The organism is Kaistia defluvii (genome assembly GCF_040548815.1).
GTDB classification, from domain to species: domain Bacteria; phylum Pseudomonadota; class Alphaproteobacteria; order Rhizobiales; family Kaistiaceae; genus Kaistia; species Kaistia defluvii_A.
Genome location: NZ_JBEPSM010000001.1, coordinates 906,399 through 962,541, shown reverse-complemented (window position 1 = coordinate 962,541; position 56,143 = coordinate 906,399). Strand labels below are relative to the sequence as shown.

General features: G+C 65.1%; 52 protein-coding genes, 1 tRNA gene and 1 pseudogene (1 of these 54 running past the window's edge). 19 read left to right on the top strand and 35 right to left on the bottom strand.

All coding sequences use genetic code 11. The features are described 5' to 3' along the window. Nucleotides 1-574: 574 nt before the first annotated feature. The 6 genes and pseudogenes from ABIE08_RS04540 to ABIE08_RS04515 all read right to left on the bottom strand — a co-directional run. Nucleotides 575-818 (bottom strand): annotated as a pseudogene (locus ABIE08_RS04540) (MerR family transcriptional regulator); the annotation flags it as partial. Between the two features lie 41 nt (nt 819-859). Further along, entirely contained in the window at nt 860-1,189 is a 330-nt protein-coding gene (locus ABIE08_RS04535) for an integration host factor subunit alpha (protein WP_266342306.1), read from the bottom strand. Between the two features lie 123 nt (nt 1,190-1,312). Then, nucleotides 1,313-2,290 (bottom strand): beta-ketoacyl-ACP synthase III, encoded by a 978-nt coding sequence (locus ABIE08_RS04530; protein WP_354549055.1) that lies wholly within the window; start codon nt 2,288-2,290, stop codon nt 1,313-1,315. Continuing rightward, on the bottom strand, nt 2,287-3,357 hold the full coding sequence (gene plsX, locus ABIE08_RS04525) for a phosphate acyltransferase PlsX (protein WP_354549054.1): 1,071 nt from the start codon (nt 3,355-3,357) through the stop codon (nt 2,287-2,289). Before plsX ends, ABIE08_RS04530 begins: the two co-directional genes overlap by 4 nt. 127 nt (nt 3,358-3,484) lie before the next feature. Beyond that, nucleotides 3,485-4,021: a YceD family protein gene (locus ABIE08_RS04520; RefSeq protein WP_354549052.1), complete on the bottom strand. Its 537-nt coding sequence runs from the start codon at nt 4,019-4,021 to the stop codon at nt 3,485-3,487. Next, the gene (locus tag ABIE08_RS04515; RefSeq protein WP_354549051.1) at nt 4,021-4,572 is read right to left on the bottom strand and encodes a ubiquinol-cytochrome C chaperone family protein; all 552 of its coding nucleotides are present in this window, start codon (nt 4,570-4,572) and stop codon (nt 4,021-4,023) included. Before ABIE08_RS04515 ends, ABIE08_RS04520 begins: the two co-directional genes overlap by 1 nt. A gap of 169 nt (nt 4,573-4,741) precedes the next feature. On the opposite strand from ABIE08_RS04515, the gene ABIE08_RS04510 reads away from it, so the two are divergent. After that, nucleotides 4,742-5,257, top strand: coding sequence for an outer membrane protein assembly factor BamE (locus ABIE08_RS04510; RefSeq protein ID WP_354549050.1), 516 nt, complete (start codon nt 4,742-4,744; stop codon nt 5,255-5,257). Between the two features lie 83 nt (nt 5,258-5,340). On the opposite strand, the gene ABIE08_RS04505 is transcribed toward ABIE08_RS04510, so the two are convergent. The 13 genes from ABIE08_RS04505 to ABIE08_RS04445 form a co-directional block, all read right to left on the bottom strand. Continuing rightward, entirely contained in the window at nt 5,341-7,488 is a 2,148-nt protein-coding gene (locus ABIE08_RS04505) for a sodium-translocating pyrophosphatase (protein ID WP_354549048.1), read from the bottom strand. 135 nt (nt 7,489-7,623) lie between these two features. After that, entirely contained in the window at nt 7,624-8,856 is a 1,233-nt protein-coding gene (locus tag ABIE08_RS04500) for an MFS transporter (protein ID WP_354549047.1), read from the bottom strand. Nucleotides 8,857-8,933: 77 nt separating this feature from the next. Beyond that, nucleotides 8,934-9,893 (bottom strand): thiamine-phosphate kinase, encoded by a 960-nt coding sequence (gene thiL / locus ABIE08_RS04495; protein WP_354549046.1) that lies wholly within the window; start codon nt 9,891-9,893, stop codon nt 8,934-8,936. Nucleotides 9,894-9,931: 38 nt separating this feature from the next. Then, nucleotides 9,932-10,453 (bottom strand): transcription antitermination factor NusB, encoded by a 522-nt coding sequence (nusB, locus tag ABIE08_RS04490; RefSeq protein WP_354549045.1) that lies wholly within the window; start codon nt 10,451-10,453, stop codon nt 9,932-9,934. Between the two features lie 2 nt (nt 10,454-10,455). Next, on the bottom strand, nt 10,456-10,908 hold the full coding sequence (gene ribH / locus ABIE08_RS04485) for a 6,7-dimethyl-8-ribityllumazine synthase (RefSeq protein ID WP_354549043.1): 453 nt from the start codon (nt 10,906-10,908) through the stop codon (nt 10,456-10,458). 179 nt (nt 10,909-11,087) lie between these two features. Beyond that, nucleotides 11,088-11,699: a riboflavin synthase gene (locus ABIE08_RS04480; RefSeq protein WP_354549042.1), complete on the bottom strand. Its 612-nt coding sequence runs from the start codon at nt 11,697-11,699 to the stop codon at nt 11,088-11,090. Nucleotides 11,700-11,701: 2 nt separating this feature from the next. After that, a complete protein-coding gene (gene ribD, locus ABIE08_RS04475; protein WP_354549041.1) occupies nt 11,702-12,841 on the bottom strand; it encodes a bifunctional diaminohydroxyphosphoribosylaminopyrimidine deaminase/5-amino-6-(5-phosphoribosylamino)uracil reductase RibD in 1,140 nt (379 codons plus the stop codon). Between the two features lie 43 nt (nt 12,842-12,884). Continuing rightward, the gene (gene nrdR / locus ABIE08_RS04470; RefSeq protein ID WP_266333276.1) at nt 12,885-13,364 is read right to left on the bottom strand and encodes a transcriptional regulator NrdR; all 480 of its coding nucleotides are present in this window, start codon (nt 13,362-13,364) and stop codon (nt 12,885-12,887) included. Nucleotides 13,365-13,376: 12 nt separating this feature from the next. Next, nucleotides 13,377-14,684 (bottom strand): serine hydroxymethyltransferase, encoded by a 1,308-nt coding sequence (gene glyA / locus ABIE08_RS04465; protein WP_354549039.1) that lies wholly within the window; start codon nt 14,682-14,684, stop codon nt 13,377-13,379. Between the two features lie 179 nt (nt 14,685-14,863). Beyond that, the gene (locus ABIE08_RS04460) at nt 14,864-16,156 is read right to left on the bottom strand and encodes a L,D-transpeptidase family protein (RefSeq protein WP_354549038.1); all 1,293 of its coding nucleotides are present in this window, start codon (nt 16,154-16,156) and stop codon (nt 14,864-14,866) included. 353 nt (nt 16,157-16,509) lie between these two features. Further along, nucleotides 16,510-17,022: a transcriptional regulator LdtR gene (gene ldtR, locus ABIE08_RS04455; RefSeq protein WP_354549037.1), complete on the bottom strand. Its 513-nt coding sequence runs from the start codon at nt 17,020-17,022 to the stop codon at nt 16,510-16,512. 190 nt (nt 17,023-17,212) lie between these two features. Then, nucleotides 17,213-17,635: a DUF6163 family protein gene (locus ABIE08_RS04450; RefSeq protein WP_266333281.1), complete on the bottom strand. Its 423-nt coding sequence runs from the start codon at nt 17,633-17,635 to the stop codon at nt 17,213-17,215. Then, a complete protein-coding gene (locus tag ABIE08_RS04445; protein WP_354549036.1) occupies nt 17,632-18,672 on the bottom strand; it encodes an enoyl-CoA hydratase/isomerase family protein in 1,041 nt (346 codons plus the stop codon). Before ABIE08_RS04445 ends, ABIE08_RS04450 begins: the two co-directional genes overlap by 4 nt. A 298-nt stretch (nt 18,673-18,970) precedes the next feature. Between ABIE08_RS04445 and ABIE08_RS04440 the strand changes: the two genes are divergently transcribed. From ABIE08_RS04440 to ABIE08_RS04415, 6 genes are all read left to right on the top strand, one after another. Then, nucleotides 18,971-20,263, top strand: a complete 1,293-nt coding sequence (locus ABIE08_RS04440; protein ID WP_354549034.1) for a hemolysin family protein — start codon at nt 18,971-18,973, stop codon at nt 20,261-20,263. A gap of 96 nt (nt 20,264-20,359) precedes the next feature. Next, nucleotides 20,360-21,379, top strand: a complete 1,020-nt coding sequence (gene hemB, locus ABIE08_RS04435; RefSeq protein WP_354549033.1) for a porphobilinogen synthase — start codon at nt 20,360-20,362, stop codon at nt 21,377-21,379. A gap of 43 nt (nt 21,380-21,422) precedes the next feature. Beyond that, nucleotides 21,423-22,769 carry a branched-chain amino acid ABC transporter permease gene (locus tag ABIE08_RS04430; RefSeq protein ID WP_354549032.1) on the top strand — a complete coding sequence of 449 codons (1,347 nt, stop codon included), beginning with the start codon at nt 21,423-21,425 and terminating at the stop codon, nt 22,767-22,769. Nucleotides 22,770-22,785: 16 nt separating this feature from the next. Beyond that, a complete protein-coding gene (locus tag ABIE08_RS04425) occupies nt 22,786-24,033 on the top strand; it encodes a threonine ammonia-lyase (RefSeq protein WP_354549031.1) in 1,248 nt (415 codons plus the stop codon). An 86-nt stretch (nt 24,034-24,119) separates the two neighbouring features. After that, on the top strand, nt 24,120-24,620 hold the full coding sequence (locus tag ABIE08_RS04420) for an RDD family protein (protein WP_354549029.1): 501 nt from the start codon (nt 24,120-24,122) through the stop codon (nt 24,618-24,620). An 86-nt stretch (nt 24,621-24,706) separates the two neighbouring features. After that, on the top strand, nt 24,707-25,465 hold the full coding sequence (locus ABIE08_RS04415) for an arginyltransferase (RefSeq protein ID WP_354549028.1): 759 nt from the start codon (nt 24,707-24,709) through the stop codon (nt 25,463-25,465). A 160-nt stretch (nt 25,466-25,625) separates the two neighbouring features. Here the strand turns inward: ABIE08_RS04415 and parC are convergent, their stop codons facing one another. Next, entirely contained in the window at nt 25,626-27,884 is a 2,259-nt protein-coding gene (gene parC, locus ABIE08_RS04410; RefSeq protein ID WP_354549027.1) for a DNA topoisomerase IV subunit A, read from the bottom strand. A gap of 61 nt (nt 27,885-27,945) precedes the next feature. Beyond that, nucleotides 27,946-28,857 carry an allantoinase PuuE gene (puuE, locus tag ABIE08_RS04405; RefSeq protein ID WP_354549026.1) on the bottom strand — a complete coding sequence of 304 codons (912 nt, stop codon included), beginning with the start codon at nt 28,855-28,857 and terminating at the stop codon, nt 27,946-27,948. A 180-nt stretch (nt 28,858-29,037) separates the two neighbouring features. On the opposite strand from puuE, the gene ABIE08_RS04400 reads away from it, so the two are divergent. Continuing rightward, on the top strand, nt 29,038-29,229 hold the full coding sequence (locus tag ABIE08_RS04400; protein ID WP_354549024.1) for a hypothetical protein: 192 nt from the start codon (nt 29,038-29,040) through the stop codon (nt 29,227-29,229). A gap of 268 nt (nt 29,230-29,497) precedes the next feature. On the opposite strand, the gene pssA is transcribed toward ABIE08_RS04400, so the two are convergent. From pssA to ABIE08_RS04380, 4 genes are all read right to left on the bottom strand, one after another. Next, a complete protein-coding gene (gene pssA, locus ABIE08_RS04395) occupies nt 29,498-30,322 on the bottom strand; it encodes a CDP-diacylglycerol--serine O-phosphatidyltransferase (RefSeq protein ID WP_354549023.1) in 825 nt (274 codons plus the stop codon). Nucleotide 30,323: 1 nt separating this feature from the next. Further along, on the bottom strand, nt 30,324-31,031 hold the full coding sequence (locus tag ABIE08_RS04390; protein ID WP_354549022.1) for a phosphatidylserine decarboxylase: 708 nt from the start codon (nt 31,029-31,031) through the stop codon (nt 30,324-30,326). A 343-nt stretch (nt 31,032-31,374) separates the two neighbouring features. Then, nucleotides 31,375-33,312: an ABCB family ABC transporter ATP-binding protein/permease gene (locus ABIE08_RS04385; RefSeq protein ID WP_354549021.1), complete on the bottom strand. Its 1,938-nt coding sequence runs from the start codon at nt 33,310-33,312 to the stop codon at nt 31,375-31,377. 134 nt (nt 33,313-33,446) lie between these two features. After that, the gene (locus ABIE08_RS04380) at nt 33,447-35,036 is read right to left on the bottom strand and encodes a LysM peptidoglycan-binding domain-containing protein (RefSeq protein WP_354549020.1); all 1,590 of its coding nucleotides are present in this window, start codon (nt 35,034-35,036) and stop codon (nt 33,447-33,449) included. Nucleotides 35,037-35,266: 230 nt separating this feature from the next. On the opposite strand from ABIE08_RS04380, the gene ABIE08_RS04375 reads away from it, so the two are divergent. After that, the gene (locus ABIE08_RS04375) at nt 35,267-35,869 is read left to right on the top strand and encodes a TIGR00730 family Rossman fold protein (RefSeq protein ID WP_354549019.1); all 603 of its coding nucleotides are present in this window, start codon (nt 35,267-35,269) and stop codon (nt 35,867-35,869) included. 35 nt (nt 35,870-35,904) lie between these two features. Here ABIE08_RS04375 and ABIE08_RS04370 read toward each other — a convergent pair whose 3' ends face one another. Then, nucleotides 35,905-37,059 carry an FAD-dependent oxidoreductase gene (locus ABIE08_RS04370; RefSeq protein ID WP_354549018.1) on the bottom strand — a complete coding sequence of 385 codons (1,155 nt, stop codon included), beginning with the start codon at nt 37,057-37,059 and terminating at the stop codon, nt 35,905-35,907. 48 nt (nt 37,060-37,107) lie between these two features. On the opposite strand from ABIE08_RS04370, the gene ABIE08_RS04365 reads away from it, so the two are divergent. Further along, the gene (locus ABIE08_RS04365; protein ID WP_354549016.1) at nt 37,108-37,824 is read left to right on the top strand and encodes a TetR/AcrR family transcriptional regulator; all 717 of its coding nucleotides are present in this window, start codon (nt 37,108-37,110) and stop codon (nt 37,822-37,824) included. A 55-nt stretch (nt 37,825-37,879) separates the two neighbouring features. Here the strand turns inward: ABIE08_RS04365 and cimA are convergent, their stop codons facing one another. The 3 genes from cimA to cysS form a co-directional block, all read right to left on the bottom strand. Next, complete coding sequence (cimA, locus tag ABIE08_RS04360; RefSeq protein WP_354549015.1) at nt 37,880-39,484, bottom strand: citramalate synthase; 1,605 nt, start codon at nt 39,482-39,484, stop codon at nt 37,880-37,882. Then, nucleotides 39,481-39,693, bottom strand: coding sequence for a CysS/YqeB C-terminal domain-containing protein (locus tag ABIE08_RS04355; protein ID WP_354549014.1), 213 nt, complete (start codon nt 39,691-39,693; stop codon nt 39,481-39,483). Before ABIE08_RS04355 ends, cimA begins: the two co-directional genes overlap by 4 nt. A gap of 274 nt (nt 39,694-39,967) precedes the next feature. After that, nucleotides 39,968-41,479, bottom strand: coding sequence for a cysteine--tRNA ligase (cysS, locus tag ABIE08_RS04350; protein WP_354549013.1), 1,512 nt, complete (start codon nt 41,477-41,479; stop codon nt 39,968-39,970). A 462-nt stretch (nt 41,480-41,941) separates the two neighbouring features. Between cysS and ABIE08_RS04345 the strand changes: the two genes are divergently transcribed. The 3 genes from ABIE08_RS04345 (at nt 41,942) to ABIE08_RS04335 (ending at nt 45,215) form a co-directional block, all read left to right on the top strand. Then, a complete protein-coding gene (locus tag ABIE08_RS04345) occupies nt 41,942-42,127 on the top strand; it encodes a hypothetical protein (protein WP_354549011.1) in 186 nt (61 codons plus the stop codon). 92 nt (nt 42,128-42,219) lie between these two features. Next, nucleotides 42,220-44,505, top strand: coding sequence for an NADP-dependent malic enzyme (locus ABIE08_RS04340; RefSeq protein WP_354549010.1), 2,286 nt, complete (start codon nt 42,220-42,222; stop codon nt 44,503-44,505). Nucleotides 44,506-44,633: 128 nt separating this feature from the next. Beyond that, the gene (locus ABIE08_RS04335; RefSeq protein WP_354549009.1) at nt 44,634-45,215 is read left to right on the top strand and encodes a hypothetical protein; all 582 of its coding nucleotides are present in this window, start codon (nt 44,634-44,636) and stop codon (nt 45,213-45,215) included. Between the two features lie 30 nt (nt 45,216-45,245). Here the strand turns inward: ABIE08_RS04335 and ABIE08_RS04330 are convergent, their stop codons facing one another. The 3 genes from ABIE08_RS04330 to ABIE08_RS04320 all read right to left on the bottom strand — a co-directional run bounded on the left by ABIE08_RS04330 (nt 45,246) and on the right by ABIE08_RS04320 (nt 46,629). After that, nucleotides 45,246-45,950 (bottom strand): MgtC/SapB family protein, encoded by a 705-nt coding sequence (locus tag ABIE08_RS04330; protein ID WP_354549008.1) that lies wholly within the window; start codon nt 45,948-45,950, stop codon nt 45,246-45,248. Nucleotides 45,951-46,222: 272 nt separating this feature from the next. Beyond that, nucleotides 46,223-46,429, bottom strand: coding sequence for a cold-shock protein (locus tag ABIE08_RS04325; RefSeq protein WP_018184614.1), 207 nt, complete (start codon nt 46,427-46,429; stop codon nt 46,223-46,225). 17 nt (nt 46,430-46,446) lie between these two features. Then, nucleotides 46,447-46,629 (bottom strand): hypothetical protein, encoded by a 183-nt coding sequence (locus ABIE08_RS04320; RefSeq protein WP_354549007.1) that lies wholly within the window; start codon nt 46,627-46,629, stop codon nt 46,447-46,449. Nucleotides 46,630-46,889: 260 nt separating this feature from the next. Between ABIE08_RS04320 and ABIE08_RS04315 the strand changes: the two genes are divergently transcribed. Beyond that, nucleotides 46,890-47,054 carry a hypothetical protein gene (locus ABIE08_RS04315; RefSeq protein WP_354549005.1) on the top strand — a complete coding sequence of 55 codons (165 nt, stop codon included), beginning with the start codon at nt 46,890-46,892 and terminating at the stop codon, nt 47,052-47,054. A 246-nt stretch (nt 47,055-47,300) separates the two neighbouring features. Here the strand turns inward: ABIE08_RS04315 and ABIE08_RS04310 are convergent, their stop codons facing one another. Together ABIE08_RS04310 and ABIE08_RS04305 are read right to left on the bottom strand one after the other, a co-directional pair. Further along, nucleotides 47,301-48,032 (bottom strand): outer membrane protein, encoded by a 732-nt coding sequence (locus tag ABIE08_RS04310; protein WP_354549004.1) that lies wholly within the window; start codon nt 48,030-48,032, stop codon nt 47,301-47,303. A 523-nt stretch (nt 48,033-48,555) separates the two neighbouring features. After that, nucleotides 48,556-48,630 (bottom strand) — tRNA-Val (locus ABIE08_RS04305). Nucleotides 48,631-48,788: 158 nt separating this feature from the next. Between ABIE08_RS04305 and ABIE08_RS04300 the strand changes: the two genes are divergently transcribed. The 5 genes from ABIE08_RS04300 to ABIE08_RS04280 all read left to right on the top strand — a co-directional run bounded on the left by ABIE08_RS04300 (nt 48,789) and on the right by ABIE08_RS04280 (nt 56,003). Continuing rightward, the gene (locus ABIE08_RS04300; RefSeq protein WP_354549003.1) at nt 48,789-50,216 is read left to right on the top strand and encodes a DHA2 family efflux MFS transporter permease subunit; all 1,428 of its coding nucleotides are present in this window, start codon (nt 48,789-48,791) and stop codon (nt 50,214-50,216) included. A 210-nt stretch (nt 50,217-50,426) separates the two neighbouring features. Further along, nucleotides 50,427-51,215 (top strand): ThuA domain-containing protein, encoded by a 789-nt coding sequence (locus tag ABIE08_RS04295; RefSeq protein WP_354549001.1) that lies wholly within the window; start codon nt 50,427-50,429, stop codon nt 51,213-51,215. A 160-nt stretch (nt 51,216-51,375) separates the two neighbouring features. Further along, nucleotides 51,376-52,419, top strand: coding sequence for a Gfo/Idh/MocA family protein (locus ABIE08_RS04290; RefSeq protein WP_354549000.1), 1,044 nt, complete (start codon nt 51,376-51,378; stop codon nt 52,417-52,419). A 387-nt stretch (nt 52,420-52,806) separates the two neighbouring features. Then, entirely contained in the window at nt 52,807-53,703 is an 897-nt protein-coding gene (locus ABIE08_RS04285; protein ID WP_354548999.1) for a DUF1254 domain-containing protein, read from the top strand. Nucleotides 53,704-54,182: 479 nt separating this feature from the next. Continuing rightward, nucleotides 54,183-56,003, top strand: coding sequence for an ABC transporter ATP-binding protein (locus ABIE08_RS04280; RefSeq protein ID WP_354548998.1), 1,821 nt, complete (start codon nt 54,183-54,185; stop codon nt 56,001-56,003). A 46-nt stretch (nt 56,004-56,049) separates the two neighbouring features. Here the strand turns inward: ABIE08_RS04280 and ABIE08_RS04275 are convergent, their stop codons facing one another. Beyond that, nucleotides 56,050-56,143, bottom strand: partial view of a YbaN family protein gene (locus tag ABIE08_RS04275; protein WP_354548996.1) — the 3' end only. Its footprint extends 335 nt past the window's final position; 94 of the gene's 429 nt are visible here — the last part of the coding sequence; the start codon falls outside the window, past its right edge — the gene reads right to left on this strand; the stop codon is at nt 56,050-56,052.

Sequence of the window (56,143 nt, the reverse complement as noted above, 5' to 3'; positions counted from 1 at the left end):
TGGCGTTCGGCAGCGCGCGCGGGCGATGCCGGCGGCGCTGAATGCCTCTCCGGCGGCGGCTCCACATAGTCGTCGTCCCCGCCATGCGAGCGATGCTGCGAAAGCTGCGGCTCGCGGCGGCTGGAAGCCTGCGGGGGCGCATAGGGCGATTCGCCCCGCGCGGAGCCCGCGCCGCGCTCGGGCGGCGAAGGCAGATCGGCGACCAGGGGCGGCAGATAGTCATCCGCTGAGGCCGGCAGATCGGGCGGCGCGGCCGGAATGCGGGAATGCTGAGGCGGCGCGGACTCTGCCTGCGACCTGCTGTGGAAGGATGGCTCCTGCGGCAGCGGCCTTTCGCCGGCGACGCGGATGGAGGGCGCGGCGTGGTGGCGTTCGGGCGCCGAATCGGCCCGCGCGCCAAACATCGGCTCGCGGCGGCCATGGTCAGCCGGCTCTGGCGCGTCGTCGAAATCGTCGAGATCGGAAGCGGGCTCGAAATCGAGGTCCTGGGCGCTGTCGGCGCCGTAATCTTCAGGCTCGTCGCCCTCGGGCGCTGGATCGAGACCCATGCCCTGCCCGGCCGCGATCACATGGCGCGGCCCCTGTTCCTTCAGGATCCGCTGCACGCCCTTGATGGTATAGCCTTCACCATAGAGCAGCCGCCGGATACCGCGCAGCAGGTCAATGTCGTCGGGGCGATAGTAGCGACGGCCACCACCGCGCTTCATCGGCTTGATCTGGGTGAACCGGGTCTCCCAAAACCGCAGGACGTGCTGCGGCAGGTCGAGTTCCTCGGCCACCTCACTGATCGTCCGGAACGCGTCAGGACCCTTGGACATCAACTCTCACGCTTCGGCGCCCGCTTCGTCCGACTGCGGGATCACTCATCCTCGGATGTGTCATGCCCGTTCGGGACGAGTGAGCCGTTGATCCTCTGCTTGAGGACATTGCTGGGCTTGAAGACCATCACGCGGCGCGGTGCGATCGGAACTTCTTCGCCCGTCTTCGGATTTCGCCCGACCCGCTCACCCTTGGAGCGGACCAGGAAGGACCCGAATGACGATAGTTTGACAGATTCGCCCCGGACAATACACGCGCTGATCTCGTCAAGAACCGACTCGACCAGATCGGCGGATTCCGTTCGCGACAATCCCACCTTCTGATACACCGCCTCACAAAGGTCGGCGCGCGTGACAGTCTTGCCTGACATGGTCTCGTTTCCCGATGTTATGCTTGGCGACCCAACGTCACTTCCCCATTGGCAAGCCTATTGCCAGAGCAAGGACCGGTCAACGTCCTTGATCCTAAGGTGCGGGCATCTATGGCAGATTTCCTACCAGCGAAGCAGGACGGAGCCCCAGGTGAAGCCGCCGCCCATGGCTTCGAGCAGGATCAGGTCGCCGCGCTTGATGCGGCCATCGTCGCGCGCGACCGAAAGGGCGAGCGGGATGGAGGCGGCGGAGGTGTTGCCATGCAGCGAAACCGTGCGCACGACCTTTTCGCTCTCGATGCCGAGCTTCTTGGCGCTGCCGTCGATGATGCGCAAATTGGCCTGGTGCGGCACGAACCAGTCGACATCGTCGGCGCCGTAGCCGGTGGCCCGGAACGCGTCCTCGATCACGTCGGTGATCATGCCCACCGCATGCTTGAAGACCTCGCGGCCCTCCATGCGCAGATGGCCGACCGTGCCCGTCGAGGACGGGCCGCCGTCCACATAGAGCTTTTCGCGGTGGCGGCCGTCGGAGCGCAGATGCGTCGTCAGCACGCCGCGATCCTCGCGCGTGCCATCCTGGACGGAGGCCCCGAGGATGACCGCGCCGGCGCCGTCGCCGAACAGCACGCAGGTGGTGCGGTCGGTCCAGTCGAGGATGCGCGAGAAGGTTTCCGCGCCGATGACGAGGATCCGCTTCGCCTGGCTGGCGCGGATGAAAGCGTCGGCCGTCGACAGCGCGAAGACGAAGCCGGAGCAGACCGCCTGCATGTCGAAGGCGGCGCCATGCTCCATGCCGAGCTTGCGCTGCACGGTGACGGCGGTCGCGGGAAAGGTATCGTCCGGAGTGGCGGTGGCGACGATGATCATGTCGATCTCGCCGATGGTGAGGCCCGCATCGGACAGCGCCAGCTTCGCAGCGGCCGTCGCCAGATCCGACGTCAGCTCGCCTTCGGCGGCGATGTGGCGTTCGCGGATGCCGGTGCGCTGGACGATCCAGTCATCCGACGTTTCCACCATTTCCGACAGCTGGGCGTTGGTCAGGGTCTTCTCGGGCAGGTAGCTGCCGCAGCCGAGAACGACCGAACGGATGAAACTCACATCGCACCTTCATCGACGATCGCTGCCACACCCCGCGCGAAGCCCGCGCGATGGTAGTCGGAGAGATCCTGATTGATCTTGGACAGGAAGTCGTTCTTGGCCATGCTGTAGCCGACTTCGATCGCATTGGCGAAACCGACGCCGTCGGTGCCGCCGTGGCTCTTGATGACGATGCCGTTCAGGCCGAGCAGCACGGCGCCGTTGGAAGCCCGCGGATCCAGCTTCTGGCGTAGCTGCTGGAACGCGCCCTTGGCAAACAGGTAGCCAATCTTGCCCATCAGGGTGCGGCTCATCGCATCGCGCAGATGGGTCGAAATCTGGCGGGCCGTGCCTTCGGCCGTCTTCAGCGCGATGTTGCCGGCGAAAGCTTCGGTGACGACGACGTCGACCGTGCCCTTGCCGATATCATCGCCCTCGACGAAGCCCATATAGCGCAGGTGCTTGAGGTCGGCCTCGCGCAGGAGCTGTCCGGCGACGCGGACCTCCTCAAGGCCCTTCATTTCCTCGACGCCGATATTGAGCAGGCCGACGGTCGGCTTCTCGACATCGAGAAGCGCCCGCGCCATCGCGCCGCCCATCATGGCGAAATCGATCAGCTGCTGCGCATCGGCATTGATGGTCGCGCCCACGTCGAGCACGACGCTCTCGCCGCGCAGGGTCGGCCAGATGGCGGCAAGCGCGGGGCGCTCGATTCCGGCCATGGTGCGCAGGCAGAACTTCGACATCGCCATCAGCGCGCCGGTATTGCCGGCGGAGAGCGCGGCATCGGCCTCGCCCTTCTTCACCGCTTCCAGCGCCCGCCACATGGACGATTTCCAGCGGCCCTTGCGCAGGGCCTGGCTGGGCTTGTCATCCATCTGAACGGTGACGTCGCAATGGGTGAAGGTGGAGGCCGCCTTCACGCGTGGGTAGGATTCGAGAAGCGGAAGAACCGCCTTCTCCTCGCCGAAGAGCTGATAGCGCAGCTCGGGACGACGCACGAGGGCTATGTCGGCGCCCGCGAGCACTGTCGCGGGACCGTTATCGCCGCCCATCGCGTCGATCGCTATTCTAATCGCTTGAACCATTCCGCCCCTGTTCGACGCGGCCGCTCTGAGCGAAGGCCCGGCGACGACGGCGCTGGAAAATAACTGTTTCGGCCGGTGAGACAACAGTCTTTCAATCACCGTGTGGCCGATTCATGGCCCTTTGCTATCATTTGTCGCGCAGCTTCGACAGGGCGGCAAAGGGCGACGCAGCGTTTTCCGCGCCCTCTTCCACCGGATCCTGCAGGCTCGCGCCGGGAGCCCGCGGATAGGGATCGAGCGCCAGCGCCAGCTGCTCGGCCAGGATCGGTCCGAAATCGATCGAGTGGCCTTCCAGCGGCTCCGGCGGGTCTTCCTCGTCGTAGATGACGATCACTTCCGCCTCGGCGACCGTCTTCGGATCCTCGGCAATGGCGTCGGGCGGAAGGAAGCTCAGCGAGAATCGGTGGTCAATATGCGCCGGCACCGGCTGCAGCGTCACGACGCAGGCCTGGACGACCTCGGCGCGCAGACGGCCATCCACCTTGACGCCCTTCGGGCCCCAGGGCTTCAGCTCGACATCGGCCTCCAGCGACACCAGTCCGAGCAGGTCGAACGCTGTCTGCAGGCTCTGCCGCTCGGCCGCATTCGCCACGATGTGCTGCTTCACGCCGGCATTGCCGAGATGCGAGACGTCGATGTTTCGGGTCAGGGAAAGCTCAGTCATCATGCCGCCGCGGAGGGTGTGGGAAGGGAGGAATAGTCGAGTTTGCCGGAGAGAATCACCGGCAGCGGCTGCGCCGCAAGCGCCACGACGGCCGCCTCGACATAGTCCGCGATGCGCTCGCCCACGGCAGCCGAGGCGCCGTCCGGGAACACATTGCGCTCGATCGCATCAACGAGCTTGGCCCGCTCGCCGGAGAGCAGCGCCTCGTCATAGGCGCGAATGCGGCCGAAGAAGGCTTCGGCCATCTTCTTCAGCTTCTTGGGCACGGAAATATCGCCGACACCCATTTCACGCAGCGTGCCGTCCATGTCCTTGAGGAAGATGTCGAACACGTCCTGGCCGACCTGCCGGTCCTCGGCGCTCTCGTCCTTGAGGCGGTGGAACAGCAGGAACCCATGCAGGACGATCATGTCGAAACGGCCATCCAGCGTATCCGGCACGGCGAATTCGGTATAGAGCGCAGGTTGCCGTGCCTGCGCCACGATGGCGCCGTAAAGCGAATATGCTATGGCCTCGTTCCTGCGATTGCGAGTGAACAGGCGGCGGAACATTCGACCGATCTCCAAATCTGGTTGGTCAGCTTGGGCATGGGGGCGGAGCTCTCCTGCCAGAGATGGTGCTGCCCGTTGCCCTTGCAAGGATGATTGCCACGAGCCCTAGCGCAGGCTAGGGAGAATGCCAACCCAGTGACTGGGCGAGGAGAATGGAATGGAGTTCAGCATGAGAGATCGGCGCTTGGCAGTCAGCCCCATCGTGCGGCGGGCCAGCGTTGGCATGCTGGCGGCGGTTGCGATCGTTTCGCTCGGCGCGTGCACGAAGATTGCAAGCGGCGCCGGCGGGCTTGGCGGCCTGAACGAGACGTATCAGTCCGGCTATGTTCCGCCGCGCAACGCGGTCGAGCAGGTGCCGGTCGGCGCCAGCCGCGAGCAGGTCCAGATCGTGCTCGGGTCGCCGTCGACTTCGGCGGAATATGACGGCGAGGTCTATTATTACATCAGCCAGACCCGCAAGCGTCCGGTCGCCTTCATGAACCGCAAGGTCGTCGACCAGAAGATCCTGGCGGTCTATTTCAACAAGAAGAACGAAGTCGAAAAGGTCGCCAATTACGGCATCCAGGACGGCAAGATCTTCGATTACGTCAGCCAGACGACGCCGACCGGCGGCAAGGACCAGGGCTTCCTCGAGCAGGTCCTCACCGGAACCGTCGGCATGGGCGCCAATCCGTTCGGCGGCTAACGCCGAGCCGCTCCGGCGAGACGAATCAGAAGGCCCTCCCCGCGTCGCGGAGAGGGCCTTTTCTTTGCGTAGGATAGCCTGCCCTACTGGGCGAGGACGGCCAGCAGCAGCAAGGCCACGATGTTCGTGATCTTGATCGCCGGATTGACGGCCGGACCGGCCGTGTCCTTGTAGGGGTCGCCGACGGTGTCGCCCGTCACCGATGCCTTGTGCGCGTCCGACCCCTTGTAGTGGGTCTGCCCGTTGGCATCGACGAAGCCATCCTCGAACGACTTCTTGGCATTGTCCCAGGCGCCGCCGCCCGAAGTCATCGAGATGGCGACGAACAGGCCCGTCACGATCACGCCGAGCAGCATCGCGCCGACGGTCGAGAAGGCCTCGCTCTTTCCGGCGATCCAATAGATCAGGAAATAGACGACGATTGGGGCCAGCACCGGCAGCAGCGAGGGAACGACCATTTCCTTGATCGCTGCCTTGGTCAGGATATCGACGGCGCGGCCGTAATCCGGCTTCTCCGTGCCGGCCATGATGCCCGGCTTGTCGCGGAACTGGCGGCGCACTTCCTCGACGATCGCGCCGGCGGCGCGACCGACCGCGGTCATGGTGATACCGCCGAAGATGTAGGGAATCAGGCCGCCCAGCAGCAATCCGACCACGACATAGGGGTTGGAGAGGGTGAAGTCCGGAATGACGCCCTTGAAGTACTGGAAGGCCGTCGAGCCCTCCTTGTTCGCCTCGGTGATGAAATAGGTCAGGTCGTAATTGTAGGCGGCGAACAGGACGAGCGCGCCGAGGCCGGCCGAACCGATGGCATAGCCCTTGGTGACCGCCTTGGTGGTGTTGCCGACCGCGTCGAGCGCATCGGTCGACTTGCGCACTTCCTTGGGCAGGCCCGCCATTTCGGCGATGCCGCCGGCATTGTCGGTGACGGGGCCGAAGGCATCGAGCGCCACCACCATGCCGGCCAGCCCCAGCATCGTCGAGACCGCGACGGCGGTGCCGAACAGGCCCGCCAGCGAATAGGTCGAGATGATGCCGGCGACGATGACCAGAGTCGGAAGCGCGGTCGATTCGAGCGAGACGGCCAGGCCCTGGATCACGTTGGTGCCGTGGCCGGTCACCGACGCCTGGGAGATCGATCGGACCGGACGATAGCCGATGCCGGTATAGTATTCGGTGATCCAGACGATCAGTCCGGTGACCGCGAGGCCGACGAGGCCGCACAGGAACAGGCGGGTGCCGGTGATGGTGAAGCCCGCCGCGGTGCCGATCTCGCCCCAGCCGATCAGCAGCTGGGTCGCGATCGCCAGACCGATGATCGACAACAGCGCCGAGGCGATGAAGCCCTTGTAGAGGGCGCCCATGATCGACTGGTTGGCGCCGAGCTTGACGAAGAAGGTGCCGGCGATCGAGGTCAGGATGCAGACGGCGCCGATGCCGAGCGGATAGAGCATGATGTTGCCGAAGATCGGCGAGGCCGCGAAGAAGATCGCCGCCAGCACCATCGTCGCCACCACAGTCACGACGTAGGTTTCGAACAGGTCGGCTGCCATGCCGGCGCAATCGCCGACATTGTCGCCGACATTGTCGGCGATGGTGGCCGGGTTGCGCGGGTCGTCCTCCGGAATGCCCGCCTCGACCTTGCCGACGAGGTCGCCGCCGACATCCGCGCCCTTGGTAAAGATGCCGCCGCCGAGACGGGCGAAGATCGAGATCAGGGAGGCGCCGAAGCCGAGCGAGACGAGCGCATTGATGACGATGCGGTCATCCGGCGAGTGGCCGATGATGCGGGTCAGGATGAAGTAGTAGCCGGCGACACCGAGCAGCGCGAGGCCCGCCACCAGCATGCCGGTGATGGCGCCGGACTTGAAGGCGATCTCGAGGCCCTCGGCGAGACTCTTCGTCGCCGCCTGCGCGGTGCGGACATTGGCGCGAACGGACACGTTCATGCCGATGAAGCCGGCGAGGCCGGAAAGAATGGCGCCGATCGCGAAACCGATCGCAACGGTCAGCGACAGCAGCCAGGCGACGATGACGAAGATCACTACGCCGACGATGGCGATGGTCATGTATTGCCGCCGCAGATAGGCGCTGGCGCCTTCCCGCACCGCAGCGGCGATTTCCTGCATTCTGGCAGAGCCGGCGTCGGCCGCGAGGACCGAACGGGTCGCCCACACGCCATAGGCGAGCGCAAGCAACGCACATAGAATTATGAGATAGATCACGTCCACATTCCTCCTCTGGCCGGCCCGTTTCTGACGGCCGTCCGAGGACGCCGCGCCGGCTGAACCGTGCGGCGGGAAAGAGCAGCGTTCCTCCCAGCTTTTCCCCCCGTAAAGCGAGTTGAGAACGGCTTTACGACGCGGTCAAGCTTTCTCCCTGCCGGCCGTTCTACGCAGCCAGAACGACCAGGCCAGTGCCGCGAGGCTCAACATCACGACCGGGAATACGATCATGTTGATGAAGGCCCAGCCCGGCCCGCCGATCAGCTTGCCGGAGAGCAGCGATGCTGTAGCTGCTGACCCTAAGACAAGGAAATCATTCAGACCCTGTACTTTGCCGCGTTCTTCGGGACGGTAGGTTTCGGCCAGCATCGCCGTGGCGCCGATGAAGCCGAAGTTCCAGCCGAAGCCGAGCAGGATCAGCGTGATCCAGAAGTGCGCCAGCGTAATTCCGGTGATGCCGACAAGCGCGCACGCGACCAGTAGCGCCATGCCGGCGATGACGATTCGGTCCTTCCCGAATCGAACGATCAGCTTGCCGGTAAAAAAGCTCGGTCCGTACATGGCCAGAACATGCCACTGGATGCCGAGCGCGGCGTCACTCTGGGTCAGGCCGCAGCCGATCATGGCGAGCGGCGCCGCCGTCATGACGAGGCTCATCAGCGCGTAGGACGAGATCGCGCAAAGAACTGCCGCGATGAAGCGAGGCTGGCGCGCGATCACGGCAAGCGGCCGTCCTCCCGCTGCATTCAGCAGCCTTGCCGCATGCGCCGGCGGCGGCGCGACATCCCGCAACAGGCTCGCGATCAGCAGGCCGATACAGCCCAGGATGGCCGCCGCGAGGAAGCTGCCGGCAAACATAATCGGGCTGAGCCAGTCATTGGTGAAGATCACCGTCTGCGGGCCGATGATGCCGGAGAACATGCCGCCGGCCATCACCAGCGACATCGCCTTGGTGCGCACTGCCGGGCTGCCCGCGTCGATCGCCGCGAAACGGTATTGCTGGTTGAAGGCGCCGGACATACCGACCAGGAAGAGCGAGGCGACGAACAGCCAGAACGAGCCCTGCAGCAACGCGAAGACCGCCAGCAGGCCGCCCAGGATGGCGGGGGCGGCTCCCAGCACGAATCCCTTGCGGCGGCCGATCCGGCTCATCAGCATGGCGGCGGGAATGGTGGTCAGCGCCGCGCCCACGGTGGAGGCGGTGATCGGCAGCGTCGCCAGCGACTTGTCGGCCCCGAGCAGGTAGAAGCCGGCAAGGCCGCCCAGCGTCACGGCAATGGGCAGGATGGAGGCGTTGACCGCATTGGCCGCCATCAGCACGACGGCGTTGCGGCGGACCTGACGATCCAGTTCGACGGTATTCTGCGTGTCCACGAGCGCTCTCCTGCGCCCGCCCGGAATCGGCAGCGCTACGTCGAGGCAAAATCGTCTAGCAGAAAAGCGTAAGGCGATCAGAAATGATCGTGCGACGACCGTCCAAGCGAAATGGCGTTTCCCTGCGCGTCGGTCACAACCGGCGGCCCCTGCCCCTCGACGATGCGACCAATCACGGCCACGGGTATGCCGGCGCGGTCGGCGGCTGCCTGATAGGCGGCAAAACGGGCTTCCGGCATCGTGGTCAGGATCTCGTAGTCGTCGCCGCCGGTGACGATGCTGGCAAACGCAGTCGGGTCAGCCGAGATCAGGGCCCGGGCGGCATCGGAGAGGGGCACGCGCGCGGCCTCGACGACGGCCGAGACGCCCGAGGTGCGGGTGATATGGCCGAGGTCGCCGATCAGCCCGTCCGAAATGTCCAGCGAGGCGGAGGCGAAGCTGCGGACGGCTTCCGCGAGCCCCAGGCGGGGCTGGGGATGCAGGTAGCGGTCGAGCAGGTGGGAAGCGCCCTCGCCCGCCGCGCTGCCGTCGAGCGTGCCCAGGCGCAGCCGCAGGCCGAGCGCCGCGTCGCCGATCGTGCCGGACACGACGATGACGTCGCCAATCGCCGCCCCGGCCCGGCGGACGATGCTGCCCGCCGGCACCTGGCCAAGCGCGGTGACCGAAAGCATCAGCCCGTCCGGGGACTTGACGGTGTCGCCGCCGAGCAACAGAATGCCGTAGCGTCGCTGGTCTTCGGCAAGACCTGCCGAAAAACCGGCCATCCAGTCTTCCGTCCAGTCGGCCGGTAGCGCGAGGCCGAGCAGATAGCCGATCGGTGTCGCGCCCTTGGCCGCGAGATCAGACAGATTGACCCGAAGCGCCTTTCGGGCGATCGATTCCGGCGGATCGTCGGGAAAGAAATGAACCCCGGCCGCGACCATGTCCTTGGTCAGGACCAGGTCGAAACCGGGCTCCGGACGCAGCAGCGCCGCGTCATCGGTCAGGCCGAAGGCGCCGGGATCATCCGCCAGCGGGCGGAGATAGCGGGCGATCATTCCGAACTCGCCGGGACGTTCCCCCCGCTCCGGCATGCTCAGCCCTTGTCGACTTGCGGCTCGTCGCTGAACTCGTCGGCCCGCAGCCTGCGCGCCACCGTGTCGAGGACGCCATTGACCATGCGCGGCTCGTCGCCGACGCCGAAGAAGGCGCGGGCGATGTCGACATATTCGGTGATGACGACGCGCGCCGGCACGTCCTTGCGGCCCATCAGTTCGTACGCACCGCAGCGCAGGATGGCGCGGAGCGTCACGTCGATGCGCTTCAGCGGCCAGTCCGACGTCAACGAGACATGGATCGCCGGGTCGAGGTTGCGCTGCTCGCGCACGACGCCAGCGATGATGTCGCGGAAGAAGGCGGCGTCCGCATCGCGATACTGGTCGCCATCGACTTCCTTGCCGAGGCGATAGTTTTCGAACTCGGCGACGACCTCCGTCAGCGCGGCCCCGCCGACATCAAGCTGGTAGAGCGCCTGAACGGCCGCAAGCCGGGCCGCGCCCCGCTGGTTTGCCGGACGGAACATCCGCGGCGATGGCGGGGCGTTGTCAGCGGTGGTCATGATCAGAGGCCGAATTTGGTGCGAAGGGCGACCATGGCGAGCGCGGCCTCGGCGGCGGCGCCGCCCTTGTTCTTCTCGCTGACGCGGGCGCGGGCATAGGCCTGCGCGTCGTTCTCGACGGTCAGGATGCCATTGCCGATCGCCAGCGATTCGATCACGGCCATGTCCATGATGGCGCGGGCCGACTCGTTGGCGACGATGTCGTAATGCGAGGTCTCGCCGCGGATCACGCAGCCGAGCACCACGAAGCCGTCATAGCTGACTTCGTCTTCGTCCATCGCGGCCAGCGCCATGGAAAGGGCAGCCGGGATCTCGAGCACGCCGGGAACCGACACGCGATCGAACGTCGCGCCGGCAGCCTCGATGGCGAGCTTGGCGCCATTGAACAGTTCGTCCGAAATCTCGTCGTAGAAACGGGCGTCGATGACGAGGAGATGGGGGGCCGATTCGCTCATGTTGAGGCTCTCACTTTGACCGGTCACCCGGATAGGAACGGGCGGCAGGTGAACCACGCGGGTCCATGCTGTGTAAAGGGAAAAGACGCCGCAGCCGCCGCCCTCGCCGCCTTGGCGAGGACTTGGGGCGCCGCTTTGGCCTGGCATGGCCGCGTGACCCTGCCGTTGGAACTTCCAGCTTACGCGGCTTCCGTCAGCCGTGCCACATAGCGCGCCATCTGATCGACTTCGAGATGCACCCGGTCGCCGATCTTGCGCGCCCCCCAGGTCGTGACATCCGGGCTCAGCGTGTGGGGGATCAGCAGAACCGAGAACTGGTTGCCCTCGACCCAGTTGACCGTCAGCGAGGTCCCGTCGAGCGCGACCGAACCCTTGGTGGCGATGAAGCGGGCCAGGCTCGCCGGCGCCTCGAAGACGAAGCGGGTCGTTTCACCCAGATCCTCGCGGTTGACGATGGTCGCGAGCCCGTCGACATGGCCGGAAACCATATGGCCGCCGAGTTCGTCGCCAAGCTTCAGCGCGCGCTCCAGGTTGATCGCCTCGCCCGCTTCCCAGTTGCCGACTTCGGTCAGCGCCAGCGTTTCCGGCGCCGCCTCGACGTCGAAGAAGGTGCGGCCATTCGGCTGCGGATTGATCGAGATCACCGTCAGGCAGACGCCGTCGCAGGCGATCGAAGCGCCGATGGCGATCGAGGCCGCGTCATAGCGGCTGTCGATGGTGATCTTGTTGACGTCGTTGCGCCGCTCGACCGCCGCGACCTTGCCGACGTCGGTGATGATGCCCGTGAACATGCTCAGACTGCCCTTTCGTAGCGAACCATTCGGTCTTCGCCGAGGCGCGCTTCCTCGACGCGGCGGAAGCGCGGACTGCGCTCGATCGCCGAGAGCGCGCCGCCGGCCAGCGCCCGGACGCCATCCGGCCCAACCACGACCGGCGCGTGAAACAGGACAACCTCGTCGAGCAGGCCGCGCCCCAGCAGCGAGGCCGCGACCTTCGCGCCGCCCTCGGCGAGCAGACGCGTGACGCCGCGCTCGGCCAGCAGGCGCATGGCCGCTTCGATATCGACACCGCCCGAGCCCGTACCGACCGGCAGCACCTCGACTCCGGCATCCAGCAAGGACTGGCGTTGGACAAGCGGCGCCTCGGCGCTGCAGATGACCCAGAGCGCCGTCTCGGCCGCGCTCTTCACCAGCGACGATTTCGGCGACAGCCGCGCCTGGGTGTCGAGGACGACGCGGATCGGCGAGTGCGCCCGCAAACCCGGCACCCGGACGGTCAGGCTCGGATCGTCGACCATGGCGGTGCCGATGCCGATCAGCGTCGCATCCGCCTCGATGCGCATCGTTTGCAGCCGCGCAAAGGCCTCGCGGCCCGATACCAGCATCCGCTCGCCTGCCAGGCGGCCGATCATGCCATCGGCGGAAACCGCCAGCTTGAGCGTGATGTGCGGCCTGCCCTGGTTGAGCACGGAAATCGGCCCTGCCACCAGCCGACGCGCCTCGTCGCCGAGCACGCCCGTGGTGACGGCGATGCCAGCATCGCGCAATTGCGCGTGGCCACGGCCCGCCATGCGTGGATCGGGACTTTCGAGAGCGCTGACGACCCGCGTCACGCCCGCCTCGATCAGGGCGGCGACGTCGGAGGGACCGTTGTTGGGATCCGGCGAGGGCTCAAGAGTGGTGTAGACCGTCGCGCCGCGTGCGAATTCGCCCGCCATGGCGAGTGCGTCGATCTCGGCGTGGGTCGTGCCCCCGGCAGAGGTCGTGCCACGGCCAAGGATGACGGGCTCGTCGCCTTCCTGGCCGACGACGAGCGCGCCGACCGGCGGCGCGGGCGCCGTCGAGCCGAGATTGCGCCGGCCGAAGCGGAGCGCCACGGCCATCAGCCGGCGGTCCATCTCGGCATCCACGTTGCCCGCTCGCTCTGTCGCCATACGATACCCCGCAGATCGTTCGAGCGACGCCGCGCGCGGCGTCCTAGTCCCGTTCGTCGTCTTCCGGCAGGTCCTGGGACGAAAGCTCGTCCAGCACGGCGGAGAAGTCCTTGGCCTCGCGGAAATTGCGATAGACCGAGGCGAACCGCACATAGGCGACGTCATCGAGGCCCTTCAGCGCCTCCATGACATAGACGCCGATCTGCTCTGCATTGATCTCGCTCTCGCCGCTGCTTTCCAGCTGGCGGACGACACCGTTGATCATGCGCTCAACACGATCGGGATCGACCGGCCGTTTGCGCAGCGCAACCTGGACCGAACGCATCAGCTTGTCGCGATCAAACGGAACGCGCCGGCCGCTCTTCTTCAGAACGATCAGCTCGCGCAGCTGAATCCGCTCGAAGGTCGTGAAACGACCGCCGCAATCCGCGCAGACCCGCCGCCGCCGGATGGACGTATTGTCCTCCGACGGGCGGGAGTCCTTCACCTGCGTGTCGTCGCTACCGCAATAGGGACAACGCATGGATTTCCCCGATCAGGAATAGATCGGGAAGCGAGCGGTCAGAGCATGGACACGCTCCTTGACCGACGCTTCCACGAGCGGAGCGGAGCCGTCTTCCGACTGCGACACGGCGCCGAGAACCTCGGCGATCAGGCGACCGACTTCCTGGAACTCGGCCACGCCGAAGCCGCGCGTCGTTGCGGCCGGCGTGCCCAGACGGATGCCGGAGGTGACGAAGGGCTTCTCCGGATCGTAGGGAATGCCGTTCTTGTTGCAGGTCAGGCCGGCGCGGACGAGCGCCTTCTCCGACACGTTGCCCTTAACCTGCTTCGGACGCAGGTCGACCAGCATCAGGTGGTTATCGGTGCCACCGGAGACGATGTCGAAGCCAGAGCCCTTGAGCGTTTCTGCAAGCGCACGAGCATTTTCGACGACGCTGTTCGCGTAGTCCTTGAAGTCGGGACGCAGTGCTTCGGCGAAAGCCACGGCCTTGGCGGCGATGACATGCATGAGCGGGCCGCCCTGCAGCCCCGGGAAGACGGCCGAGTTGATCTTCTTGGCGATCGCCTCGTCATTGGTCAGGATCATGCCGCCGCGCGGGCCGCGCAGCGACTTGTGGGTCGTCGTGGTGACGACGTGCGCATGCGGCAGCGGCGACGGATGCGCGCCACCGGCGACGAGGCCGGCGAAATGCGCCATGTCGACCATCAGGTAGGCGCCGACCGAATCGGCGATCTCACGGAAGCGCTGGAAGTCCCAGATGCGCGAATAGGCCGTGCCGCCGGCGATGATCAGCTTCGGCTTGGTCTCTTCGGCGATGCGCTGGATCTCTGCATAGTCGAGCAACTGGTCCTCGCGGCGCACGCCATAGGGCGCCACCTTGAACCACTTGCCGGACATGTTGACCTGCGAGCCGTGCGTCAGATGTCCGCCGGCGGCAAGGTCCAGGCCCATGAAGGTGTCGCCCGGCTGCAGAAGCGCCAGGAACACGGCCTGGTTCATCTGGCTGCCGGAATTCGGCTGCACGTTGACGAACTGGCAGTCGAACAGCTTCTTGGCGCGCTCAATGGCGAGCGTCTCGACGATGTCGACGAATTCGCAACCGCCATAGTAGCGCTTGCCCGGATAGCCCTCGGCATACTTGTTGGTCAGCACCGAACCCTGCGCTTCCAGAACGGCGCGCGAGACGATGTTTTCCGAAGCAATCAGCTCGATTTCATGCTGCTGGCGACCGAGTTCCTTGCCGATCGCATCGGCAATTTCCGGATCGGCCTGGGCAAGCGTCCGGTTGAAGAAAGCGGCGGTCGAGGAAAGGCTGTCAGCGCGATCCGTCAGAGACATGGGCGGTCCATCCTGTTGGCGGTACCGGATATGTGCCAATGACGGCACGGCCGGAACCCGGGCGGCGTACCATATGTAGGGGTAGACGCCAAGAAAAAGGGCCTCATCGGCCCTTCAATTCACGAGGGTCGTTTCGCCCTTACGGCGCGAAACGACTGATTTTCCGGCGTGCCAGCGACCTATTGTAGCGCCAGCTGGCCGATACCGTCGCGATTGTAAATGTCATCGCGGAAGTGGGTCACGCCATCGGCCATCGCCCAGGCGCTGATATATTGCAGGTAGAGCGGCATTTCCGGCTTCGGATTGACGTTCACCTGCTCGCCCGACTTGAAGATCGCGTCGATTCGCTCACGCGGGAATTCCGGCGTGTCGCGCAGCAGCCAGCCGATCACCTGGCGGATGTTCTGCACGCGGATGCAGCCCGACGAATCGAAGCGCTGCTCGCGACCGAAAATGTCCTTCTGCGGCGTGTCGTGCATGTACACCTGCTCGTCATTGTGGAACGAGATGCGCACGCTGCCGAGCGAGTTGAAGTCGCCCGGATCCTGACGGAACATGTAGCCCTTGGTGGCTTGGTCGGTGTTCCAGTCGATCGACTCGGGCGGCACTTCCACGCCCGCCGAATCGAAGATGCGAATGTGCTTCTTCGTCAGGTAATCCGGCGACTTCTGCATCAGCGGGATCAGGTCCTTGCGGATGATCGACGCCGGCACGGTCCAGTTCGGATTGAAGCTGATGCGGTAGATCTTCGTCGCAAGCACCGGCGTGGGCCGATCGACCTTGCCGACGACGGCGGTGTGACGCGAGATGACGCGGCCGTTCTCGACCACCTCGATCGCGGCGGCCGGGATGTTGATCATCACGTAGCGTTCGCCGAGGAAGCCCGACATCGAGCGCAGCCGGACCAGATTGGTCTGCAACTGGCCGAGCCGGACATCGGCCGGGACGTTCATCATGTTGATGGTCGACTGACCCGCGACGCCGTCGGCCGGCAGGCCATGACGGGCCTGGAATCGGCGGAGACCCGCGTCGACATAGGAATCGAAGGTCTGCGAATTGCCGGCGCCGGCGGCGAGGTCGCCGGAAACGGTCAGGCGCTGGCGCAGGATGACGACATTCGGGTCGCGCAGGCCGAGGCTGAGCTTCTTGTCGGCCGGAACCATCGGCCAGCCGCCGCGTGCGACGATGTCGGTGTAATTCTGGATCGCGTATTCGACGGCCTGCGCCGTATCGGGCGACAGGATCGGCGCCGAAGTGCGGACCGAGGCTGCCCCGTTCGAGGCGGCGTCAAAGCCGTCCGACCAGTCGCCGCTGCCGCTCTGCAGCACCTGGTTGATCGGATCGACATCCTGGGCGAACGCGGCGAGCGGCATCGCGACCGATGCGGCAAGCGCGCCGGCGATCGAGCGCAACGCGCCACGGCGCGTCATGGCGGTGGCAGGAAGGAGAGTGGTGTTCTTTGATCCGGTCATGTCGATACTTCTGGAAGCTCGCTGGTACAGGGAGCCCGCGACCTCGTCGCCAGCCCCCGATCTTCGACTGCGGCTAGTACGCGCCGCGAACCCTGAAAACACATCTGCTACAACCGGCCCGATGAGCCACGCCGCAAGCGGTCTCCATACAGCCGATCACGGCACAGGACACGGCTTGATCCGTATGTCTTTGGGTTTCATGGCAGTATGGCGCTTTCATGTCACAGCGCTGCATTGCAGCACCGCCCCACCATGTCGCATCGCGATGGTTACCGCCGCGTTCACAAGAGCCCGAACGTGCAAAAGCCCCGGCAGGGGCGGCCGGGGCTTTTGGAAGGTCAGGCGGTCCGTTCTCAGAGGCGATAGAGGATCTGGTCGGTCCAGAAGCGCTCGAGGCGCTGCAGCGAGCGGTTGAGCTGCTGGAAGTCATCGACCGCGATGCCGCCGACCTGCTCGATGGACTTCATGTGGCGCTCATAGACGCCGCCGACGATCGCGGCGACTTCCTGGCCCTTCTCGGTCAGGCTGACGCGGACCGAACGGCGATCCATCCGCGAACGCTGGTGATGGATGTAGCCCATCTCGACCAGCTTCTTGAGATTGTAGGAGACGTTGGAGCCGAGATAGTAGCCGCGGGTGCGCAGTTCGCCGGCGGTCAGTTCGGCATCGCCGATGTTGAACAGCAGCAGCGCCTGGACGCTATTGATGTCGGAGCGCCCTTCGCGGTCGAACTCGTCCTTGACGACATCGAGGAGGCGGCGATGCAGACGCTCGACGAGCGTTACAGCCTCCATGTAAAGCGGCTTGAGTTCCGAAGTAGACTGGGGCTTGGCGACCGTTTCGACTGCCCGCATTGCGCTGATCATCTTCTCTGCCTCTTGTTTCCGCGGCAAGTATTGCTCTCACCTCATGACAACGGAACTTATAGGCGGCATTTGAAAATCATCTTAAGGATCAGGCTTAACGTCTGCTTACCTCGCAAGTTGGCATTCGAAACGGTTCTTATCGTTAAAAACTTACTATCCGGCCCGCGCGAAGCTAGGCGACGCCTGGCTTTCAGCCGGCCGCCGCTTCATGCCGCCGGCTCATCACCAGCAGTCCCACGAACACCAGCAGCGACACGACATGGAAGGAAACGATGAGCCAGTCGAAACCGAACGTGTCGGCGAACACCGTGTGCATCGCCACTTCGAACATCGCGATATAGACCCAGATCACATTGCCCCAGGCCACGCGCATCCACAGCCCGACGGCCGCGACGAGGTCGACGACGGCGAGGTTGATGGTGACGAACCGCCACTGGTTCGACATCGTCTCCAGGCTCCAGCCATCGTCCTGGAACACGCCGGCGATGTAGAGCCAGTGACGAAGGCCGAGCAGCAGCAGAATGGCCGCCACGCCGCGCAGATAGACGTTCAGCGCCAGATCGTAGGGATTGTCCGGCTCGCTGGGGAGCTGGGTGACTTCATTGTCCATCATGGCAGCGGAATGTCTCCGTCGAGGGGAGCCACGAAGTGCCCTTCGATCACGCCCGGGTCAACTGCGTCGAGCGTAGCAGGGTTCCAGCGCGGCGATTGATCCTTGTCGACCAGAGCCGCCCGCACGCCTTCATAGAAGTCGTGCCCGTCGAGGATCGCGTTGGCGATGCGCCAATCGAGGCGAATGCAGTCTTCGAATGCGAGCTCGCCTGCGGCGCGGATCTGCCGCAGCGCAATCCGCAGGCTGGTCGGCGACTTGCCGCGGATCGCCGCGGCCGTGCCGCCGCCCCAATCCGCGAGCGGCCCCTGCAGGGCGTCCAGCCTTGCCAGGATCGATTCGACCGAGCCCGTGGCAAAGACCGCCTCGATGGCAAGGGCCAGCGAACCGAGCGTTTCCGGCGCCGCCGGCTCGGCAAACTCGGAAATCACAGCGTCGACGTCGTCCGACTCCGCGAGGCGTGCGACGATCGCGTCGAAGGCGGCCGCGGGCGCGGCATGGGTGGCAATGCCCGCATGGAGCGCATCGCCGCGCGCCAGACGGATGGCACCGAGCGCGCAATAGAGGCCCGTGTGGCTCGGCATGCGCGACAGGAAGAAGCTGGAGCCGACATCCGGGAAGAAGCCGATGCCGGTTTCCGGCATGGCGAACACGGCCTTCTCGGCGAAGACCCGGTGCGAGCCGTGCACCGAAATGCCGGCGCCGCCGCCCATCACATAGCCGTCGATCAGCGCGACATAGGGTTTCGGGAACGCCTTGATCGCGGCATTCAGGCGATACTCCGCCTCGAAGAACGCCTTCTGAGCGGGAGATCCCTGCCCTGCCTCGTAGACGGCGCGGATGTCGCCGCCGGCGCAGAAGGCGCGGCCGACCGCCCGCACGATGACGAGGCGGATCTCGGGATCGTCCCGCCAACCTTCGAGCGCCTGGGCGAGCGCGGTCACCATGCCATGCGACAGGGCGTTGAGCGCGCCCGGGCGGTTCAGCGTGACAAGGCCGGCATGTCCCCGGCGTTCGAAAAGGATCTCTGGCTCGGCCATCTTGCCTCCGGCGCGCGAAGCGGGGATCGTAAGCCGGGCATAGGGAGGGGCAAGGGCGCTTGGCCCGCCGTCCCCACCTCATTCAGCCGGGCGCGGGATTTCCGCAATGCAGCGATTGAAGCATCTCTCCGCTGGCGAGAACTTGCAGCGTTCGATATGATCACCATCATGTCGAGATAGCGTATGCGAAGCTTTGCTCTGGAGCGGGACCTTTAGGTTCGGCTCGCCAGTCCTTTTTTCCATGTCCAAACGGATAAGATGGTGCCCTTTTCAATGATTGCCGCGCGCTAAACGACACATGCCCTGGCAAGACATTCTGATCATCGCTGTGTTGATCGCTTTCAACGGCTTCTTTGCGCTATCCGAGATCGCCGTCGTTTCATCCCGCCCTGCCCGTCTGCAGTTCATGGCCAGCGAAGGGGTCGGCGGCGCCACCGCGGCGCTCAAGCTGGCGGAGGACCCCACCGGCTTCCTGTCGGCGGTGCAGATCGGCATCACCCTGGTTGCGATCCTGTCCGGCGCCTTCGGCGAGGCTGCGCTCGCAACGCCGCTCAACGACTTCCTGCTCTATGAATTCCCGAGCCTCGGCGACCGCGCCTCGACCATCTCGACGGTCATCGTCGTCGTGGGCCTCGCCTATTTCTCGCTGATTGCGGGCGAGTTGGTGCCGAAGCGCCTGGCGCTGACCAATCCCGAGCGGCTTGCCTGCTTCGTGGCGCGGCCGGTCGGGCTGCTGGCGCGCGTCGCTCTGCCGATCGTCTGGTTCCTGCGCCTCTCGACCAACACCGTGCTGCGCATTCTCGGCAAACAGGAGAATGACGAGCGCGGCGTGACCGAGGAAGAGGTCAAGACGATGATCGCGGAAGGCACCGAGGCCGGCGTCTTCCATCAGGCCGAGCGCGAGATGATCGAGGCGGTGATCCGCGTCGCCGACCGTTCGGTCCGCACGATCATGGTCGCCCGGCCGGACGTGGTCTGGCTCGATATCGAGGATTCGCCGACCGACATCCGCGACGCCGTGATCGAATCCGGTCATTCGCGCTTTCCCGTCAGTCGCGGCGAGATCGACGCGGTGATCGGCATCGTCCACGCCAAGGACCTGCTGGAGCAGATCTACAAGGGCCAGACCGTCGACCTGACGCCGGTCATCCGCGAGCCGCTCTATGTCGACGAGCGCATGCCCATCCTGAAGGTGCTGGACCGCTTCAAGACGTCGAACGTCCATATGGCCGTGGTGCTCGACGAGTATGGCAGCTTCCAGGGCGTCGTGACGCCGATGGACATCCTGACCGCGATCGCCGGCGACATGCCCGAACATGAGGGCGACGACGTTCCCGACGCCACCCAGCGCGCCGACGGCTCCTGGCTGATCGACGGCAGCGCCCAGATCGACAGCGTCGAGCGCACGCTGGCGCTGAAGCTGGTCGACAGCGACGAGGATTTCGCCACCATGGCGGGCTTCATGCTGAACCATTTCGGCCACATCCCGGTGCCGGGCGAGTTCTTCAGCTATGAGGGCTGGATCTTCGAGGTGGTTGACCTCGACGGCCGGCGGATCGACAAGGTTCTCGTCCGAAAGAGCGACAGCTAGGCCGCTCCGTCTCATCCGGAGGCGCGACAGTGCGGCGCTTGCAGCGGGTTTTCCCGGTGCTAACGTCCCGCCGCCGCGCCTTCCAAGGAAATCAGCATGACCCGTCACTCCTTCACCCCGCCCGACATGAACGCGATTCTGGGCGGCCGCCGCCTGCGACGCAATCGCAAGGCGGAATGGTCGCGCCGGCTGGTACGCGAGACGGTGCTGACGGTGAACGACCTGATCTGGCCGATCTTCCTCGTCGAGGGAACGAATGTCCGCCAGGACGTCGCCTCGATGCCGGGCGTTCAGCGCCTCTCCGTCGACCAGGCCGTGGTCGAGGCCGAGAAGGCGGCGGCGTTGGGCATTCCTGCCATCGCGCTTTTCCCCTTCACCGAGCCGTCGCTGCGCGATCCGACCGGGTCCGAATCGCTGAACCCGAACAATCTCGTCTGCCGGGCCTGCCGCGCTATCAAGGCGGCGGTGCCGGAGATCGGCCTGATCACCGACGTGGCGCTCGATCCCTATACCAGCCACGGCCATGACGGCGTGATGGAAGGCGACCGGATCGTCAACGACGCCAGCGTGGCGCTGCTCGTGCAGCAGGCGCTGGCCCAGGCCGAAGCGGGCGCCGATGTCATCGCCCCGTCCGACATGATGGACGGCCGTGTCGCGGCGATCCGTGAAGTGCTCGACGATGCCGGCTTCCTCGACGTACAGATCATGGCCTACTCGGCCAAGTATGCCTCCGCCTTCTACGGCCCGTTCCGCGACGCGATCGGGACGTCGAAGACGCTGATCGGCGACAAGCGCACCTACCAGATGGATTTCGGCAATACGGACGAAGCTTTGCGCGAGGTAGAACTCGACATTCAGGAAGGGGCTGACATGATCATGGTCAAGCCCGGCATGCCCTATCTGGATGTGGTGCAGCGGGTGAAGGAGACCTTCGCCATGCCGACCTTCGCCTATCAGGTGTCCGGGGAATACGCGATGCTTCAGGCGGCAGCCCGGAACGGCTGGATCGACGGCGACCGCGCCTTCATCGAGAGCCTCGCAGCCTTCAAGCGGGCGGGGGCGGACGGCATCCTGACCTACTTCGCGCCGCTCGTCGCTCCCTTCCTCCCTCGCTGAACGGGGCGCGCCGATGCGGGGGGCGGCAAGATCGGCCGCGATCATGGCGCTCCTCTTCTGCGCGGCCGCGCTGCTTTCCGCGTGCTCCGAGGTCGACCGCCAACAGGCGCGGATCTGCGTCGCCGTCGCGACCGCCGTGGCGCCGGAAAACCAGAAGGTCACGATCCAGTCGGTGATTCCGCTGACCGGCGTCAGCCATGCGGTCCGGGTCAATTACACCGTCCCCAGCATGCCGCTGCCGCTCTATGTCGACTGCGCGTTTGGCGGAGGTACGCTGGAGATGGGCCGGCGCGACGTCATCGGCGTGCGCGGCTATGACGGTGCTCTCTCCGAGCGGCAGTTGCTGACGCTCTATCGCTGGTTCCTGTCCAGCGATACTGCCATTTCGCGGGCCGTGGCCGAGACCAACTGGCAGCCGCCCAGCATCCAGCTTCTCTCCTGGGCGCCGCCCAAGGCAGTTGGCTTCGCGCTCCAACAGATCACCAACATCCTGGCGCTTGCCGCCCTCTATTCGCCGCTGGCGCTGGCCTACGCGCTGATCTACGGCCTGATCCGCCGCATCAACATGGCCTTTGGCCAGATCGCCGTGATCGGCGGCTATGGCGCGCTGTTCGGCATCGTGGCGGCCGGCGGGATTCCGTCCTTCGGGCTGCTGGCCACCGTGGCGCTGGCCATCGCAACCGCGGTCGCCCTGGCCGCGCTCTGGGGCTGGCTGGTCGGTCGCTCGGTCGTCCTGCCGCTGGAGGGGCGGCCGGACCGCGCCTTCATCATCGCCACGATCGGGCTCGGCATCGCGCTTTCGGAAATGCTGCGTCTGACGCAGGGCGTGCGCGACATCTGGGTCGAGCCGATGCTGGAAACACCGGTCACCCTCACCGGAGGCGACTTCCCCGTCATCATTCCGGAAATGCGCCTGCTGATCATCGCCTCGGCCCTGGTCATCCTGCCGGCCGTGCTCGCCTTCATGCGGTTCTCGCGCTTCGGCCGCGCCTGGCGCGCCGTGTCGGATGACCGCGTCATGGCACGTCTCGCCGGCATTCATACCTCGGCCGTCACCGCGACGACCATGGTCCTGGCATCGGCCCTGACGGCCGGCGGCGGACTCGTCATCGCCTTCAGCTATGGCACCATCAGTTTCTCGATGGGGTTGATGGTCGGCCTGAAGGCGCTGCTCGCCAGCCTGGTCGGCGGCGCGGGTTCGCTCGTCGGCGCCGTGCTGGGCGGACTGCTGATCGCAACCCTCGAGACGCTCTGGTCCGCTTATTTCGATTCGACCTCGCGCGACATCGTCGTGCTCTCCGTCCTCACCCTGCTCTTCCTGCTGCGCCCCAACGGCCTGCTGGGCCTCGGCCAAGCGCTGGAAGAGGGGCGCGGGACACGCCTGCCCTGATCTTCCCGGAGGCCCCATGCCCGACGCATCCCAGACCCCCTCGCCGTCCCGCGCGATTCCCACGCTGGAGGACATTCGCGACGCGGCGCGGCTGATCGACGGGGTCCTGATCCGGACGCCCTTCCTGCCCGCCCCGCGCCTGTCGCGGCTGACGGGCGCCGAGGTCTATGTCAAATACGAGAACCTGCAGGTGACCTCGGCCTTCAAGGAACGCGGCGCGTTGGTCAAGCTGCTTTCGCTGACGCCCGAGGAACGCGCCAACGGCGTCGTCGCCATGTCGGCCGGCAACCACGCCCAGGCCGTCGCCTATCACGCCCAGCGGCTCGGCATCCCCGCCACCATCGTCATGCCGAAGACGACGCCCTTCGTGAAGATCGAGGCGACGCAGGCTTTCGGCGCCAAGGTCGTCGTCGAGGGCGAGACGCTGGCGGCCTGCCAGCAGATCGCCGCCAGCATCGCCGACGAAACCGGCGCCGTCTGGGTCCATCCCTACGACGATCCGCATGTCATTCGCGGTCAGGGCACCATCGCGCTCGAAATGATCGAGGACGGGCCGCATCTGGATTGCATCCTGGTGCCGGTGGGCGGCGGCGGCCTCATCGGCGGCATCGCCATCGCCACCAAGGCGCTTTCGCCCGACACGGAGATCATCGGCGTGGAGACCGAACTCTATCCGTCGATGCGGGCGGCCCTCGACGGCGTGGAGGGCGAATGCGGCGGCAACACGCTGGCCGAGGGCATCGCCGTCAAGAATGTCGGCGTGTTGACGCTGGAGATCGCCCGGCGCTTCGTCGACGACGTCGTGCTGGTGTCGGAAACCGCGATCGAGCGCGCCGTGAACGCCTATCTGACGCTGCAGAAGACCATGGCGGAAGGCGCGGGTGCTGCCGGCCTCGCCGCCATGCTGGCCGATCCCGACCGTTTCCGCGGGCAGCGCGTCGGACTGGTGCTTTGCGGCGGCAACATCGATCCGCGCCTCGCCGCCTCGATCATGGTGCGCGAACTGGCGCGGTCCGAGCGCATCGTCGCTGTGCGCATGACCATTCCGGACCGGCCGGGCGTGCTTGCCGACATCGCCCAGACGATCGGCAATTGCGGCGGCAACATTCTCGAGGTCTCGCATCACCGCCACCTGCTGACGGTGCCGGCCAAGGGGGCCAGCCTGGACGTCACGATCGAAACGCACGGCCCCGAGCATGCGCGCGAGATCGTCGCGGCGCTGGAGGCGCACCAGTATTCGGTGGAGCGCATGGATCCTCCCTGATCGCGGGAAGCATCGCTGGGCCACTTCTTGTATGAAGAACCGGCATTGCCCATTTATCGATCATGGGACAGTACCAGGAAATCGACATGACGCACTATGACGACGCCTACCGCTATAACGGCATGGTCTTCGACCCGGTGCGCGAACCGGAACTCTTTGACGGCGTGCTGTCGAAGCGCTTTTTCGCGTTCATCATGGATGCCATTCTGATCGGCGTCTTCCTGCTGGTCGCGTCGCTGGTGATCATCGCGATGGGCGTCCTCACGCTCGGCATCGCCTGGCTGCTGTTCGGCCTGCCGCTATTCGCCATCGTCGCCCTGCTTTATGTCGGCCTGACGCTGGGCGGCCCCAAGGCGGCCACGCCCGGCATGCGCATGGCGGGCGTCACCATCCGCAGCACGGACGGCCAGCGCATCGGCCCGATCATCGCCGCCGCGCATTCGCTGATCTTCTGGTTCTCGGTCTCGGTGCTGACGCCGCTGGTCCTGCTGGTCGGGCTCTTCTCCAACCGCAAGCGCCTGCTGCAGGACATGCTGCTGGGCACCGTGATCCTCAACGCCGGCCCGCTGACGCGCACCCGGCGCTGATTGTCTTCCACCAGAATTTACTTTGGGCACCGGGCGCAGGCGTATTATCGTTGCTGCATGCCTGAATCGTCCGGGCCCGTTGTGCGATGACCCAGCATTCGACCGACACGCCGCAGTTCTTCCTGACCGCGCCATCGCCCTGCCCGTATCTTCCGGGGCAGATGGAGCGAAAGGTGTTCACGCATCTGGTCGGCGAGAAGGCCTCGGCCCTCAATGAAATCCTGACGCAGGGCGGCTTCCGGCGTAGCCAGAACATCGCCTATCGCCCGGCCTGCGAGGCCTGCAAGGCCTGCATCTCGATCCGCGTTCCCGTCGATCAGTTCATCACCACGCGCAGCTTTCGGCGCGTGCTGGAGAAGAACAGCGACCTGATCGGCACGCGCGTCGACGCCGCGCCGACCTCAGAGCAATATTCCCTGTTCCGCGCCTATCTCGATGCCCGCCATTCCCAGGGCGGCATGGCCGACATGACCGTGCTCGACTACGCCATGATGGTCGAGGACACGCATGTCGACACGATGCTGGTCGAATACCGGTTCCGCGGCCCCGACAGCGGCATCACCGGCCAGGGCGAGGGACCGCTGATCGCGACCGCGCTCACCGACCTGCTCTCGGACGGCCTGTCGATGGTCTATTCGTTCTATGAGCCGGACCTGATCGACCGGTCGCTTGGAACGCTGATGATCCTCGACCACATCCGCCGCGCCCGGCGCATGGGCCTGCCCTACGTCTATCTCGGCTATTGGGTCGATGGCTCGAAGAAGATGGCCTACAAGGCCCGCTTCAAGCCCCAGCAGCATCTCGGCCCCCGCGGTTGGGAGCTGGCGGGCCAAAGCAGCGAGTGATCGCTGGGTAACAGGCCAAGCAAGGCCCTCACCAACCCTCTCCCGCGAGCGGGCGAGGGCTTTTCCGCCGCAGCGCTCCATCGATATCGAGACCAAGCGAGCGCCGTCGCGCTCCCTCACCCGCGTGCGAAAGAGGGTTGGGGTGAGGGTCTAATTGCCCCTACTTCAGCGGCGGCGTTCCAAAACTGTTGGTCTTGGGGAACTTGTCCGGCGGCAGCCGGCCGGCCTGGCCGCGCTCGGCGATCCAGTCGCGCAGTTCCTCGGCCGAACGGGTGAAGCTGCGGCCGGATGAATCCATCCAGGTCAGCCCCTCGGCCTTGGAGAACATGTGGATGTCGGCCGGGCCGCCATCCTTGTAGCGCTGCAGCCGGACGCCCTTGCCGCGCGTCATCTCGGGGATCTGCTCGGCCGGGAAAATCAGGAACTTGCGGTTCTGGCCGATGATGGCGACGAGGTCGCCCGCCGCCTCGACGCAGATCCGCGCTTCCTCGGTGCCGTCGACATTCAGCACCTGCTTGCCCTTGCGGGTATTGGCGATGACCTCGGTCTCCGGCACGACGAAGCCGCGACCATCGGTCGAGGCCAGCAGCAGCTTGCGGCCGGGCTTGTGGACGAACACCGTGACGATGTCCTGCGCATTGTCCATATCGACCATCAGGCGGATCGGCTCGCCATGGCCGCGCCCGCCGGGCAGCTTGTCGGCGCCGAGCGTGTAGAACTTGCCGCCGGTGGAGAACACCAGCAGCTTGTCCGTCGTCTCGGCATGGAACGCCATCTTCAGCCCGTCATCGGTCTTGAAGGTCAGCGTCGTGAAATCGCTGACATGGCCCTTGAGCGCGCGGATCCAGCCCTTTTCGGAAACCACGACGGTGATCGGCTCGCGCTCGATCATCGACTGCTGGATATCCTCGACGTCATGCGACGGCGCGTCCGCGAAGCCGGTGCGGCGCTTGCCGAGCGGCGTCTCCGGGCCGAAGGTCTTGCGGACCTCCTTGATCTGCCAGGCGACCGTCTTCCACTGCTTGTCCTCGGAACCGAGCAGCGACTCGATCTCCGCCATCTCGGCCGAGAGCTTCTCGTGCTCGCTGCGGATCTCGAATTCCTCGAGCTTGCGCAGGGAGCGCAGGCGCATGTTGAGGATCGACTCGGCCTGCAGGTCGGTCAGCGAGAAGGTCTTCATCAACTCCTGCTTCGGCTCATCCTCGTAGCGGATGATCCGGATCACCTCGTCGAGGTTCAGGTAGGCGACGAGATAGCCTTCCAGAACTTCGAGCCGGTGCTTGATCTGCGCCAGGCGGAACGCCGAACGGCGCACCAGCACCTCGCGGCGGTGGTCGAGCCACTCGCGCAGCACTTCCGAAAGGGTCATCACCTTCGGCACGATGCCCTTCGAGAGGACATTCATGTTGAGCGAGATGCGGCTCTCGAGCTCGGTGAGCTTGAACAGCGATTCCATCAGCAGCGCGGCGTCGACCGTGCGGGCGCGCGGCTCCAGCACGACGCGGATATCCTCGGCCGACTCGTCGCGCACGTCCGCCAGCAGCGGCACCTTCCGCGTCTGGATCAGTTCGGCGATCTTCTCGATCAGGCGCGACTTCTGCACCTGATAGGGAATCTCGGTGACGACGATCAGATAGGTGCCGCGGCCCTGGTCCTCGACATGCCAGCGAGCGCGGACGCGGAACCCGCCCTTGCCGGTGCGATAGGCCTCGGTGATCTGCGCGCGGTTGTCGACGATGATGCCGCCGGTCGGCAGATCCGGGCCCTGGACGTGTTGGACCAGTTCCTCGGCCGTCGCGTCGGGGTTCTTGATCAGCAGCAGCGAGGCGTCGCAAAGCTCGGCGATGTTGTGCGGCGGCACCGAGGTCGCCATGCCGACCGCGATGCCCGACGTGCCGTTGGCGAGCAGGTTCGGAATGCTCGCCGGGAGAACGATCGGCTCCTTCAGGTCGCCGGAATAGTTCTCGCGAAAATCGATCGCGTCCTCGTCGATGCCTTCGAGCAGCATCTGCGCGACTTCGGTCATGCGCGCTTCGGTGTAGCGGTACGCTGCCGCGCCGTCGCCGTCGATGTTGCCGAAATTGCCCTGACCGTCGACCAGCGGATAGCGCGAGGAGAAATCCTGGGCCAGGCGCACGAGCGCGTCATAGATCGACTGGTCGCCATGCGGATGGAACGAGCCCATCACGTCACCGACGATCTTGGCCGATTTCTTGAAGGCCGAATCCGGGCTGAGGCGCAGCAGGTGCATGCCGTAGAGGATGCGGCGATGGACGGGCTTCAGCCCGTCGCGCGCATCCGGCAACGCCCGACCCATGATGGTCGAAAGGGCGTAGGCGAGGTAGCGCTCTTCAAGCGCCTCGCGGAGATTGATCGTTTCGACATGGCCGCCGTCTGGCGGAATCAGCGCTTTTCCCATGCCTGATGGGAGTAACCGCAGTATTCAGCCATTTCAAGGGAAAGCGGCCGGCCGCCGCCGTTTATGCCGGCCTGTGGTGTGCGTGCCAGTGCCAGGCGATGTCGATGCGGCGCGGGATCCAGACCTTCTCCTTCGACGCCACGTAATCGACGAAGCGGGCCAGCGCCGCGGCGCGTCCTGGGCGGCCGACAAGCCGGCAGTGCAGACCGACGCTCATCATCTTCGGCGCGCCCTGCTCGCCCTCCTCATAGAGTACGTCGAAGGCGTCCTTGAGGTAGGTGAAGAACTGGTCGCCCGAGTTGAAACCCTGCGGCGTGGCGAAGCGCATGTCGTTGGTTTCGAGCGTGTAGGGAATAATCAGATGCGGGCCGTTCGGCCCCGCCACCCAATAGGGCAAGTCATCGGCATAGCTGTCCGAGGAATAGAGGAAGCCGCCCTCCTCCATCAGGATCTTCAGCGTGTGATCGGAGGGCTTGCCCTGATAGAAGCCGAGCGGACGCGAGCCGGCGACTTCCGTATGCAGGCGGATCGCCTCGTGGATGTGGCGGCGCTCCTCTTCCTCGGAAAAGTCCTTGTATTCGAGCCAGCGCAGGCCGTGGCTGGCGAGTTCCCAGTCCGCTTCCTTCATCGCGGCGACCGCTTCCGGATTGCGCGCCATCGCCTGCGTCACGCCATAGCAGGTGACCGGCACCTGGCGGCTGGAGAACATCCGCCACAGGCGCCAGAAGCCGGCGCGCGAGCCATATTCGTAGATCGATTCCATGTTCAAGTTGCGCTGGCCGACCCAGGGCTGGGCGCCGACGATTTCCGACAGCAGCGATTCCGAGGCCTTATCGCCGTCCAGGATGCTGCTTTCGCCGCCCTCCTCGTAGTTGACGACGAACTGCACGGCGACATTCGCCCCGCCCGGCCATTTGGGATCGGGCGTGTTGCGGCCATAACCGATCAGGTCACGCGGATAGGAAGTCGTCATGCTGGCCCCGGATTATCGAAATGGTTATCGCGGCCACGAGCTCGGCGGCGCGTCATGGCTGCATCTCACTGATATCAGCGTTAACGCGCCCCGCCGATTCACGAGGCATTAACCTACATGGCTCAAAATCTAAACAATTGGTAGCGACCGCCTGCTGCCACCGTCCCCAAGGAGGGCAGAATGCAGTCCGCGCACACGCAGTTCCAGGCAACCAGCCTTCCGGCCGATGATCCCCGCTTCATGGCGGCGCTCGACCTTCAGATCGCCCAGATGAGGCGCGTCCTCGAATTGATGGCGCCGAGCACGGTCGACGCAGCCTTCACCCATGTGCCGTTCGACGAGCGCATGCAGGCCGTCGCCAGCCACGGCTGATCTCGGCGCGAAGGCTTCGCGCCCTTCAAGTCTCTCACCCTACGCTCTCCCGCAAGCGGGCGAGGGTTTTCGGCCGGCGATCGTCCTCGGCATCGATGCTTGAGCTTCAGGTATCGGATCGCCCTGCAATTGCCGGGTCGGGCGTCTCCATCGCCCGCTTGCGGGAGAGCGTCGGCACGAGGATTGCCTCGACTTACCGATGAACCAGACTGCCGAGCCGACATCAAAAACAGACCCCGGAAAGCCGTCAGCCTTCCGGGGTCTTTGCTTAGATCAGGTCCTTGTCGATGGCCGCCTGCGACGCATCCTCGCGCATATGCCTGCGCCAGGCGCGCCAGCCGAGCGGCAGGATGATCAGGTATGCGATCGCGCCAACCGCCAGCACGTGCCACGGATAGCTGAACAGCATCGCCGCCAGCACGACGACGAAGACGAACAGCGGCAGCACGACTTCTCGCGATACCCCGCCGAACTTCTTGCCCGACCAGGTCGGCAAGCGGCTCACCATCAGCAGGCCAACGGCGATCGTGTAGACCAGCACGACCGGCGCGGTGAAGCGCCCGTGCGGCAGGTCGAGATATTCGAGATAGACCGGCAGAAGCACGATCAGAGCGCCGGCCGGAGCCGGAACGCCGACGAAGAAGTTCGCCTGCCAGTCCGGCTTGTGGGGATTGTCGATCGCGACGTTGAAGCGGGCAAGCCGCAGCGCGGCGCAGATCGCGAAGACGAGCGCGGCGATCCAGCCCAGCGAGCGGACCTCGTCCAGCGCCCAAGCATAGAGCAGGATCGCGGGAGCGACGCCGAAATTGACGAAGTCGGTCAGGGAATCCAGTTCCGCACCAAAGCGCGACGTCGAGCGCAGCATGCGCGCGACGCGGCCATCGATGCCGTCGAGCACGGCCGCCACGACGATCATGGCGATCGCCTCGCCATAGCGCGCCTCGATCGCCATGCGGATCGCCGTCAGGCCGGCGCAGAGCGCCAGCAGCGTAACGAGATTGGGCAGGATCATCCGGAACGGGATCTGACGGCGGGGACGCGGGCGCTCGCCCTCCTCGTCGTCGGGATCGAACGGCGGAAAAATCGTTTCCATGTCAGTCGATCCGGACGCCGGAGGCTGCGCCGCTGCTGGCCGTGCCGAAGCGGGCCAGAACGGTCTCGCCGGCAATCGCCGTCTGGCCCTCGGCGACGAGCGGAACGGCGCCCTCTGGCAGATAGACGTCGAGGCGCGAGCCGAAGCGGATCAGGCCGAAGCGCTCGCCGGCCGCAAGCGGCTGGCCTTCGCGGGTGAAGCACACGATGCGCCGCGCCACGAGGCCGGCGATCTGCACGACGCCGAGCTGGCCGTGGGCGCTGTCGATGACCAGGCCGTTGCGCTCATTATCCTCGCTCGCCTTGTCCAGCTCGGCATTCAGGAACTTGCCGGGCTTGTAGGCGATGCGGTGGACGCGACCGGCGACGGGCGCTCGATTCACATGGCAGTTGAACACGTTCATGAAGACAGAAATCCGCACGCGCGGCGCGGTTCCAAGCTCCAGCTCCGGCGGCGGCACGACGGGGCCGACGGCCGAAACGCGACCATCGGCCGGGCTGATGACCAAATCCGGATCGATCGGCGTCACGCGCGGCGGGTCGCGGAAGAAATAGACGCACCAGGCGGTCAGGATCAGGCCGAGCCAGAACAGCGGCCCCCATAGCCAGCCCAGGAACAGGGTGACGAAGGCGAGGATGGCGATGAAGGGGTAGCCTTCGCGGTGGATCGGAACGAAATTCGCCCGGATCGATTTCAGCACAGAATCCATGCCTTGCCCTGTCTCCTAATAAAGTCGCGTCCGGTAAACCATGGATCGGCCGAGGTGTGAAGCCGCCCCGCCCGTTTCCCGCGGTCGCAGACGAGGCAAGTGGCGCTCCATATTTCCAATCTCAAGCCTTCAACGGTCGAGAAAGTCGAGCGCCGCTTCCCCATCATCCTGAGGCGCCCGGCGCAGCCGGGCCTCGAAGGAGGGTCCAGGGATTCCCCCAGCACACGAGGCGCCCACTGGATCGTCCTTCGAGGCTTCGCTGCGCGAAGCGCCTCAGGATGAGGGCGGAGCCAGAAGGCTACCGCCTCCGGACCTCTTCTCTGTGTGGCCTCGAGTCGAAGAGCTAGCTCACGGTCTCCAGACCGGCCTTCGGTCCGCGCACGACGATTCCCAGCGTGTCCGTTTCCTGCACCCGGCGCAGGCGCTCGGCTGCCTCGTCGGCCTCGCGCTGGCGATCCCACATCGAGGCGTACAATCCGCCCTGCAGCATCAGCTCGCTATGGCGGCCGCGCTCGATGATCTTGCCCGCTTCCAGCACGATGATTTCATCGGCCGTCACGACTGTGGAAAGGCGATGCGCGATCACCAGCGTGGTGCGGCCGGCCGAAACCCGGTCGAGCGCGCCCTGGATCTCGCGCTCGGTGTGGGTGTCGAGCGCCGACGTTGCCTCGTCGAGCACGAGGATCGGCGGCGCCTTCAGGATCGTGCGGGCAATCGCCACGCGCTGCTTCTCGCCGCCGGAGAGCTTCAGACCACGCTCGCCGACTTCCGAATCGAAGCCGTCCGGCAAGGTCTCTATGAAGCCCGCGATCTGCGCCATCTGCGCCGCCTCGCGGACTTCGTCCATTGAGGCGCTCGGGCGGCCATAGGCGATGTTGTAGGCGATGGTATCGTTGAACAGCACCGTGTCCTGCGGAACCATGCCGATGGCAGCGCGGACGCTTGCCTGCTGCACGTCGCGGATATCGACGCCGTCGATCGTGATGCGCCCCGCGGTGACGTCATAGAAGCGGAACATCAGCCGCGAGATGGTCGACTTGCCCGCGCCGGACGGCCCGACGATGGCGACCGTCTTACCGGCCGGAACCTCGAAATCGACGCCCTTCAGGATCTCGCGCGCGGGATCATAGTGGAAGGAGACGTTCTCGAACCGCACCGAGCCCTGCCGGACCACGAGCGCCGGGGCGCCCGGCTTGTCCTGCACCTCTTCCGGCATGTCGAGCAGGCGGAACATCGCCTCGACATCGGCCAGGCCCTGCTTCAGCTCGCGATAGACCGTGCCGATGAAATTCAGCGGGAAGGAAAGCTGGACCAGCAGCGCGTTGATCATGACGAAATCGCCGATGGTCTGCTCGCCGCGCATGATGGCCGCGCCGGAGAGCGCCATGCAGATGGTCATGCCGGTCGTGAAGATCACGGTCTGGCCGAAGTTCAGCCAGGCAAGCGACGTCCACGTCTTGATCGAGGCCGCCTCGTAACGCTCGAGCGAGCGGTCGTATCGGTCGGCTTCCATCGTCTCGTTGCCGAAATACTTGACCGTCTCGTAGTTGAGCAGCGAGTCGACGGCCTTGGCATTGGCGTCGGTATCGGACGCGTTCATCTCGCGGCGGATCGCGATGCGCCAGTTCGAGGCGACGATCGTGAACCAGACATAGGCGACGATGGTGACAGCGATGACCGCGACATAGGTCAGGTTGAACTGCCAGGCGATCACGACGGCGGCGAGCAGGAACTCCAGCAGCGTCGGGAAGGTGTTGAGGATGATGTGATCGACGATCGAGTCGATGCCCTTCATGCCGTGGTCCATCGTCCGCGACAGGCCGCCGGTGCGCCGCTGCAGGTGGAAGCGCAGCGACAGGCGGTGCATGTGGACGAAGGCGCGGCGGCCGAGCTTGCGGATCGCGTTCTCGCTGACGCGCGCGAACAGCGCATCGCGCATCTGGTTGAAGGCGTTGAGCAGGATGCGCCCGACGCCATAGGCGACCACCAGCATGATCGGCACGGTGACGATGAGGGCAAGGCCGGCCTTGTCGCCGGCGGCATTGGCGGGCGAGACGAGTGCGTCGGTCGCCCATTTGTACAGGAACGGGATGCAGACCGTCAGGACCTTGGCCAGCACCAGGATGACGAGCGCGCCGGCGACGCGCAGCTTCAAATCGTTACGGTCCTTCGGCCAGATATAGGGCCAGAGGCTGACAATCGTGGAGAACGCGGTTGCGTCCTTCTCTTCATCCGGCACGCCCTTGGCGGGCTGCGAGGTGGCGCTGTTGTTCGCGCTCATTGGCAATTCTCCAGATTATCGCGGTCGGCCATCGCGCCATGCGCAACGGCAAAACCGCGCCTCGGAGCGGATCCGGGCGCGGTGGAAGATGGGAGCGCGCGATCCGCGCGCCCCGCTCACATGGTGCTTGCGGCTCAGTTCGTCCAGTTGGCGTCGCCGGTCGGCAACACGAAGGTCTGGCCGGGATAGATCAGGTCCGGATTGCGGATCTGATCGTTGTTCGCCTCGTAGATGGTCGAGAAGCGGATGCCGCGGCCGTAGAGACGCCGCGAAATGCTCCAGAGATTGTCGCCACGGCGGATGATGACGTTCTGCGGAGCGGGCACGTTGCCATCGGCATTGGCGCCCCCGGCGCCGCCGCCGGCCGCGACCGGCACCAGAACGGCTTCATCCGGGCTGCGCTCGAACGGCACTTCGGCACGCGCAACGACCTTGCCGGTATCACCCTCGAGCTGGTCAGCGCGCACGACGCGGCGGCCGGGCTCGACCGTCTGCGGGGCCTCGAGCAGCCAGCGGCCGCCCTCGCCCGGCTTGGCGACGCCCACCGGCTTCTCGTCGACATAGACGCGCACCGGCGCCTTGGTCTTGGCCGAGCCGGCCACGAACAGCTTGCCGTCCTCGACCTCGACCGCATCGACCGTGACCTTGGGCGCCTCAGCGGGCGCAGCCGCCTCGGCCGTCTTGGCATCGGTCGGCGCAGCCGGCTTGGCGGCCGTCGTCGCATCAGCAGGCGCGGGTGCCGTGGCGTTGCCGGAGGCGTTCGGCTGGGCGGCCTTGTCGGATTCAGCCAGCGTATCCGTGCCAGCGGGCACATCCGTCTTGGTAGCATCCGTCTTAGGTGCTGCATTCGCAGTGGCGGCAGAATCCGGCTTCGCGGGGGTATCGGCGGTGGCCGCAGCGGTGGCTTCGCCGGGCGCATTCGACGTGGCGGGTGCTCCGGCAGCCGCTTCCGGCGTTGCGGCAGCGGGCGGTGCCCGCTCGCTCACCTTCGGCGCAACCGATTCCGGCTGCGCGGCGGCAAGCTTGGTTTCGGCCGTGGCGGCATCCGGCTTCTGCAGCACCTTGCTGGCGGCATCGGGCGTGTTCAGCACGACGAGCGCTTCGCCCTTGCCGGGCTCCTGCACCTGCACGGCCACGCTCTGCTCGGAAAGGGTCTCGGTCTTCTTGTCGGGCGAGGTGGTGCGGATCGAGAGATCATGCGTGCCGGCGGCCAGCGGCTTCTCCACCGCCATCGCCCATTCGCCGCGCTCATTCGCTTCGGCGGTGGCGATCGGCGCGGAACCGTCGAGCAGTTCCACCTTGGCTTTCGGCGCGGCGAGACCGGCCACGACGGTTTCGCCCGTCGGTTCGACGCGGACGATATCGAAGCTGGGCGCCGCGGTCTCGGCCGGCTTGCCGGCCTCGGTCGACGCGGCCTTCGGATCGGTAACGGGGGCGGAAATCGCAGCGGTCTGCGTGGCCTTGTCGCCGCTTCCGTCCGCAGCCTTGGCAGGCGCGTTCTGGGCAGGCGCGTTTTCCGCTGGCTTGGCGCTCGCATCGGCACCCGGAGCCGTCTCGGCCACCTTACCGCCCGGCGTCGCCTGTGCGGCATCGGACGTCGTCGCGGTCGTCGAAGCGGGCTTCGCAACCAGGCCGTAATAGCCCCCGACCAGGATGGCAGCGATCGCCACTACGCCGGCAACGCGGCCGGAAGTCGTCGGTCCGGGAGGTGTCTTTTCAGCCATCGATGCTCAAACCTGTCGCTCAAAACGGAACAGCTGCCGGGTTGCACGCCCTGCGGCCCCAACTTCCCCGCCGGATCGCGCCGATTCTTCGGCTGTTTCTCCAGCATTTCACCGAACTGTTATACCCGCTTTCCGCATCGCGACAAGGCAGCGAAACCGCAGTTTCCGAGGCTCTGTGGCGCATTTGCCTTCCGCTTGACGGTCGCCGTTGCGGATGCGAGGAAGGCCTCATGACACAGCTCTCCTCGATTTGCGTCTACTGCGGTTCGTCCGCAGGCGACGACCCGATCTATGCCGAATCCGCCGAACGGCTTGGCAGCGCCATGGGCGAAGCCGGGCTCGGCCTCGTCTATGGCGGCGGCGCCATCGGCCTGATGGGCATCACCGCGCGCTCCGTGATGGCGGCCGGCGGCCATGTGATCGGCATCATCCCGCAGTTCCTGCGGGAGCGCGAAGTGATGCTGGAGACGGCGCACGAGCTCGTCGTCACCGAGGACATGCATGAGCGCAAGCGCATCATGTTCGAGCGCGCCGACGCCTTCGTGGCGCTGCCGGGCGGCATCGGCACGCTGGAGGAACTGGTCGAGATGATGACCTGGGCCCAGCTGGGCCAGCACAAGAAGCCGGTCCTGATTGCCAATATCAACGGCTTCTGGGACCCGCTGATCGCGCTGCTGCGCCACATGGCGGATGCCGGCTTCATCCGCAACGGCTTCGAAGTGAGCTACCTCGTCGCCAACACAGCCGAAGAGATCGTGCCGAAGCTCCTCGCCGCGACGCCGGCAGCGCCCGCGCCCCGCGCCGCCGAACCGATTCCGATCGCCGATCTCTGATCGACCGACCAACGAGGATCCATTGATCGTGCGGATCAGGATCGCGCGATTGCGTCGGCGTCCCGATCGATCGCGCCGTTGAGGAAATCGACGAGCGCGGACGGTGCGCGATCGCCGAGGCAGAGCTCGAGAACCTCGTGCGCGTCGGCCGCCTCCGACTCGCTGCGGGGGAACATCGCGGCTTCATAGGCGGCCAGCGCCGCCTCGATGTCAGCCGGGTGCGCGGCGATCGCCTTTCCCAGTTCGGCACCGTCAAACATCGCCAGGTTCGCGCCTTCGCCGGCCGGCGGCGCCAGATGCGCGGCGTCGCCGACAAGCGTCACACCGGGCACGCGCTCCCACCGGAGCCCGACCGGTAGTGCGTGAAGCATGCGCAGGACCGGCGCGGTCGCGCCGTCGGTGATCAGCGCCGTCAGGGCCGGAGCCCACCCTTCGAATTCGGCCGCGATCCGCGTCATCGCGGCGCCAGCGTCGGTGAAGTCGATGGCGGAGAACCACGCCTCGGGACGGTTCAGCGCAACATAGCTGTGCAAGACGCTATCCGGCTCGCGATGGGCAAAAATCCCCTTGCCGAGCGCGAGCGCGAACAGCGCGCCGCCGCCAACCGCGTCGGCCGTCGCGGTGTGCCGTTCGTCGGCGTCGTACAGGTAAGTCTCGATGAATCCCGTGCCGATATAGGTTGGCTTGGCCTCCGAGAGCAGCGGCCGAACCTTCGACCACGCCCCGTCCGCCCCCACGAGAAGCTCGGTTCGCGCGGTCGTTCCGTCCGCGAACGACAGTTCATGCCTACCACCGCCAAGCGCCGTGACGCCGGTGAGCTTCTTGCCCCACCGGATCGCTCCTTCTGGCAGGGATTCGAGCAGAACTCGCCGCAATTCGCCGCGTAACACCTCGGGACGACCGCCCGTGCCGTCATCCGGCTGGTCGAGCAGCACATTGCCTTGGCTGTCGAGCACACGCGATGCTTCGCCACCTGGGTGGATCAAGTCGCGAAACGCGTCGAACAGCCCTGCCGTCTTGAGTGCAAGCTGTCCGTCGGCCTCATGAATGTCGAGCATGCCTCCCTGGGTGCGAGCCTGGGCCGAAGGCTCCGCCTCGTAGATCGTGGCCGCAATGCCGTGGAGGTGGAGAACGCGCGCGAGGGTGAGGCCGCCTAGTCCCGCGCCGACGATCGTGACGGTTGGCATCATCGGGATCCTTTCAGGAGATCAACTGGAACGATGTTCCATAAATAGTAATTGGAACGTCGTTCCATTAATGTCAAGATCGGCTCCATGACGGCCAAAAAACAGCGAACGGAACGGCGCTCGGATGCGCTCTCGAAGGAACGCATCGTCGCGGCGGCGATCGAGATCCTCGACACGGAAGGTGAGAGCGGCCTGACCTTTCGCGCGCTGGCGGCTCGTCTGGCGACCGGGAGCGGGGCGATCTACTGGCATGTCGCCGACAAAAACGAGCTGCTCGCGGCAACTACCGACCACGTCATCGCTCGGGTCATGACCAGGGTGATAGGCGATGCGGAGCCAAGCGAGGCGATCCGCGCCATCGCGCTCGGCGTTTTCGATGCGATCGACGAGCATCCGTGGGTAGGCGCCCAGCTTTCCCGCGAACCCTGGCGGACCGCGATGCTGCAGATCTTCGAGGGCATAGGCGGGCGGCTTCAGAGGCTCGGTGTACCTGAGGCGGCACAGTTCGACGCCGCGTCCGTGCTTCTAAATTACATTCTCGGCGTTGCCGGACAGAACGCTGCGAACGCACGCATTGCCGCCGGCGATGCGGCTCGAACAGACCGCATGACGTTCCTGGGCGCCGTCGCCGCCCGATGGGCCCGGCTCGACGCCGCGGAATATCCGTTCCTGCGCCAAGTGTCGGCGCAGTTTCCCAAACACGACGACCGCGAGCAGTTTCTCGCGGGCGTCGCTCTCATCCTGGCCGGCATCGCCACCGTCCGGTAAGGCGACCCTGGGTCAGACGCTGCGGGCGCATGCCGATCGGATGCGCCCGCGCCGCCTAGTTCTTGGCCGGCTTCGCGCCGGCGCGGACCAGCTTGTAGATGATTGCGTCCAGCAGCGCCTCGAACGAGGCGTCGACGACATTTTCCGAGACGCCGATGGTCAGCCAGCTTTCGCCGGTCTCGTCGCGGGTCTCGATCAGCACGCGGGTCACGGCTTCGGTGCCGCCGTTCAGGATGCGCACCTTGTAGTCGATCAGCTCCAGGCCGGAGATGATGTCCTGGTAGACGCCGAGATCCTTGCGCAGCGCACGATCCAGCGCGTTGACCGGGCCGTTGCCCTCCTCGACCGTCAAGAGCCGCTCGCCGCCGACGATCAGCTTGACCACGGCCTCCGAGACCGAGATCTGCTTGCCGACCGCGTTGAAGCGGCGCTCGACGGTGACGTGGAAGCTCTCGACCGTGAAGAAATCAGGCACGTTGCCGAGCGTGCGGCGCGCCAGCAGCTCGAACGACGCATCGGCGCCTTCATAGGAATAGCCGACCGCCTCGCGCTCCTTGACCTCGGAAAGCAGCGCGTCGAGACGACGATCCGCCTTGTCGACGGGAATGCCCAGCCGCGAGAGCTCCGCGAGCAGGTTGGACCGGCCCGCCTGGTCGGAAACCAGGACGCGGCGATGGTTGCCGACCGATTCCGGCTTCACATGCTCATAGGTGCTCGGATCCTTGACGATGGCCGAGGCATGGATGCCGGCCTTGGTCGCGAAAGCCGAGGCGCCGACATAGGGCGCCTGCCGGTTGGGCGCGCGGTTGACGATCTCGTCGAAGCGGTGCGACAGCGCGGTGAGCCCCTGCAAGGCTTCCGTCGTCACGCCGATCTCGAACTGGTCCGCATAGAACGGCTTCAGCATCAGCGTCGGGATGATCGAGGTCAGGTTGGCGTTGCCGCAGCGCTCGCCAATGCCGTTCAGCGTGCCCTGGATCTGGCGCGCGCCACCGCGCACGGCAGCTAACGAGTTGGCGACGGCCTGCTCGGTGTCGTTATGCGCGTGAACGCCGAGATGGTCGCCCGGGATGACCTTGGCCACCTCGCGCACGATCCGCTCGACCTCTTCCGGCAGCGAGCCGCCATTGGTCTCGCAGAGCACGATCCAGCGCGCGCCGGCCTCATAGGCCGTCCTGGCGCAGGCGAGCGCATAGGTCGGGTTGGCCTTGTAACCGTCGAAGAAATGCTCGCAATCGACAAGCGCTTCCTTGCCGCTAGCTACCGCCGCCTCGACCGACTGGCGAATGCCTTCGAGGTTCTCTGCCTCGGTGGCGCCGAGCGCGACCTTGACCTGATAGTCCCAGGTCTTGGCGACGAAGCAGATGGCGTCCGAGGCTGCCGCGAGCAGCGTGTTGAGGCCGGGATCGTTGGAGACGCTGACCCCTGCCCGCTTGGTCATGCCGAAGGCGGTGAACTTCGCCCGCGCCGTGCGCTTCTCGGTGAAGAAGCGCGTATCGGTCGGGTTGGCGCCGGGATAGCCGCCCTCGACATAGTCGACGCCGAGCGCGTCGAGCATGCCGGCGATCAGGACCTTGTCCTCGACCGAGAAGTCGACGCCATTGGTCTGCGCCCCGTCGCGCAGCGTCGTATCGAACAGATAAAGGCGCTCTTTCGTCATTCCGATTCTTCTTCCGGCGCAGCCTTGGGATCCCATGTCGTCCAGAACTCGCCGGTCGCCTCATCCTTGCCGTCGATGATGACGAGGCCCATGGCGTCGAGCTGCTTGCGGATGGTGTCGGCCTTGGCGAAATCCTTGGCCTCGCGCGCGGCGATGCGGTCGGCAATGAGCTGTTCGATCAGGGCTTCGTCGAGCGGAATCTTGGTCATGGCGGTATCTTTCTGGTTGGCGACGCGGTTCAGCGCGCGCGTGAATTTTTGGGGGCGATGGAGCCGCGAACGGACAAGGCTGCGTCGGCCACGACACCCTCCGTCGTCATCCCTGCGAAAGCAGGGATCCATACGGCTGAGGCATTGGGCGTCGTGGCAGCCTGTCCGCACCCGTCGACATGGATCCCTGCTTTCGCAGGGATGACGGCGAGTGTGGTGCGGGTGCCGGAGCCAGCGACGCCGGAGCGGGTGGCGAGAGCGGAGCAAACAGCCATCATCGCTTCACCTCCCAGGTCGTGACGATCTCGCCCGTCGCCGGGTCCTTGGCGTCCTTGAGCGTGATGCCCATGCCGTCGAGCTCGGCGCGGATGCGGTCGGCCTCGGCAAAGTTCTTCGCGCGGCGGGCTTCGAGACGGGCGGCGATGAAGACCTCGACCTCGGCAGCGCTGGGACCATCGGAATCGCTGTGGCCATAGGAATAGATATCGGCCGAAGCTTCACCCTTCCACAGGCCGAGGAAACGCATGGAGCGCGACAGCTTAGTCGCGGCGGCGACGTCGCCCTTCTGCCGGGCCCAGGATGCCATCAGCGCCTTGGCCTCGGAGAAATTGAGGTCGTCGGCCAGCTTCTCGACCAGTTCCGCCGGCGGCTCGTCGCTCTCGGACGGGTCCGCGCCGCCGACGAAATCGATCCAGTCGGCAAGCTGCCTGCGCGCCTCGACCAGGCGCTCGGCGGTAAAGTCGATCGGCTGGCGATAATGCGTCGTCAGCATGGCGAAGCGCAGCACGGAGCCATGCCAGACATTGTCGCCAAAGCGGCCCGTTTCCAGCAGCTCGCGGATGGTGACGAAGTTGCCGAGGCTCTTCGACATCTTCTCGCCTTCGACCTGCAGGAAGCCGTTATGCATCCAGATATTGGCCATGCGCGGCGCACCGAAGGCGCAGCAGGACTGCGCGATCTCGTTCTCGTGGTGCGGGAAGACGAGGTCGATGCCGCCGCCATGAATGTCGAACGTGTTCTTCAGCGGGTCGTCGCAGTTGAGTCCGCCGCCGAACGGCTCCAGCAGCTTCGCCATCGACATGGCCGAGCACTCGATGTGCCAGCCCGGACGGCCCCGCCCCTCGATGCCGGCTGGCGACGGCCAGCCGGGCTCGTTCTCGGCCGAAGGCTTCCAGAGCACGAAATCCATCGGCTCCTTCTTGTAGGGCGCGACGTCGACGCGGGCACCGGCCAGCATCTCGTCGAGCGAGCGCCGGGCGAGCGCCCCATAGCGCGGCAGCGCGCCGTTCAAGCGGTCCATAGCGGATGGCGAGAACAGGACATGGCCTTCCGCGACATAGGCGACGCCGCGCTCGACCAGCCGCTCGATCATCGCCTTCATGCCGTCGATATGCTCGGTCGCGCGCGGCTGCTCCGTAGGCGGCAGGCAGCCGAGCGCCGCCACATCCGCCTGGAACTGCGCGTCGGTCTTCTCCGTCACCAGACGGATCGCCTCGTTCAGCGGCAGGTCGGGATAGTCGATCGCGGCGCGCGCGTTGATCTTGTCGTCGACGTCCGTGATGTTGCGGACATAGGTGACCTGGTCGGCGCCATATACATGGCGCAGCAGCCGGAACAGCACGTCGAAGACGATGACCGGGCGCGCATTGCCGATATGGGCGAAGTCGTACACCGTCGGCCCGCACACATACAGGCGGACGCGGTCCTTGCCCGTCACGGGATCGCGCAGGAGCGGCGCAAGCGCGTCCTTTTCCTTCGTCAGCGTATTGTAGAGGCGCAGAGTCATTGAACGATCCCGAATGAACACAAGCCCGCCGGGCCTTGGGCGTTCGTCTCTATCGGAATGGAACAGAGGAACGGCCTCAGCCAGCGTGCGCTAGCCGGTAATAATCCCGCAGCAGATAATGCCGTTGAAACGCGGAAAAGCCGTCATGTCAGCGTGATGACCGAAATCCGCCGGAGCGTCAAGCAGCCCGGAGCGAACTCGACCGGAAATAGGCGGCGCCGCCTCCCGCACGGCTCAACCGGCAGCCCGATGCCGCTGTCGCCGGCTCGGCGATTCCGCCGCGCCACGTTTCCGCACGGATTTCCACAGTCCCGCCATCAGCGTCACCAAAACCCTAAGATCGGGACAATTTTAATCAAATCGCAAGAATTCCGAACGCTATCTAAACGCAGGTTTCAGGTCGGGTTCAGCTGCGGGGGAGCAGGATCCGATGATCGACCAGGGCTTCTGGAGTATTGCGTCATGGCCACCCGTTCCTTCTTCGCCGTCACCCTCTTCGCCACGCTGATCGGAATCGGCCTCGCCGAGCTGGTGCAGCGTCCGGCACATTCCGACATCCGCGATCCCCGCACCTCAGCCATCAGCATGTGCATGAGCAAGGGCGTCGCCTGTGGTGCTGCGACTCGTTCGAACTTCGCGGCGTTCTGACCACCATTCGCTCGCCTCGCTGGCCCCGATCGGCTACGACGGATCCCTAGCAGGCAACTGCTATCCATCCGTATCGTTCGCAGGCAGGACTAATGACCGACAAAAGCCCGGCGGGCGCTGATCTCGACGAGAGCGCGCTCTTCTATCACCGCTTCCCGCAGCCGGGAAAACTCGAGATCCGGGCGACCAAGCCCCTCGGCAATCAGCGCGATCTGGCGCTGGCCTATTCGCCCGGCGTCGCCGCGCCCTGCCTCGCCATCGAGGCCGATCCCGCCAAGGCCTTCGACTACACCGCTCGCGGTAACCTCGTCGCCGTGATCTCGAACGGCACCGCCGTGCTCGGCCTGGGCGCGATCGGCGCGCTGGCCTCGAAGCCGGTGATGGAAGGCAAGGCCGTCCTCTTCAAGAAATTCGCCGGCATCGACGTGTTCGACATCGAAGTCGACGAACGCGACATCGACCGGTTCGTCGACGTGGTCGCCGCGCTCGAGCCGACCTTCGGCGGCATCAATCTCGAGGATATCAAGGCGCCGGAATGCTTCGAGATCGAGCGCAAGCTGCGCGCCCGGATGCAGATCCCCGTCTTCCATGACGACCAGCATGGCACGGCGATCATCGTCGGCGCGGCCGTCATCAACGGGCTGAAGCTGAAGGACAAGCCGATCACCGAGGCGAAGATCGTCTGTTCCGGCGCGGGCGCCGCGGCGCTCGCCTGCCTCAACCAGATGGTCGCGCTCGGCGCGAAGCTCGAAAACATCTGGGTCGCCGACATCGAAGGGGTGGTCTATGAGGGCCGCGAGGCGCTGATGGACCCGTGGAAGTCCGTCTTCGCCCAGAAGACCGACAAGCGGAAGCTCGCCGAAATCATCGACGGCGCCGACGTGTTCCTCGGCCTCTCGGCGGCCGGCGTGCTGAAGCCCGACATGGTCGCCCGCATGGCCGAGCGTCCGCTGATCCTGGCGCTCGCCAACCCGAAGCCGGAGATCATGCCGGACGACGCGCGCGCCGTGCGGCCCGACGTGATGATCTGCACCGGCCGGTCGGATTTCCCCAATCAGGTCAATAACGTCCTGTGCTTTCCTCATATCTTCCGCGGCGCGCTCGATGTCGGCGCGACGACGATCAACGAGGAAATGAAGCAGGCGGCGGTACACGCAATCGCCGCGCTTGCCCAGGAAGAGCCGTCCGACGTCGTGGCGCAGGCCTATGGCGGCGTGCAGCTTTCCTTCGGCCCGGACTACCTGATCCCCTCGCCCTTCGATCAGCGCCTGATCCTGCGGATCGCGCCGGCCGTGGCGCGGGCGGCGATGGATTCGGGCGTGGCGACGCGGCCGATCACCGATTTCGACGCCTATATGGACCGGCTGACGCGCTTCGTCTTCAAGTCCGGCCTGCTGATGAAGCCGATGGTCGCGGCCGCCAAGCAGGACGTGAAGCGCGTCATCTATGCCGATGGCGAGGACGAGCGCGTGCTGCGCGCCGCCCAGGTCGCGCTGGAAGACGGCCTGGCCCAGCCGATCCTGATCGGCCGCCCCTCGGTCATTGAAACGCGCGTCAAACGCTTCGGCCTGCGCTTCAAGCCGGGCATCGATTGCGAGATCATCAATCCCGAGGACGACAAGCGCTATCGCGACTATGTCGATCTCTACCTCGACAAGATGGGCCGGCACGGCATCACGCCAGAAGCGGCGCGCACCATCGTCCGCACCAATGCCACCGCCATCGGCGCGCTGGCGCTGATCCGCAATGACGCCGACGCGCTGCTGTGCGGCCTGGAAGGCCAGTTCCGCACCAATTTCCGCGTCATCCGCGACATCATCGGCCTGAGGCCCGGCAGCCATTCCTATTCGGCGATGAGCCTGCTGATCTCCTCCGGCGCGACGACGTTCCTGACCGACACCTATGTCAACGAGAACCCGACTGCGGAAGAAATCGCGGAAGTGACGAGGCTCGCGGCCGACCACATCCGCCGCTTCGGCATCACGCCCAAGGCGGCGCTGCTATCGCATTCCAATTTCGGCTCTCGCGACAACGTCTCGAGCGCCAAGATGCGGCGGGCGACCGAGTTGCTCTGGGAAACCGCGCCGGATCTCGAAGTCGACGGCGAAATGCATGGCGACTCCGCGCTGTCCGAAACGCTGCGCGCCCGCGTCATGCCGAAATCGAAGCTGACCGGCGAAGCCAACCTGCTGGTGTTCCCGAATCTCGACGCCGCCAACATCACGATGAACGTCGTGAAGGTGATGACCGACGCGCTGCATGTCGGCCCGATCCTGCTGGGCGCGGCCAAGCCGGCCCATATCCTGACGCCGTCCGTCACCTCGCGCGGCATCGTCAACATGACGGCGCTGGCGGCGGTGGAAGCGCAAAGCGTCTGATTGCAACCGCCGGCATCCCCTCCGGGGTAGGCCGGCGCGCATCGACGTGCTCTAAATCATGGCCGGTCCCGCTGGGGCCGGCCATTGTTGTTTGCAGGCGCTTCCCTTTCAAAACGAGCCACGTCGCGATGACCAGCCCGGCTGACGAGACCGTCGATCTCTATCTGAGCGACATCCATAATTTCTTCCAGACGCCGGAAGTGGACCCATTCCTCGGCGAGAACATCGAGGCCTCGGGAATCGATCAACTGATCGACACGATGAACGCGCGCCCGAGCAGCCAGAAGGGCATTGGCAGCATCGTCATCCACCTGCCGGAGGCGATGATCACGCCCGACCTGCCCGCCCGGGTCCGCACCGCCATCACCAATTACTGCAACGCGCAGATCCGCCTCGCCGTGCAGAAGAAGCGCGAAACCTGGCTGGAGGGCCGCAAGGCGCTGCGCATCGGACTGGTGTTCTGGGCCATCTGCCTGGCGATGTCGCTGCTGTTCGAGGAAGTGATCTTTACCCGCCACGCCGTCGGCCGCCTGTTTGGCGAAGGCTTCATCATTGCCGGCTGGGTCGGTCTCTGGCGCCCGGCGGAGCTTCTGCTCTACGACTGGCGCCCCTATGCGCGCGAAATGAAGCGCTACGAGGAAATCAAGGCGATGGACGTCCGCATCGCGCCGCGAAAGGCGGGAGAAACGCAGACCTTGGCTTCCACCTAAAGCGGCGCCGGCGGAACTTGCGACCCGCAGCTATTCCGGCGGCGAGGTCGAGGTCCAACTCGTCGAGAAGATCAGCGGCGACAAGCTGAGTTGACCGACCAGCCCCTCGACGAGGCGGTCCTCCTGCCGCGTGCTGTAAACGACGGCCTCGACTTCGACATTGCCGGTATCAGCGATCGAATGACTTTCCAAGCCATGCAGACGCAGCTTCTGCACCGTCATCGCCTCCAGCAGCTTGGCGCGGATCGCCGCCTCGTCGCTGGCGGCGCATTTCAGCTCGATCACATAGAAGCGCTCGACCATTGCCTGTTCGGGCGAAAAGCGTTCGATCCACAGGCCAAGACGCGGCAGCACCATATTGATGAAGAGCACAAAGGCTGTGGTTTCCGCCGCCTCGATCAGAAAGCCGTAGCCGGCCAGCGTGCCCACGGCGCCCGTCGCCCAGATCGTTGCGGCGCCGCTGAGGCCACGTACGCTGAGCCCGTCGCGCATGATCAATCCGGCGCCGAGAAAGCCAATGCCGGTGACGACCTGCCCACCCATCCGAATGTCGGTTGAGCCTTCGAGCAGGATTGCCAAGGAGGTGAAAGCTGCGGCGCCCAGCGCCACGAGCGCATGCGTGCTGAGACCAGTGTGGCGTTGCCGCCACTGGCGCTCCATCCCAATCAGCATGCCATAGACAAGGGCCGCGGCGAGGTTGGGCGAGATCGACAAGGCGCTTGATAGGGAGGTCAAGGCGAGGCGTCCGTCTGGGCGGCCCCATCGCGAGGCCCAGCGCCCTGCTTAGCACGCTCGTCGCCGATTCCCATCTCCGGCGGCGGGGGCGCCATCAGGGAGTGTGGGGTGGAGCCGAGCGAGCAGCGTCTGCCGCGAGGCCCAGGCGGTACCCGGTGCCCACAAGGGAGGTCCATCGGGCGCGGTCCACCACAATGTCCGAAAGTGGAATCCAGACGCAAAAAAGCCCGGCGCGAAGCCGGGCTCTTCGATTTCAGGTCTGTGCGCGAGGCTCAGACTGCAGCGAGATTCGAAGCCTTGGTCTTGCCGCGATCGCTGATGACGTCGAAGGAAACCTTCTGGCCTTCATTGAGCGAGCGCATGCCGGCCGCTTCGAGAGCAGTCACATGCACGAAGACGTCCGGACCACCGGCGTCAGGCGCAATGAAGCCGAAGCCGCGCGTGGAATCGAAGAACTTAACGGTGCCAATATCGGCCATTTAGAAAACTACCTTAGTCATTCACGCCAGCACCATGCCAGCGCGCCTTCGAAGCGAACAAGATCGGGAACACACCGGCAGCCCTTGAGGCGCTCGACGACATTCACCGATCCGGTTCGCAAACCCAACCAGAGCATCTGATCAATCGTCAGGAGATCAGGGAAAAAATGAAACGGAGTACATCCGTCCGCTTCGTTCATGGACGACCGCTGCATTGACGAATGCGCCTGTCGAACTCCCGCTCTGTTCGGCTGGGATAAGTCACCCTAGTCGAAGGAAGCGGTGAATGCAAATTATTCCTCAAGTCTTTTTCTAATGAGCCAGATAGGCCTATCGATCTTCCGTAGGCGGCAAATTGATCAGCTGTAAAAATAGCCTCATAAAAGACCGACTCTTGACAGCGAATTTCTGCTACAATTTCCGGATGGCACATTCATATAAAGTTGGACAGCGGGTAACGATGGACCGGAGCAAGATTTTCAGCTCGGCTCCCGGCATCTATGTCATCGTCGCCGCCCTCCCCGAATCCGGCGGACGGCTGCAGTACCGGATCAAGAGCGAACTCGAGAAGCATGAGCGCGTGGCTGAACAAAGCCAGCTCCACCTGATGCTCGAGGAAGTCTAGCCCGCCACCCTCTCCCGCGGCGCGAACGCACCGCCAAAGGTCGGACTCAGCTCCGGCCGATCACGCCCTGTTCGCCCCGCGATAGAGGCGCAGCCAGCCGGCCATGGCCCGGCGCGTAGCACCGCGTCCCGGCCGGATTCGCCTAGCCCGCTTCCCTGCCTGACCTTCCAGACCCTGGACATCCCATGAAAAAGGCCCCGCCACAGGTGACAGGGCCTTCCTTCGACTCGTTCAGGGATCCGCGGATCAGAACTTGTAGTTCAGACCCAGCTTGACCGAATTGTACGAGGTGTCGAATTCGCGGTTATTGACCGGGTTGGTCGGATAGTTCACGTCGATCAGGGTGACGTCGTTCTTGCCGAGGTCCGTGTAGAGGTACTCGGCCTTGACGGTGACGTTGTTGGTGACGGCGTATTCGACGCCGGCGCCGACCGTCCAGCCCCAGGCGGTGTCGGACTTCGAGGTTTCGAAAGGAGCCTTGCAGCCGCCAATGGTCACAGCAACGCGATTGGCGTCACAACCGAGCTTGTGGTCGACATTCGCCCAAGCCAGACCACCGGTGAGGTAGGGCATGAAACGATCGGCCGAATAGCCGACGCGCGCCCGAATCGTGCCGGACCAGTCGATCTTGTCCTCGCCGTAATAGGGGTCGAACTGGTTCGAACCACCCCAGTCCTTGCCGACGCCGCTATAGGCGACATCCGCCTCGGCACCCAGCACGATGTTGTTCTGGAGCTGGTAGTTGTAGCCAATCTGCGCGCCACCGAAGCCGCCGGTCAGCGTCTGGCCGAATGCGTTCGGGTTATGCGTGTCCTGGGTATGGCCCCAGCCATAGCCGCCATGAACACCCACATAGAAGCCAGTCCAGTTGAACGCCTCGATCGCCGGTGCAACCGGAGCGGGTTCATAGGTCAGGTCGGCCGCGCCAGCGGTCGACAAACCCATGGCAAACAAGGCAGCAGCGAGCCGGAATTTCATGCAAATCACTCCAAATCGGTAGGTAGTGATTTCGTTGGTAGCACAGCCCCAGCGTGCGGGTCCATGGCATAAAAGCAACAACGATGCTCTGTTATGGAATCTTATTGGTCATTAACTTTTAACTTTTAGTTAAAATTCTGATATTCAAAGCAAAAATGGCAGCTAAAAGATAGATTACTGCGCATTTGCTTGCAGTCCAAAAGTTTAAAAATGTACCTGGCGTACGTTTCTAAAAGGAATGTTTTACTTCAACTCATTTAGACACATAGATACTTGCTTGTACAACAAACAATAGGAGCGGTCTTGACCCACCCCCTCCATCGGCCTCTCAGGAAGGCTGCGCCAAGAGCGAATAAGATCTGCAACCTTGTCGTGCATTACCAAGAGGAGCGGGGCGCGCGGGGACCGGTACCGCCGGGCTCGAGAACCGGGCGGCCTGTCCATCGGGGGGGCAAGTTGCACTGCGGGGTGCCAAGGGAGCCTGGGCACGGTCCATGTCGCGAGTATCGAGTCGAGTGGAAAATGGTGGGCGGTACTGGGATTGAACCAGTGACCCTTCGCGTGTGAAGCGAATGCTCTCCCGCTGAGCTAACCGCCCTGCCGCCGGGCAGTAAACTGCTCCGGTGAAGGTGGCCGGATATAGATTGCCGCGGCGGATGAAGTCAAGCCGCGCCGGCGGGATATACCACGGGATTGTGAATTGCGCTTTCCGGCCTCCTCGGCCAAATAGGAAGCCCACCTTACGAAATGCATCTCATGCCAAGCGACTCCGTCCTCGGCGCCGGCGCGTCCCCCGCCGCCCCCGCCTATCGAATCACCGCCCTCATCGTCGCCAGCGCGCTGTTCATGGAACAGCTCGACGCCACCGTTCTGGCCACCGCCCTGCCCACCATGTCGAAGAGTTTCGGCGTGTCGCCGCTCGACATGAGCGTGGCGCTGACCGGCTATCTGCTCAGCCTTGCCGTGTTCATCCCGGCGAGCGGCTGGATCGCCGACCGGTTTGGCGCGCGCAACGTCTTCTGTGCGGCGATCGCCATCTTCATGGCGGGATCGCTGCTCTGCGCCCAGGCGCACAACCTGCCCTTCCTGGTGTTTGCCCGCGTGCTGCAGGGGCTGGGCGGCGCGATGATGGTGCCCGTCGGGCGGCTGGTGATTCTGAAAAGCGTGCCGCGCGCCGATTTCGTCTCCGCCATGGCCTGGGTGATGGTGCCGGCGCTGATCGGCCCGGTGATCGGGCCGATGGTTGGCGGCTTCATCGTCACCTATCTCGACTGGCGCTGGATCTTCTATGTGAACCTGCCGCTTGGTGTGATCGGCATCGCGCTCGCCAGCCACTATATCGACGACATCCGCGAAGAGATCCGCCGGCCGTTCGATGGGCTGGGGCTGCTGCTGTCCGGCACCGCGCTCGCCTCGCTGCTCTTCGCCTTCGAGACGGGCGGCCGCGGCGCGGCTTCACCGCGCACGGCGCTGGTCCTGCTCGCGGTCGGCCTCGTCACAGGCGCGCTTTATATCGCGCATGCCCGACGCCATGCGGCGCCGATCCTCGACCTGTCACTGATGCGGCTGAAGACGTTCCGCCTGTCGGTCGTGGCCGGCGGCCTGGCGCGGATCACCGCCGGCGCCATGCCCTTCCTGCTGCCGATGATGATGCAGCTGGGCTTCGGCATGTCGGCTGCCCATAGCGGGCTGGTCACCTTCGTCTCGGCGGCCGGCGCCATGGCGATGAAGGCTTCCGCGGCTCCGATCCTGCGCCGCTTCGGCTTCCGCAACACGCTGATCTGGAACAGCGTCATCGCCAGCGCCTTCCTGGCGATCTACGCGACCTTCCGACCCGACTGGCCGATCGCGGCCGTCTATCTCGTGCTGCTGATCGGCGGCTTCTCGCAATCGCTGCAGTTCACCGCCTACAACACGATCGCCTATGCCGAGGTGGAGCGCGACCGCATGAGCGCTGCGACCAGCTTCTATACGACCATGCAGCAGATGATGCTGTCCCTGGGGATCTGCGTCTCGGCGAGCGTGCTGCATGTCGCCGTCGCGCTCTCCGGACGGGACACGCCGGTAATGGCCGATTTCTCCGCCGCCTTCCTCACGGTGACCAGCGTGTCGCTGCTCGCCGCCTTCGTCTGCGCCCGCCTGCCGCGCGACGCCGGCGACGATCTCACCGGCCGGACCCAGTGATTCCAGCTCCGCTGCCTGCGACACATCTGCCACGACCGGTGGATATTGCGTCGCCGGGGATGCACGATAAGGTGGGCTGGTTTACGATCCAAAGCGCTTTGGGTTGATCCGACCCCCCGGCTTCACACCCGGGTCACCCGAAGCGAGCATTACCGATCTGGCGGGGCCGGCAAGGTCGCGCGACAGGAACCGTCTAGGGAGACCAAGGTCATGACGATCCGCGTTGTTGTCTGGGGCGAAAACGTCCACGAGCAAGAGAATGAAGTCGTCCGGAAGATCTATCCGGAAGGCATGCACACCACGATCGCCAAGGGCCTGGACGAGGATCCCGTCATCGAGGTTTCGACCGCGACGCTGCAGGAACCGGAACACGGCCTGACCGAGCAGCGCCTGGCCGATACGGACGTGCTGATCTGGTGGGGCCACAAGGCGCATGGCGAGGTCTCCGACGCCGTCGTCGAGCGGGTCGCGCAGCGCGTCTGGGAAGGCATGGGCCTCATCGTCCTGCATTCCGGCCACTTCTCGAAGATCTTCAAGCGCCTGATGGGCACCCCCTGCTCACTCAAGTGGCGCGAGGCCGGCGAGCTCGAGCGCGTCTGGGTCATCAACCGCAACCACCAGATCGCCCAGGGCCTGTCCGATTATTTCGAGATCGAGCAGACCGAGATGTATGGCGAGCCCTTCACGGTTCCCGAGCCGCAGGAGACGGTGTTCGTCACCTGGTATGAAGGCGGCGAAGTGTTCCGCTCGGGCCTGACCTGGCAGCGCGGCGGCGGCAAGGTGTTCTATTTCTCGCCCGGCCACGAGACCTACCCGATCTATTACAATCCCGACGTCAAGCAGGTGCTGAAGAACGCCGCCAAGTGGGCCTACAACCCCGCTCCGGCCTGGGCCGGCATCGAGAAGGCGCCGAATACGCCGGCCGACAAGGCCCCGAACGGCCCGCTCACCATCAAGGGCGAGACGCTGCACAAGCATGGCGAGGAAGGCTTCCACTAAGCCTCGCCAAACGCGAAGCGGCGGGCTGGGGCGCAATCCACCGCGCCCGCCCTCACCCGCCGGCTTCGCGACCAGCCTCTCCCCCCGGAGAGGTGAAAGACAGTCCACCCTCTCGGGACATGCTCCCGTCACCCAAGCCCGCCACCCAAGAGTGAAACGCATGGTCAAGATCCTTATCCTGGGAACCGGCAGCATGGCCGAAAGCCATGCCATCGCCTTCAAGGCGGCCCCGGGCGCCACCGTCGTCGCCGCCGTCGAGACCGACGCCACGCGCCGAACCGCCTTCGGCAAGAAGCACGGCATCACCAACCTGTTCGCCGATCTCGATGCGGCGATCGAGTGGGGTCAGTTCGACGCCGCCGCCAATGTGACGCCGGACGCCGTCCACTACGACACGACGATGAAGCTGCTCGCCGCCGGCAAGCATGTCTTCTGCGAGAAGCCGCTCGCGACCGACTACCCGCACGCGCTGGTCATGGCCGAGGAGGCCGAGGCGAAGGGCGTCATCAACATGGTGAACCTCACCTACCGCAACTCGCCCGCGCTGCAGAAGGCGCGCGAGCTGGTCGCGGCCGGCCGGATCGGCTCGATCCGCCATGTCGAGGCGTCCTATCTGCAGAGCTGGCTGGTCGGCAAGCAGTGGGGCGACTGGCGCACGGAATCGCGCTGGCTTTGGCGCCTGTCGGAAGAGCACGGCTCCAAGGGCGTTCTGGGCGACATCGGCGTTCACATCGTCGACTTCGCCTCGTTCGGCGCCGATAGCGACATCACCACGGTCGACAGCCGCCTGAAGACCTTCCACAAGGCGGAAGGCGACCAGATCGGCGAATATAAGCTCGACGCCAACGACTCGGCGATCATGATGGCCGAATTCGCCAATGGCGCGATCGGCACCATCACCGCGACGCGCTTCGCCACCGGCCATGCCAACGACCTGACGCTGCAGCTGTTCGGCACCGAAGGCGCGCTGAAGGTGATGACCGACGGCCGCACGTCGTCGCTGGAAATCTGCGTCGGCCCCGATATCGAGACGCAGACCTGGAAGCCGGTCGAGTGCCCGCCCGTCGTCACGACCTATGAGCGCTTCGTGCAGGCCTGCAACACGGGCATCAATGGCGACCCGAGCTTCCGCCGCGCCGCCGAGATCCAGCGCATCCTGGACATGTGCTTCGACCAGGACGTCGTGCGCAAGAAGATCGGCTGATCCCGCCTTCGCTGCCCAACAGTACCTCGGCCCGGCATGTCCGGGCCGAGTGCGTTCTGGAACATGTTTGCCCCATAGAATTTCTCCCGGCGCGCACGAATTGTACCTAGCGTATTATCTCAGTCATTCGGCGGGCTTACTCTTGGTGGACGGTTCGGGCTGGCGTGCCATTTGGGTTGAACGCCACCGAAGCCTGTGAAATCGTCCTCCGCGACTGCGCAGCGCAGTCTGGAATCAAGGGGTATGTCTATGTTTCGCTCGGTTGGATTGGGTCTTTTGCTTGCGTCTGTCGCCCTCGCGGGCAGCGCATTCGCTGAGGGATCCAACAGCAAGGCTCCCGTCACAACGGAAAACTTCGTCCGGGCAGAGACCGACAATTACCTCGCGATGAACGCGAAAGTGGTCGGCGGACTGGGCAAGTTCCAGCACTCCCGCGCGCCCGCTTCAATCGACAACCAGACCGTCATTCGCATGAACCGGGACACGCTCTACTCGTTCGCGGTATTTGATCTTGCCGGCGGTCCGGTCACCATTTCGCTGCCGGATTCCGGCAAGCGCTACATGTCGATGATGGTCGTCGACCAGGACCACTACGTGCCGATCGTCGCCCACGGCAACGAGACGGTCACGCTGAGCCAGGAAAAGCTCGGCACCCGCTATGCCTTCGTGGCGATCCGGACGCTGGTCGATCCCAACGATCCCGCGGATCTCGAGCAGGTCCACAAGCTGCAGGACTCCATCGCGGTCAGCCAGAAGGACGCCGGCAAGCTCGAGCTTCCGGACTGGGATCAGGACAGCCTCACCGATATCCGCAACGGTCTGCTCGTGCTGGCACGGCACCAGCCGTCGTTCCATGGCGCCTTCGGCACGCGGGATCAGGTCGATCCCGTCCAGCACCTGATCGGCACGGCGGCCGGTTGGGGCGGGCTTCCCGACAGCGAAGCCAACTACCAGAGCTTCACGCCCGAGAAGAATGACGGCAAGACGGTCTACACCATCCAGGTGCCGAAGGACGTGCCGGTGAAGGATTTCTGGTCCATCTCCGTCTACAACAAGCAGGGCTTCTTCGAAAAGAACGAGCACAACGCCTACTCGATCAACAACATCACCGCGAAGAAGAACGACGACGGCTCGGTGACGATCCAGCTCGGCGATTGCGACGGCAAGATCGCCAACTGCCTGCCGATCGTCGACGGCTGGAACTATACGGCGCGGCTCTATCGTCCGGAACTGCCGATCCTTTCCGGCGAGTGGACCTTCCCGGCCGCGATCCCCCGGAACTGACCTTCCGCCGCCAGCACGCGACGCTCGGCCAATCCGCCGAAAATCGACGAAAATGTTAGAAATCGGCCCGGCTTTGCCCGGGCCGATCGCATTTTGGGCTTCCTTTTCGCGCGAAACACGTCCGGTTGTGTGTTGCGGCGACGACACGCGACCCGCAAACCGAGCGCCCCGGGCTTGCAATCCAGAATGTCACAGCTATAAAAAACGCTTCCTTCAACTCCGAACACGGGGGGATTTGCATGGCATCGCTGCATATTGTCGTCGCCCCGGTTAAGCCGGCTTCGGGATTTCCCCGCCGCTAGTTCGGACGTTCAGCGGGCATCGCCTCGGTCTCATCCCGCGGCTTCTTGAGATCCCGCTTCTCGATACTCAAACCGTTTCACCGTGAGCCGTCCGCGCATTGATTGCGCGTCGCTCGCAGTCCTTTTTCTCACTTTTTGGGACCGGATCGGCGTCATCGACGCGTCCGGATTGTCATCATGACTCGATTCAGATTCCCGCGCTTTCGCATCCGATGGCGGGCCGATGCCTTCTCCAACGTGCTTGGCTTCACCTTCGCCCATTGGCACAAGCAGCCTTTGCTGATCGTCGGCATCGGGCTGACCATCCTCGTATCCACCATGGCCGATGTGCTGCTGCCGCTTTATGCCGGCCGTCTCGTCGATGCGATCGCCGGTGGCATCCAGGACCGCGACGAAGCCCTTTCGGCCGCGTTGCATGCGTTTGGCGCGCTGATGGCGCTCGGCGTCGGCATGATGGCACTGCGCCATTGCGCCTTCCTCGCCATCATCCGGCTGACGCTGAACATGATGACGGACATTGCGGGCGATGCGTTCCACCGCGTCCAGCGCTTTTCCACCAACTGGCATGCCAACGCGTTTGCCGGCTCGACCGTGCGCAAGATCACGCGCGGCATGTGGGCGCTCGACCTGCTGAACGACACGCTGCTGCTGGCCCTGTTGCCCTCGATCGCCATGCTCGTCGGCACCACCATCCTGCTCGGCTCCTACTGGCCGGTCATGGGCCTGATCATCGCGATCGGCTCGGTGCTCTACATCGCCATGACGGTCTCGTTGTCGCTGTTCTATGTCGCGCCGGCGGCGAGCCTCGCCAACCAGTGGGACACCAAGCTTGGCGGCGCACTCGCCGACGCGGTATCCTGCAACGCGGTGGTGAAGGCGTTCGGCGCCGAGGACCGGGAGGACACGCGGCTTTCGCGTGTCGTCGCCAAATGGCGTTCGCGCACGTCGCGCACCTGGATCCGCGGCACCAATAACGGCACGGCACAGGGCATTCTGCTGGTGTTGTTGCGCGGCGCGATTATCGGCACCGTGCTGCTGCTCTGGTGGCATGGCCAGGCGACGCCGGGCGACGTCACCTTCGTGCTGACGGCGTTCTTCCTGCTGCAGGGCTACCTGCGCGATGTCGGGGTGCATATCCGCAACCTGCAGCGCTCGGTCAACGACATGGAAGAACTGGTCGCTCTGCATGCGCAGCCGCTCGGCATCGAGGACAAGGCCGACGCCGTGCCGATGGTTGTCGGCGCGGGCGAGATCCGCTTCGAGAACGTCACCTTCCATTATGCCGGCCATAACACGCCGCTCTACAAGGACTTTGACGTCACGATCCGAGCGGGCGAGAAGATCGGCCTGGTCGGCCATTCCGGCTCCGGCAAGACGACCTTCGTCAAGCTGATCCAGCGTCTCTACGACGTCACGGATGGCCGCATCGTGATCGACGGGCAGGATATCGCCCATGTCACGCAGTCGTCGCTGCGGGGCGAGATCGCGATCGTGCAGCAGGAGCCGATCCTGTTCCACCGCTCGCTGGCCGAGAACATCGCCTATGCGCGCCCCGGCGCGTCGATGGCAGAAATCATCGCGGCGGCGAAGCTCGCCAATGCGCATGACTTCATCGAACGACTGCCGCAGGCCTATTCGACGCTGGTCGGCGAACGCGGCGTCAAGCTCTCGGGCGGCGAACGCCAGCGCGTGGCGCTGGCCCGCGCCTTCCTGGCCGATGCGCCGATCCTGATCCTGGACGAGGCGACCTCGAGCCTCGATTCGGAATCGGAGGCGCTGATCCAGGAGGCGATGGAGCGGCTGATGGAAGGCCGCACCGCGATCGTCATCGCCCACCGCCTGTCGACGGTGCGCGCGCTCGACCGCCTGCTGGTCTTCGACCGTGGCCAGATCGCGGAAGAGGGCACGCATGAGGCGCTGGTCCGCATCGAGGACGGCATCTATCGCAAGCTGTTCGAGCGGCAGGCGATGGACCTGACCCGAGGCCTCGCGGCCTGACGACAACGCTTTGGGCCGGCTTGCGGTCGGCCCAAAGCCCCCTTCTCTACGGGAGCGCCTTCTGCCGGGGCTCCGGCCGCGTGGCGATCCACAGCGCGCAGGCGAGCATTCCGACCGCAACGAGCGCGGCGAGCCACCAG

Bases quoted from the DNA above. Each gene is read 5' to 3' on its own strand.
- ABIE08_RS04315 (WP_354549005.1), top strand. From the start codon at position 46,890: ATGGACCGGAGCAAGATTTTCAGCTCGGCTCCCGGCATCTATGTCATC.
- ABIE08_RS04325 (WP_018184614.1), bottom strand. From the start codon at position 46,429: ATGGCCGATATTGGCACCGTTAAGTTCTTCGATTCCACGCGCGGCTTC.
- puuE (WP_354549026.1), bottom strand. From the start codon at position 28,857: ATGACGACTTCCTATCCGCGTGACCTGATCGGTTATGGCCGCAACACG.
- ABIE08_RS04510 (WP_354549050.1), top strand. From the start codon at position 4,742: ATGAGAGATCGGCGCTTGGCAGTCAGCCCCATCGTGCGGCGGGCCAGC.
- ABIE08_RS04535 (WP_266342306.1), bottom strand. From the start codon at position 1,189: ATGTCAGGCAAGACTGTCACGCGCGCCGACCTTTGTGAGGCGGTGTAT.
- ABIE08_RS04310 (WP_354549004.1), bottom strand. From the start codon at position 48,032: ATGAAATTCCGGCTCGCTGCTGCCTTGTTTGCCATGGGTTTGTCGACC.
- ldtR (WP_354549037.1), bottom strand. From the start codon at position 17,022: ATGATCAGCGCAATGCGGGCAGTCGAAACGGTCGCCAAGCCCCAGTCT.
- ribD (WP_354549041.1), bottom strand. From the start codon at position 12,841: ATGGCGACAGAGCGAGCGGGCAACGTGGATGCCGAGATGGACCGCCGG.
- ABIE08_RS04345 (WP_354549011.1), top strand. From the start codon at position 41,942: ATGGCCACCCGTTCCTTCTTCGCCGTCACCCTCTTCGCCACGCTGATC.
- ABIE08_RS04520 (WP_354549052.1), bottom strand. From the start codon at position 4,021: ATGACTGAGCTTTCCCTGACCCGAAACATCGACGTCTCGCATCTCGGC.
- cysS (WP_354549013.1), bottom strand. From the start codon at position 41,479: ATGACTCTGCGCCTCTACAATACGCTGACGAAGGAAAAGGACGCGCTT.
- hemB (WP_354549033.1), top strand. From the start codon at position 20,360: ATGACCCGTCACTCCTTCACCCCGCCCGACATGAACGCGATTCTGGGC.
- ABIE08_RS04420 (WP_354549029.1), top strand. From the start codon at position 24,120: ATGACGCACTATGACGACGCCTACCGCTATAACGGCATGGTCTTCGAC.
- ABIE08_RS04390 (WP_354549022.1), bottom strand. From the start codon at position 31,031: ATGGATTCTGTGCTGAAATCGATCCGGGCGAATTTCGTTCCGATCCAC.
- ABIE08_RS04280 (WP_354548998.1), top strand. From the start codon at position 54,183: ATGACTCGATTCAGATTCCCGCGCTTTCGCATCCGATGGCGGGCCGAT.
- ABIE08_RS04415 (WP_354549028.1), top strand. From the start codon at position 24,707: ATGACCCAGCATTCGACCGACACGCCGCAGTTCTTCCTGACCGCGCCA.
- ABIE08_RS04300 (WP_354549003.1), top strand. From the start codon at position 48,789: ATGCCAAGCGACTCCGTCCTCGGCGCCGGCGCGTCCCCCGCCGCCCCC.
- ABIE08_RS04380 (WP_354549020.1), bottom strand. From the start codon at position 35,036: ATGGCTGAAAAGACACCTCCCGGACCGACGACTTCCGGCCGCGTTGCC.
- ABIE08_RS04355 (WP_354549014.1), bottom strand. From the start codon at position 39,693: ATGACCAAGATTCCGCTCGACGAAGCCCTGATCGAACAGCTCATTGCC.
- ABIE08_RS04515 (WP_354549051.1), bottom strand. From the start codon at position 4,572: ATGTTCCGCCGCCTGTTCACTCGCAATCGCAGGAACGAGGCCATAGCA.
- ABIE08_RS04445 (WP_354549036.1), bottom strand. From the start codon at position 18,672: ATGGCCGAGCCAGAGATCCTTTTCGAACGCCGGGGACATGCCGGCCTT.
- ABIE08_RS04375 (WP_354549019.1), top strand. From the start codon at position 35,267: ATGACACAGCTCTCCTCGATTTGCGTCTACTGCGGTTCGTCCGCAGGC.
- ABIE08_RS04400 (WP_354549024.1), top strand. From the start codon at position 29,038: ATGCAGTCCGCGCACACGCAGTTCCAGGCAACCAGCCTTCCGGCCGAT.
- plsX (WP_354549054.1), bottom strand. From the start codon at position 3,357: ATGGTTCAAGCGATTAGAATAGCGATCGACGCGATGGGCGGCGATAAC.
- ABIE08_RS04430 (WP_354549032.1), top strand. From the start codon at position 21,423: ATGGCGCTCCTCTTCTGCGCGGCCGCGCTGCTTTCCGCGTGCTCCGAG.
- pssA (WP_354549023.1), bottom strand. From the start codon at position 30,322: ATGGAAACGATTTTTCCGCCGTTCGATCCCGACGACGAGGAGGGCGAG.
- ABIE08_RS04460 (WP_354549038.1), bottom strand. From the start codon at position 16,156: ATGACCGGATCAAAGAACACCACTCTCCTTCCTGCCACCGCCATGACG.
- nusB (WP_354549045.1), bottom strand. From the start codon at position 10,453: ATGACCACCGCTGACAACGCCCCGCCATCGCCGCGGATGTTCCGTCCG.
- thiL (WP_354549046.1), bottom strand. From the start codon at position 9,893: ATGATCGCCCGCTATCTCCGCCCGCTGGCGGATGATCCCGGCGCCTTC.
- glyA (WP_354549039.1), bottom strand. From the start codon at position 14,684: ATGTCTCTGACGGATCGCGCTGACAGCCTTTCCTCGACCGCCGCTTTC.
- ABIE08_RS04440 (WP_354549034.1), top strand. From the start codon at position 18,971: ATGCCCTGGCAAGACATTCTGATCATCGCTGTGTTGATCGCTTTCAAC.
- ABIE08_RS04450 (WP_266333281.1), bottom strand. From the start codon at position 17,635: ATGATGGACAATGAAGTCACCCAGCTCCCCAGCGAGCCGGACAATCCC.
- ABIE08_RS04340 (WP_354549010.1), top strand. From the start codon at position 42,220: ATGACCGACAAAAGCCCGGCGGGCGCTGATCTCGACGAGAGCGCGCTC.
- ABIE08_RS04285 (WP_354548999.1), top strand. From the start codon at position 52,807: ATGAACGCGAAAGTGGTCGGCGGACTGGGCAAGTTCCAGCACTCCCGC.
- nrdR (WP_266333276.1), bottom strand. From the start codon at position 13,364: ATGCGTTGTCCCTATTGCGGTAGCGACGACACGCAGGTGAAGGACTCC.
- ABIE08_RS04335 (WP_354549009.1), top strand. From the start codon at position 44,634: ATGACCAGCCCGGCTGACGAGACCGTCGATCTCTATCTGAGCGACATC.
- parC (WP_354549027.1), bottom strand. From the start codon at position 27,884: ATGGGAAAAGCGCTGATTCCGCCAGACGGCGGCCATGTCGAAACGATC.
- cimA (WP_354549015.1), bottom strand. From the start codon at position 39,484: ATGACGAAAGAGCGCCTTTATCTGTTCGATACGACGCTGCGCGACGGG.
- ABIE08_RS04480 (WP_354549042.1), bottom strand. From the start codon at position 11,699: ATGTTCACGGGCATCATCACCGACGTCGGCAAGGTCGCGGCGGTCGAG.
- ABIE08_RS04290 (WP_354549000.1), top strand. From the start codon at position 51,376: ATGGTCAAGATCCTTATCCTGGGAACCGGCAGCATGGCCGAAAGCCAT.
- ABIE08_RS04425 (WP_354549031.1), top strand. From the start codon at position 22,786: ATGCCCGACGCATCCCAGACCCCCTCGCCGTCCCGCGCGATTCCCACG.
- ABIE08_RS04320 (WP_354549007.1), bottom strand. From the start codon at position 46,629: ATGAACGAAGCGGACGGATGTACTCCGTTTCATTTTTTCCCTGATCTC.
- ABIE08_RS04295 (WP_354549001.1), top strand. From the start codon at position 50,427: ATGACGATCCGCGTTGTTGTCTGGGGCGAAAACGTCCACGAGCAAGAG.
- ABIE08_RS04385 (WP_354549021.1), bottom strand. From the start codon at position 33,312: ATGAGCGCGAACAACAGCGCCACCTCGCAGCCCGCCAAGGGCGTGCCG.
- ABIE08_RS04370 (WP_354549018.1), bottom strand. From the start codon at position 37,059: ATGATGCCAACCGTCACGATCGTCGGCGCGGGACTAGGCGGCCTCACC.
- ribH (WP_354549043.1), bottom strand. From the start codon at position 10,908: ATGAGCGAATCGGCCCCCCATCTCCTCGTCATCGACGCCCGTTTCTAC.